Below are 57,671 nucleotides of genomic sequence, written 5' to 3' on the forward strand. Positions count from 1 at the left end.
CTCTTCGATACTTTTGTGTGGTTCTAGCTTTAACAATCTCGGCATGGCGATCGCCCAACTCTTACTATTCATCCCTTAATTTATCAGGTTTAATTTTTTTATACCGATGCTACCGGATTTGATATAATTCCTTAATTCCAATATCGACACCAATTGTAGGTCTTTGTGCTTCAATACTTGGTTTCTCAACTTCATATTTACAGCGCTTTTCATTTAAGTAGACTACAAAATTCTGTTGGTGCGCGGGAGTAGGGAGTATGGAGTAGGGAGTAGGAGAATGCTTTGGCCACTGTAGTCTATCTATTTGAAAACCGCTATAATAGCTATAAACCATTGATCGGCAGTACGAGAAATCACACAATTATGTATTGCTGTTACAGGTAATGGTTTGGCAAGACGCACCCAACCTATTGAAGGTAATGTAAGACGAAGGTTTTTCAATCAACAAAATTGGGATGGTTCAAACTGATAAATATACACCATCCGATACTATTTTGCTAACAATTGTTAACAATGCACAGTAAGATTAACTTACTGAGGGGGTATCTCCCAATGTGGTAGAAAATTTTTCTACCACGCTTTTGATCAAAATTCCACGCGCTCCGTTTAAGTCGCGATCAAGGCGAAAACCATCGTTACCAGTCACAACTTTTTTGCCACCTAAATTGTTGAGGATTTCACCAGTCCAGCTAACGGTTTTGCTAGTGTAGGCTTCACTTACATCTACAACGACTTTGTTGTATTCAACAGCTTTATGCTTTAAGAAAAGCTCAAACCTATAGTGTGCCCAGTTCAACATTTGTCTCACTGATTTACTTCTGAGTTTTCTGCTTGATTTGGTTGTCATCTGAGAAACTTCAAAAGTTGGCAGCAGAATTACATCAAAGTTTTGAACCAAAAATAAAGCTGTTTTGTGGTGCAACTCATCTATCAAGTTTCTAATTTTTGACCTCATTCGATTAGCTGCTTTTTTCATACGCTGCTTGGTTTTAGATTTAGCTTGAGTCAGCCTAGAAATCAAATCATCTAAGTGATAACAAAGTCTCTGAATTTTGCCAATATCGCCAGAACCTATCCAACCAAAACTATTTTCTGAAAATAGCGTTAAGAAGTTTCTCACTCCAGGGTCTAATGCTACAACCCGGCCTTGATTTTCAGCCGGATGTTTTGGTGCATCAACTGGCAAGCAAAGGTAATATTGTCCTCGAGCAACAACTATTCTGCAATCTCCAAAAGTCTCAGGTAATAGCTCAGAAAATTTGAGTAACCCAAGCTTAGTGTGGTAAATACCTTTTGTTGATACTGCCGATTTAGGTATGTAGCAAGACTGAATAGGATTTTTACGAGATTTGAATTTTACCTGCTGTACCTGTCCTGTTTGAGAATACTTAACTTTTGCTTCTCTGACTGCTATACAAGCATCACGAACAGCAATAGATTTTATCTGGTAAGGAACAGGTTTAGACCACTCAGGTAAATTCTTCAAAATCCCACCCTTGATTGCTTTCCAATTAGCCTTGGTATCAGGTTGCTGAAGGTATTCAACGGTTCGGTTATAGGTAAACCTAGCCACACCTATCCATTGTCTGAGTAGTTGTCTTTGTTCACTATTTAGGTAAATCCGAATCTTCTTTGATTTTTTGCTTGTACTTTCTAAGTCCGTGGACTCTACAGGAGAATATGTGGATGATGGAGAGAACATCGGCGACCATTTCTGATTCTGGACAATATATAGTTTGCCCTTGAACCAGGATTTTTCCACCGTTTTGTTCGACCAAATACTGTATAAGCTCGAATCCAAATCTGGTAAGTCTGTCCCTACAGGTAACAATAATTGTGAGCTTATCCCCTCGCAAGAGTCTGTCCAGTATGGCTCTAAGACCTTTTCGTTTGAAGTTGAGTCCACTGCCAATGTCTTTGATAACTTCTGCTTCTGGGTACTGGTTTTGCATGAACTCAACTTGTCTATTGAGGTCATCTTTTTGTTTTGCTGATGAGACTCGGCAGTAGCAAATAAGGGTAGTTCTAGTTGCACCTCTGATGTAAGATTGTGTGTTATACAATCTTTGCCTGGCTTCGTTATTAATGATTTCGATTTTGCCTTCATCTGCATATTTGCGTAGTGTGTTAGGATGCAAGCCAAGTATTTCTAAGGCTTTCTGGGGTGGAACATAACCCATAATCCTATCTTGGCATACATATAGAAGCTTATGTGAATATATGTGAGCAAATAGATAATAGTTAGTCAACCCTTAAATTTAACTTTAGCGTGGCCTTGGTTGACCCCTTTCCATCATTTGCAAAGCATCTGGACTAGGATTAAATCGATAACCCCAAGAAGAGCGATCGCCATCATCCAGTATTTGAGGTGTTAGTAGGACAATTGTCTCTGCTCGTTGATTGTCATTTTGGCTGCTGCGGAAGAGGGAACCAATGATGGGTAAATCTCCCAAAATAGGCACTTTATCTATTATTGTTCTTTCTTGCTCTTGAATAATGCCAGAAATAATCAGAGTTTGTCCATCCCGCAGGCGAATTCTACCGGATTCTACCCGACGCCTGGCAATTTCTGTACCAAATTCACTTTGATTATCAGCGTCTGTTGGCACCCTGTTTGAAATAAAGCTTACTTCTGGATTTACTGTTACAGTCACAAAACCATTATCGTCTATTCTCTCTACCTGTATAGCTAGGGTTAAACCTACATCTTCAAACCTAACAGTTCTAGTTTCTCGACTCGTACCTCCATCATCTGTAAAATTACTGTCAATACTTCTGACAATATTTTCTACAAGTCTGACACTAGCTATTTCTCCTTCTTGAACCACTAAAGTTGGATCGGTGAGAATCTTGGCATTACCAGTCCTCACAGTAGCCCTTAATTGACCGAGAAATCGCCTTGGATACAAAATTTGAGGGAATAAGCCAAATTCTGCCTCTCCTAATTCCACATCTATTACCCCATCATTATCAACATCTATTTCTGATGGTTCATAATCATCAATACCAACTCTTGTCGGTTCACTTGTGGTGGGAGCTATAGGTCTGAGGAAAGTTCCTCTACCCTGATTAAGGTTAGGGATACCAGTTCCTGGAACTTCAAATGTACGTTGGCTATCAAAGAATGGGTCTCCCAAAATTGGGTTACCAGTGACAGGGCGGGAAAGAGGGTTAGTAGCATTCTGTTGTGTAATACTAGCAGGTTGAAGACTACCAAAGTTTAGAGATGCTGCCCCATTATCGTTAATAAAGAAACTGTCATTAACCCCAAAGGAGAAACTACTATTAAGGTTTTCCTCTGCTGATAAGTTAATATCTATAACCTTTACGTTTACAGCTACTTGCCTTTGTCGCAAATCTAGCTGTACCAATTGGGCTGCAGCAATCTCTACTTGTTGTGGTGGACCTACTAAAGTAACACTATTAAGTCGGCTATCAGTTACTACCTGTAAACCTTTTAACAACGGAGGAGCATCTTGGGGGTCGTAGCGTAGAGGCTGAATAACTGTTCTTTCAATTGTTTCTGTATTTGTAATTGCCTGATTAGTTCCAGGAATATTAACTGTATTTACCTGAGTTACTGGCTGACTTGTCACAACTGCACTTTCAGCTCCCATACTAACTAAGAAACCCGCAGCAGCTTGGGCAGTAACTTGGTTTAAGCGGAAAGAACGGACTACAACATTTCTGGCTTCTGCTGGTAATTCTTGCCCCACAAATACTGTATTCCCTACTCGGTTGGCCTGCAACCCACTTAGACGTAGAACATAGTTAAAAACATCTTGAACAGACTCATTTTCAATATCTAGGGAAATACTAGGTCCAGTTTCTTCTTCCCCACCTGAACTGAAGGCTACATTCAACCCGGCAGCTCTAGCTAGTAAAGCTAAAACATCTCTGACTGGAGCATCTCGCAAAACTAAACGAGGTATTCTTTCTTGTGTGCCTAAATCTATAACTTCTACTGAGGGGTTAATATTGGATATTGCTATGTCACCTACTGGTGGTGCTATTGCTCGTGGTTGAAAAGGAGGAACTTCACTGGGGGATGGTTGTCCTGGTAAGGTGGGGAAACCGTCTCCTGTGAGCTCAGAATCTGGTAATAATACCTTTGATTCTTGGGAGCTGGTGGTTTCTCTTGGAGGTACTACAGTAGGTTCTGGTTGTACAGGTGGGGGGGCAGGTTCAGATGCTTCTGAGGGTGGGGGAAAACTATTAGGTTTAGGTGTGGATGCCTGAGCTACTTCTCCTGACCCTGCAGCAGCGCTCAGAATAATTCCTCGCCCCCCCCCCTTGGATAATTCTGCCTCTGGGAGCAACTTCTGTACCTTGGATGACTACCCGCACACTGTTGGCATCTACCTGCATTACTTCTACATATTTTATGCCAGGTGCTGGACTATCTTTCCGAAATTTGTTGCCTTCGGGAATCCTAAGTTGAGCATTAATTATGTCTGCAACGAAAGAGTTATCTCTATTAACTGAGAAAACTTCGGGGCGATCGCCATTGTTTGTCACTAGGACAATGTTCATGCCCCCTTCTGCTGAATTTAACTGGACTTGGGTAATTTGTGTAACTGCAAAAGCTGGTGTCTGGGCGATGATTACCGCAGCTACCCCACCTAACAGTCCACTACTAAATTGAATTTGCTGTTTCACTGTCCTCACTCCACGCTAGGCCATGATTAGGAAAATGTTGGTTTGACATCTCCAGGGGTTGAAACACCCTGGATTCTGTGTAAAAAAACACCGCAAAAGGGACAAATCCACTTTTACTTGCAGCCTGTCAACAGACTTCTAGACTCCTCGGGGTAGACAAAAATCCACCTGTGAGCTTACTTTCAGAGCAGATTTTTACTTCGGGTTAAAACTCCCGTGTCGTTATTCAACCCGAAGTAAAAATCCACCTGTGAGCTTACTTTCAGAGCAGATTTTTACTTCGGGTTAAAACTCCCGTGTCGTTATTCAACCAGGGGATAAATCCGCCTAGCTAACTCTCTACCGTCGTTTTTTATGTATTTGGCTAGAGTATAGGGCTTTATCCACAGCTTTGGAACTGTCACCTTTCAAATTTTTCTTTTTTCTACTTTTCCCACCCTTCCAAGCACTAACTGTCAAATTTACATATATATAACAAGATAGCATACCATAGTATTTGGCAAATTATGTTATCTTTTCTTTTTTTGCTTTTCTGGTTTGGCAGGTTCTGGTTTAGCCAATGATTCTTGTTTGCTTAAGGCCAACAGAGCGTGCATATCAAAGGATGTTCTGAGTCTACTTTCTGGTTGCCTGACTGGTATAAATCTATTTTGTCTCCATTCAACTTCGATAATCTGATTTCCTTGCTGTAGTTTAGTTTTTAAGTTTTTTACTACCAGTAATGTTTGCATTCTCTCCAAAGCAATCATAAAGGCTCTTGTTTGGGCATAAGTTCCTTCAAATTCTACTTTGAATTCTCGTCGCTTTAATTTACCATTTACCAGTGGTCCTAATGAATTATCGTTAACTATATAGTTGCCATCTTTTGACTCCACTGGTTCAAATTTAATCATTTTGGCTTGTCGGTCTTCATTACTAATTCCTGTATTAATTTGATCGATCAGTTTATTCATATCGTACAGCAGAGTTTTCATGGTTTTTTCACTGGCAAATAAGCTGGTTACGTCTTCTCTTTGTTTCTCAGCTTCTGCCCTTTCTGCTTCTGCTTTTGGTCGTTCTTTTATTTGTTTTTTCTGTTCTTTTATAGTGTTTTTTGCTGTCTCTATTTCTGTTCTTAATGTCGCACTTTTTTCAATTGCTGGTTTGAAATGACTATATCCTAAAAATCCTGCTGCTCCTAATCCGACAACGCCAATAACTGCTCCGAGAAATCTGGGGTCTTTGAGTGAGATACCGAATATTTTCGGACCCCCTACTTCTCCTTCTTGTTCTTCTAATTCTGGATTCCATTCATTTGCTACTACCATTTTTAAAATACTCCTTTTTGTGTTAATATTTCTATCCTATCTACTAATCCAATTGCTCCTTGACTTTTTAATTGAGGCAATAATTCTGATGCGCCTAAGGGGCTGAGATTGGTTTCGATTTTATATTCAACTACTTGTGGTAATTCTGGTATATCCGGAGCTAAAGTTGACCTAGATTCTTGTAATTCTAGTCTGGTTGGATTAGGTTTTTTCGCAGCACTAATTAGTTTTGTTTTTTCTCCTTGGAAAAATGGGGAGTTTTGCAGTAGCAATAAAAAGTCATTAATTTGACCATAAGAATCTGCTGTCCCAGAAAATGATATAGTTGCTGTTGGTTTTGGGGGTACTGCTGCCTGTTCTTTTTTATCCCTTTTTGGAGCTTTTTTACTTGCTGGAGGTGCTGCTGGAGCAACTATTTTTGGTTCTTTTTGTTCTATACTAGCTATTTTGACCCCGCTAGGTATGAGGGTGCCAAATTCTCCCAATAAAGCTGACCATGGTTTAATTTGGTCGAAAACTGTTGCTAAGGCTTTTGCCTCTGCTTTAAATGTCTTAGTTTTTTCTTTGATTGCTTCTATATCTTTAATTTGAGTGTTTAGTTTGCTCAATTCGGCATTTAATTTGTCTAGGTCTGCCTGTAATTTGGTGTTTACTCGATTGAGATAGAACCATCCACCTGCAACTAGACCATTAACTGCTACTGCTACTGCTGCCCCAATCAGAATTGGTCTGGGGTCTTCTAGTGATAGTCCACCACCACTTACTGGTTTGGGAATATCTTTTTTATATTCTGGGCGATCGTTAAGAAAATTTATATCTAAGCCATACATAATTAATTTAAACCTCTCTTAATCCTAAACCTAATACGACTCCTAGACTGGAACGTTGTTCTAGTGGAATTTCTTGTTCTATTTCTAGGGCTAAAGTTTCTATTGGATCGACTTTGGATGCGGGTAAACTTAAACGTTGCATAAAAAAGTCATCTATTTGTCCTATTGCTGCACCCGATCCTGTTAATAATAATTGTGCCACCTCCAAATCTTCAAATTGATTGAGATAGAAATCTATTGAGCGTCGCAGTTCATCCCCTAATTCTGCTAATACTTTTAGTAAGGCATTAGTTCCAGGGTTGGGTTCGTTGCCTGTGACTCCCATTGTATCTAATACTGGAACGGTCATTCCCAGTAGTTCGGTAGTATCTCTGGTCGGAGGTAAGTTCATTGCTTCGTTTAAGGAAGATTGCATTTGATAAGTACCAATGGGAATTGTCCGGTTAAATTGAGGTATTCCATCTACTACGATAGCAAGTTCAGTACTGTCAAATTCTAAATCTGCTATTACTGTTGCTTCTTGGGGTCCATATTGTTGAAGTATATCTTTTACTGTTCGGATTAAGGCAAAGTTACTTACTTCTAAAACGTCTATTACTAATCCTGCTTGGTGGAATACTTCTATGTAGCTATCTGTTACTTCTTTTCTAGTTGCTACTAAGGCTACTTGTACTTTTTCTAAATCATCATTTGGGTCTAGTATTATTCCTAATTTTTGGTAGTCTACATCTGCTTCTTCTCTGGGAAATGGTAAGTATAAACCTGCTTCTTGATTCATATAATCTTGCAATTCTTGGTCGTTTAATTCTGCTGGTACAGGTATTACACGAGTTACTGCTTCTCTGCCTGGAATTGCTGTTGCTACTCTTCTGGTTTTTATATTGTTTTCTTCTATAGCTGACTCTATTAGCTCTGATACTGTAGGGGGATCAACTATTTGACCTTCTAAAAATACATCTTCTGGCACTTCTGCTGTGGCAAGGGTTATTAACTTTAATTGCTCTCCTTGTTGACGGATTTCAGCAATATTAATTCTTTCTGGGCCTATCTCTACTCCTATTCCTGGTTGCTTTTTTTTTAACAATTTTTTTAAGTAATTAACCATAGTTCTCCTGATTTTAATTTAATACAAATATGTTTTTCTAAATTTGCCATGACTAGACCTAGAAATTATGGCTGTTTTGAATCAGTTCGCTTCCTGCAGAGGAACTGCGAAATTCTGGTGTATGATGGGGATTTTGATTTACCAAAAATGTACACACTAATTTTTCAAATAAACGTGAGGGTTGGAAATACAATGTTAAAAACTATTGATAAATTGATGATGATAATCTTGGCAATACTATCTATAAGTTAATTAAGTATTAAGGTATAGTTAGTTGTGTTTATTATCAGATTTCTATTAAAATACTCATACTAACTACCAAAAGTCTTAACTATGATTTTTTGTTTTCCAAGAGTTAGTGTTTAGTATTTAATAACTTTTGTTATGCTGATTTTTTCCATTTTCCAAGAATAGCATTAATTTCTGAAAAATGCTTTGAATCAGTTATCAGTAATCGGTAAAAGTGTTTCGGCATTTCAACTGTATCTCCCAATTATGGCCAAGAGAAAACCAAATATAGTTAAAAAAAGTGAGCAGTTATCAGCGATTGGTAAAAGTGGTTCAGTATTGAAACTGTATTTGCCAATTCTGTGCTCAAAGAAGTCCGCGATACTCTTGATTCTAATCTACTCCAAACAATTAATATTAAATCCGTTTAATTAGCAAAAAAATTGTCTATTGGAGTGAGAAACAGTGAACTGATAACTCAATAGTGAAGAGTCAATGATGGACTTGTTAATAGACAATCAATATTTGTCTAATACCAATTTTATCTGAGGCGACACAGGATGAGGATTAGGTGTTCATTTTTGGGCGTTAGGTATAATACCAATTTTACGTGAGGCGACACAGAATTATGAAATTTATTAACTTTTCTGTCTCGCTCTACAGTCAGCTCTGATTAAAATATTATTCTATGCAACTTCACTTTAATTTTGTATAAGCTATTTAGCCTACCATAAAATTATGTAATTAATTTTGCTTATATCTTTCCAAATTAAAACTAGATTGCTTATATTTTATAGACAGTTAAGTGATTTTAAAAAGTATCATTTTACAGCTTAAATTTAATCTAAAACAATGTTTTTTAACGAGAAAATTATTGAGATTCAGTTACTAAAAACTAATCTTATAATTTTTTACTATTCTCAATTTATAGCGGTGTTCACAAAGGTAGACTACAAAGCTTCTGCCTTCTGCCCTCTGCCTTCTGCCTTTAAGCCAAAATCTCTGTATTCTATGTTAATGAAAACTGCTATAAGCTATTAACTGTTTTCCCCCAAAATTAATTCCTGAATCACCTTTCAAAGTTAAATTTTATATATTGATAAAACCTCTACTATAAATAGACAAAAAGATAGTAATTTAGAATTATATAATAATTTTATTTTTCCTTGATAATGGAAAGTGCAAAAATTATCATAACTTCAATCAAATAACTATATTTCAGATACTTTTATAGATTTCATCAAATGTTTTACATTGTTAAATGGCAACGTTTTAGACTATTTGCTATCTTCGGACTAATTTTAACATTTTTGATTAGTTGCACCACTCTCTCTCCTAACTTAAATACTCAAGAAATTAAGTTTTGGACGATACAGCTTCAACCTCAATTTACGAATTATTTTAATCAATTGATTACTGATTTTGAAGCAGATAATCCAGGTTTATCGGTGCGATGGGTTGATGTGTCTTGGTCAGAGATGGAAAGCAAAATTGAGAGTGCTATTTTGACAGAAACTCTTCCAGATGTTGTTAATCTTAATTCAAGTTTTGCACATTTATTGACTGAACCTAATACTTGGTTAAATTTGGATACTATTTTATCAGATTCGGTTAAGAATGAATATTTATCTAATCTTTGGCAAGCTAGTCAGATTAATGGTAAAAGTTTTGGTATCCCCTGGTATGCCACAACAAATATAACTATTTATAATTCTCAGCTATTTCAACAAGCAGGACTAGAGCAACCTCCCAAAAATTATTCAGAGTTAGCAGAGGTGGCTAAACAGATTAAAGAAAAAACTGATAAGTACGCATTTTTTATTTCTTTTCTACCAGAAGAATTTTCAGAGGTATTAGAGTCTTTTGGCAAGATGGGAGTGACACTGATAGATGTTGATGGAAAGGCTGCTTTTAATACTCCAACTGGTCAGACAGTATTCAAGTATTGGGTTGATTTATATCAAGATGGGCTATTACCAAAGGAAGTATTGACAAAAGGGATTCAAGCTGGTATTGATTTATATCAAGCTGGAGAAATAGCTATGTTGTTTTCTGGTTCAGAAGCGATCGAGGCAATATCTGAAAATACACCGGATATTGGACAAGCATCAGAACCTGTATCTCAAATTACGGGTGAAACTGGTAAAAAGAGTATGATGTTAATGAATTTAGCTATTTCTAGTAATACTAAACTACCAGACCAAGCGCTGAAATTTGCTTTGTTTATCACTAATAATCAAAATCAAACTGCTTTTACTCAAGAAACTAATGTTCTACCTTCTATAACTCAGACTTTAGAGAATAATTATTTTCAAAATCTTCCTTCTAATGCTTCTACTCAAGATAAAGCTCGAATTATTAGTGCTAATCAAATGCTGAAAGCAGAAGTTTTACTTCCACAAGTTAAAAATTTGAATGAGTTGAAACAGATTATTTCTCAAAATTTACAGGCGGCTATGTTGGCAGAGAAAACTGTTGATCAGGCCATAGCTGATGCGGCGTCTGAGTGGGATAATTTATAGTTTTTCAGGTTTAAAATTGGGAATTCTTAAAGTAGTAATATTATGTCCGGTTAAACATTTATAAATAATTAGGGAGGAGTCAGGAGACAGGAGTCAGGAGACAGGAAAAAAGGGCATTGGTAATTAGCAAGATGATTTTCTACTAGGGGTAATACCCATCACTGACTCTGGTAAAATATTTAGGACTTGCTGATTAATTATCAAAGTATTTATATATAAAGGTTTTAGCCTTTTGAGGGTCGAAAAAAGTGCGCTTGTTTCAGTTGAAAACGCTCAAAAAGCTAGTATTTTGGGCTGACTATGGCAGAAAAATTAAGGGACAATTCTTACTCCTACCTCCTCGCTCATTCCCATTTATCCTGACTCCTGACTCCTGACTCCTGACTCCTGACTCCTGACTCCTGACTCCTACCCTCGCTCACAGGACTTTTTCAGCAAACCCTATTTAAAGGTATCAGAAACAGATTACTCTTAAAGTTTCATCTCTTGATTTACCAACGCCCTTTTGTGAGACTACCGTTAGAACCAGCCATATTCCTTGAGAAAATCACGTACAGTGTCTGGGTCATCTTGAGTTAATAGACGATGTTTAACGGGGTAAACCCGATAATCTGCTCCTGACCTTTTTTTTCTCAAGACAGAAATTGTTTTTTTAACAGCATCAGAACCAATCTCAAGACCGGACTGATCGATAATCAACTCTAAAGGACTATTGGGATCTAGTAACATTTCTGCTTTCTCTTTCGACAGGTCTAAAACCCCAAAAACCTTAACTTTGTTATTCAAACCAGATTCTGTCACTGCTGTAAGTGCAGTCTCCGTTGCTAGATTTGACCCTCCCCAAAGTATCTGAACATTAGGATTATTTTTAAGTAGTTTTTTAACCTTTATAATATCCCTGGTAGAAGTAACGCTAACGGAGTCAACAATTTCAAACGAGACATTCGATTCATTTATCGCTTTTGATACCCCTTGAAGATAGGGGTAGTAGCGATCGTAGACAGCACCATCAACCAAGGCAATTTGAACCGATTGTCTTGAGGAGGAATTGGGCAGTAAATTCTTTTGAGTCCATTGTGCTATGTATTGGCCTGAATCATAGCCCATTTGGAAACTATTTGTATTAAAGCAAGCAATGGCTAAATCTTCTGCTTTGATAAAATCGAAGCAGAAATCTACAGTGATAATAGCCACTCCAGCATCGCTAGCCTTTTTCAGCGCAGGAAGTGAGTCAACGGGATCTTCAGGTGTTAAGATAATCCCATCCATACCATCATCGATCAACTGCTTAATTATTTTGGCTTCGTTCTCCACACCACTGGAATGAGAAATCCCCCAAATTTCCACACGACGGTTAGCAGCACGACGCATCCCCAATTCATAGGCATCGGAAAGACTTTGACCAGTTTCTGGTTTGAGCAAAGCTATCCGTAAACGAGGTAATCGTTCTTGTTCGATCTGCTGTTCCCAATTAGGCATCTTAGTAGTTTCCTGCCAATTTTTAGACCGTTTAATTTGAAATGTTGACCACATTTTTGCTCCCCACAGATCGGCCCCTTTTAATTCGGTTTCTCGCAGATTAGTGGGCTTTAATTGCGCTCCTGTGGCTTTAGTCGTGCTACTTAAATCGGCAAAACGCAAGGTGGCATTCTCTAGATTAGCTTTATAAAAATCAGCCCCCCTTAAATCTGCTCGATTAAAATTCGCTGATTGTAATTTGGCTCGATGGAAAATAGCATTACGGGAATTAGCCCATAAGGCTCTAATCTTGACTAGACTAGCTTCAGAGAAATTGGCTGCTTGAAGGTTAGCTCCATACAAATTACTATTATCTAAATTACTATCTTGGAGTATGGCTTTCTTTAAGTTGGCTTGTGCTAAATTCGCACCCTGTAATTGGGCACCCGTTAGATCCGCACCTTTTAAATTAGCCTTGGCCAAATTTGCACCCTGGAGATTACTCCCTCGTAAATTAATTCCGACAAGACTTGCACCTGAGAGATCAGCTTCTTCTAAATTTGAATGGGAGAGATCCATTGAATATTTATTAACCTTCAGTGAACCCTGACTGAAAGATAAAGATTGGCAAGGATTAAGGGTAAGATTAGGCATTTTTGCTTTAGGTGCTTTTAGTCCTGGATTACCTTGGCAACTTTTATTATTTAAAACTTTCAGGGCAGCAATCCGTGCGTCACTATATTCATGGCCAGATTCTTCACGCAGAACATTTCGAGCTTCTTGTATCTTCTGTTCGTTTCGAGCAGGTATGGTAATCACATAAGATACCACGGCCAACAACAGTGCGCCCTCACTTAACATAACTGTTAACTTAAAGAAAGATAAATCTTGCAGCCATTCAACAAAATCATAAATTTTGGCGTCTACAATAGAAATGGGGTTCAATAATTTAGGTTCTTTTAATCTAGTCTTTTCAGGACTGCTTTTAGATTTTTCAGAATTGAGAGACTCAGGATTACTCATTTCTTCTAGTAAATTTTTTTCTCTTTTATCCATTAGTTATTTTTCCGATAAAAAAACCAATAATAATCAATAATTATTGAAATATATCCCTTAATTTATCTTGCTTTAAATGTTTAAATCCTTGAGGGGTAAGAACAGTTATTGAAACAAGCTCAGAGGACTGAGTTCTGCCTTGAGTTAAATCAATTGCAATACCACCTAGATCGAATTTGGAAATAGCAACCTGTTTTAAAAAGCTTTCACGATTAATTTTTCCTGGTATTGCTCTGAGAATTTTTAAAGTCATTTTTCCTACAATATATCCTTCTAAAGATACACGATCAAACTCGTTTTTTAGCTTGGATTTTGCTTCTTGAACAATAGGTAGATTGGAGTCTAATGAGGGAACAACTTCTGTGATAATCACTTTCTCTTTGACACCGTATTCTTCTAAGTCAAACTGTAATTCCTCTGCATGAGCAAATGACAGGGACGAAATGACCCAATCCTCTCTTTTCTCTTGAGCTAACTTAATAAATCGTGCGATATTAGTAGAAGTTCCTGCTGTGACGACTAATCTACAGTTTATTCCTGTGCTTTTTTCCCACTTTTTTAATGAATTATAACCTTCTTTTACATAGGGAGTATTACGGGGATAAAATCCTACGGGGCTAAGGAAAGGATTGTCTTTATTTCCCTTTTCTTTATACTCTAAAACTTGGTCATAGGGACGTAAGATATTCTCTTCAACCTTTGCTTTTACTAAAGCGTGTCTGACTCCTTTTAATCCCGATATACCATAGCTGTCATCTTGAACATAAGCACAGATTTCAGAGGGTTTTACCCCAAATTTTAAAGCCATTTTAACTACAGTTTCTATTTCCTTTGCATAAGTTGCACGATAATTAATAATTAGTTCAGATTGCGATCGCAAAAGTTCAGAACCAGTATAAAAACCAATGGCAGGAATATTATTTTCCTTTAAAATTGGCAATGTTTGTTTTGCGGTGGGTGTACCGACATTTCCAATCATCAAAAAAATGCCAGATTGAATTAACTGTTGTGTTTTTTGACGAGCAACTGAAGGCTCATAATAATCATTTTCAAAGATTAACTTAATTTTTTTTGCCTGTACTAATTGGTTATCAAGTGCAGCTTTTAAACCAGATTTCATCCTATTCCCTAAAATCTCTTCTTGTCCTTCTAAAGCAAGGACAGAACCTAGTCTAATTATTTGGTGAGTAATTCCTTCTTTGGGATCTGATAATGTTTGGCAAGCAATAAGTCCTACTAAGCTAAGACTAAAGCAAAAATGAAAAAAAAACTTAAAGGTCAAATAAATCTTAAAATTCATAAGAAATTGTCAATTAAAACAATCTTAATTGAACAGTTGATGTCACTTTTTCTGAATATTAATGTCGTATTAAATCGAAGCATAGTCTACACAACTTCACTCTTCTGAGACGATTGGTACTTGATGTTCTCCATCAAGAGAAAATATAGCAATGTGCGCTCAGGTATTTACAATGTCCAGCTCAAAGTGCAGTCTAGAACAGGTCTACAAAAATAATGTGTAAATATGCCAGCGCACATTGCTATATTTAAACGCAGTCTTCGTCAAAAAATGAAGCAAGCTGCTATAAACAACAATTACATGATGACTATTATCAATACTTTATGTCAACCCTCTTTTAGATGAGCTTACCCTGGTTCTGCACAGGGGAAAAGATTAGCAACGGCTCAAGTTTCTCTTCTGAAGAAAACCATCATCAAAAACGATTATCTTCTGGTCAACAATTAATTTTTTCCTAAATTTCCTTAGTACCATAGCGATAATCTGAATAAAATTTTAATTAAGATTCAGTGAAATGACGGATGTTAATGTTTTTAGAAGTATTATTTTAAGCATATCGCCAATCAGGACTGCATTGATGGAGCATTAAAAATGATTACTAAAACAAAACCAACTACAGCGATATTTTTTAAACATTTAATCCGTCTGATACCTAAACAATTTAGTGGTAAGTTAGAACTTCAGAATACAGAAGAACAACAGTGACAATTATATTTTCATCGAGGATGTCTAACTTGGGCAACAGGTCGTAATAGCGCTTGGCGAAGATGGCGTAGAAATTTAACTCAATTTTGCCCTTCTATTTCTCTGGAAACTCTAAGTTTCTATACCCATGATGTTTGTGAAAGCAGGCAATATTACATAGTTAATAATCTACTTAAACAAGAAAAAATATCACTTTCACAAGCTATAAATATAATTAACAACACTCTGATAGAAGTATTGTTTGATTTAATTCAGCAAGATAATTTAGATAATTTACAAATTACTTCTCTAACTTGTCATCTACAAGCGGAAATTAAACAACCAATTTTTCGTTTGAGTATCTATGAAGCTTTTGAAAAAGTTAAACCAATATGGCAAGGTTGGTGTGAGGCAAATTTACACAACTACTCTCCCAATTTAGCACCTCTATTGAACAAACCTGAAACTCTAAAACAACACACATCTACTCTAATTTACCAAAAATTTCAGGCATTAATTAGTAAACAACTGACATTGCGAGATTTGGCTTTTTACTTAAAGCAGGATTTATTAAGTCTGACTAAAATCTTGATGAATTATGTGAGTCAAGAAATAATTCAATTGACTGATGTGCCTGATATACCTGCATTATCTGTAGTGAAAATTGATGTAGTAAAGAGTCAAGCAAAAGAGATTCAAACACAAAATTCATTATTACCAGAAACTATTATAAAGAGCCAGAAAAAATTAGTAGTTTGTATTGATGATTGCCCCATAATTAGTCAAATTATGGGGAAAATTATTACAAAAAGAGGCTATAAATTTATAGGAATTCAAAAGTCTACATTAGCTGTGTCTAGTCTCATAGAAATACAACCAGATTTAGTATTTTTAGACCTAGAAATGCCTATTGCTAATGGCTATGAAATTTGTCGCCAACTTCGTAGAGTACCTCATTTAAAAAATACTCCGGTAGTAATTCTAACTGGGAGAGACAGTATAATTGATCGAGTTCGCGCTCAGTTTGTAGGATGTTCTGAATTTATAAATAAACCAATAATATAATGTTCGGTTGAACAGTTATAAATAAACGACGGAGGAGTCAGGAGTCAGGAGTCAGGAGTCAGGAGGAAAAAAGAAGGAAGAGAAGAAGAAAGTTTTTTATCACTAATTATCCGAACACGATATAAACCCAGAAAAAATTGAGGCAATTTTTCATAAATACCTGTATTTAGCAAACACAAAAACAGAAATTTCAATAGTAGGGTCTTTAGTTCCCGCTAGTTGCTAGAAAATATCCTAATAAATACAGAGAACCACATAAAACAATCAGATTTTCACTGTCAACCACAGCCTCTTCCATCGCGGTTCTTAAATTGGGGTAAGCTTGACAGAATGCTAATTCTGTGCAAATATTCTTAGCTATAGTAGTAAGCTGACCCGTATCAGCCGAACTATGGTCTGGAACAGGAACTAGGTATAAACGATCGCCCGGTCTAATCAAAGCGCGAAAAATTTCTGAATGTTCTTTAGTTGAGAGCATACCCATAACCCAACTGATAGATTGGTAATTAAGTGTCCTGACATATCTCCCCAATACTTGGGCAGCAGCAGTATTATGAGCACCATCAATCAATAATTTACGGTCTTGCCATTTTGTCCATTGCAAACGCCCAGGCCATTTAGTATTAGCTATTCCTTCTTTAATTGCTGCTGGAAAAATCTGCCAACCCTGTTTTTCCAGGATATGAATTGTCGCAATAGCGATCGCTGAATTTATTAACTGTACATCTCCAAGTAATGGGAGTGGGTATTCAATACCTTGATAATTAGCCATTGGCAGAGAATCATTTTCTCTACTCCCCTCTAATAATTCAGCAGGTTTCACCCAAACTACGGGACACTCCAAATCATTAACCCGTTTTTGTACTACTTTTTCCGCTTCTGGTGGTAGTTGCCCAATTACTGCAGGACATCCTGGTTTCAGAATACCCGCTTTTTCACCAGCAATATCAGCTAAAGTTGGACCCAACCTTTGCCAATGTTCCCAACTAATTGAAGTAATCACAGTTACCATTGGTTGCTGACAAACATTTGTGGCATCTAGTCTTCCTCCCAAACCTACTTCTACAACTGCTACATCTACTTCTTGTTGAGCAAAATATAACCAAGCTGCTGCAGTAATAACTTCAAACAGAGTGGGTGAAGCTTGTTCTGGATTAATAGCTGCTTCTACTTCTTCCAATAACTCTTCTAGTTTAGTCGGAGAAATTTGTTGTTCGTTAAGGCAAATACGTTCTGTCCAGTCTACTAAATGGGGTGAAGTGTAACGTCCAACTTTATATCCCGCTGCTGTGAGGATCGAAGATAAGTAAGCACAGACAGAACCTTTACCATTTGTCCCCGCAACGTGAATAATGGGTACTTGTTGATGAGGGTTTCCTAGGTTATCTAAGAGTTGGTAGATGCGTTCCAGACCAAGCTCAACGCCAAAGTGTTCAAAGCGTTTCAGGAAAGAGTCTATTGAGTTCACAGTTTTTTATACCAAAAAGCGATCGCGTTCCTCATATAATGTAGATGTAATCTGATAATATTACAGTAAATTTCTAACTATGTCCATTTTTTTCTTCTGTAGTTTGCCCCTATCCTATCAAGGTCTCAATCATCGCCTCACATAGAGACCCCTTGACCACTTGATCGAACCTAACAAACATAGGTGAACTATTCAGTTCTAAAAATACAAGTTTCTTCGTTTTTGGATCTGTTTTGAAGTCAGCGGCTCCAAAATCCATCCTTAAATTTGCCATGAACTTTCGTAATAACTCCACTTCATCTGGCAGTGTTGCAAGAGGAATGATTTCCGCATCTGGCTGAACTCGATAATCTAGATGCTGACTACGAATTTCAAAAGCAAAGGCAAAATTTCCTACTATATATATCCGAATTTCTGGCGCAACTAATCGATTTTGGACAATAGCTGGCATAGCTGCACAACCATTCCGAAACTGGATAGAGGAATGCAATTGTTCTAGGGAATAACAAAAATCACCCCCTGCAACTGGCTTGGCAATTGCACTCCCAGCAGAATATTTGCCCAACTCCTCAGCTTCGTTTGTAATCAAAGTATCAGGAATGAGCAACCCTAACTTTTGGGCTAAAATCAGCATTGCTGGTTTATTGCCAACTGCAGGTAAATGGTTACGATTGAACAACCGGATTTGGGGTTGTGAGAGTAACCAACCATAGAGGGTTTGATACCAACCCGACGCCCGTTGTGATGCTCCAGATTTGGGAGCGCTCAAATTACCAAAAACGTCATACCGAATAAACGCTCCAGTTGCCGATACAACTCGGTCTTTTATTGTAGGTTGTCCCTGAGTAAGATGCCATGAAAACTCTGGACTTTCTTCTTGCCCATGAAGTACCTCGCAAATAGGAACCTGTTGACTTTGAGCAATTTCAATCAGTCGAGTAAGATTCGGGTCTAACTGCCCACCTGCAATTAGCAAACATTTACCATCTGCTGATTTAATCATTAGTACCAACCAAATGGACCACCCTCTTCACCGACTGCCAGTGTTGTTGGTGGACTTTCCTCTCCTACTGCTTGTGTTGTCGCTTGAGGATCTTCCTCTCCTACTGCTTGTGTCGTTGGTTGACCTTCTTCTCCTACTGCATATGTCGTTGGTTGAGGACTTTCCTCTCCTACTGCATATGTCGTCGGCTGACCTTCCTCTCCTACTGCATATGTCGTTGGTTGACTTTCTTCTCCTACTGCTTGTGTTGTCGGTGGAGGACTTTCTTCTCCTACTGCTTGTGTCGTTGGTGGAGGACTTTCCTCTCCTACTGCTTGTGTCGTTGGTTGAGGAGGTTGTTCCTCTCCGTATGCCAATGTTGTCGGTTGAGCTTGTGAAATGAGTTGAGGACCTTCCTCTCCGTATGCCAATGTAGTTGGTTGAGGACCTTCCTCCCCTACTGCTCGCGTACTTGGTTCTTCCTCTCCTAGTGCCAATGTCGTAAATTGAGGCTCTTCTTCTCCTACTGCCAATGTTGTAGGTTGAGAGCTTATCTGGCCAGGTGTGATAAACTCACCAGCATGAACAGTAATGGAATTAATGCGGGCCGAAACAATTACCGCATCTGCACCATTGGTCGGTGTAAAGTCCACAGTAGCCATAATTGGTGTTAAGCGTGGAAGACTAACATCTGATGGTTTATCAGCGTCAAAACTAAATTCTAGGACAGAATCATCTGGATTAGGATCGGCTGAGTTATCTAACCGAGGATTTGTCCAGCCAGAAGTTGCAGTCAGTCCCTCTGCTTGAATACTGAGCTTCAGCGGAGACTCGGTAATCTTAGTTACAGAAACCCGCAGTACCTTGAAAACTTTCATGTTCGAGTATATCTTTAACTTAGGTAAATTTGAGGTTTAACTCAAGCTATACAATTTTAGCATAGTGTGGATAATGACTTCCTATTTTTTTTTGATCTTCTTAATATTTAATGCTGATAACTAGGGCGTGACCGATCTAATCTAAAAGAATTGACATATAAAGACAAGTGCCTTTTTGGGGCATTGAAAAAGTGCCTGGTATCACGTCTAAAACGCTCAAAAAGTTAGTATTTTAGGCAAGGTTGGGCATAAAAATAATTCTTACAATTCTTACTCCTGCCTCCTCTAAATTCCCCTAACTCCTGTCTCCTGCCTCCTGCCTCCTGCCTCCTGCCTCCTGCCTCCTGCCTCCTGCCTCCTGCCTCCTACCCCAAACCCTAACTATATTTTTAGAGCTATTTGATAAATTTGGCGACGGGACAGGTTTGTTTGATAGGCCAGTTGGCGACTAGCTTGCGACCGCGAAATTCCTTGTTCTAAAAGTTTTTGTAATTCTACTTTAATAGTATCTTCTGATATTACTGGTGTATCTGGTTCAGCTCCTGCAATAATCAGGGTAAATTCTCCCCTTGGTTGATTAGTTTGATAATGAATAATTGCTTGTCCAATTGTACCACGCCAAAATTCTTCATAGAGTTTTGTTAATTCTCTAGCTAAGACTATTTTTCTCTGTTTACCTAATACTTTAGCTAAATCTTCCAAGGTTTGTTTGAGCTTATGGGGAGATTCATATAAAATTATGGTTTCTTGTAAGTTGGGTAAAATTTCTAAGTCTTGTTGACGTTGTTTACTTTTGCTTGGTAAAAAACCGATAAATATAAATTTATTGCTAGGTAGTCCAGAAGCACTTAATGCTGTAATACTTGCACTTACTCCTGGTATTGGTACTACGGATATATTTGCTCCAACACAAGCTTTTACTATTTCATATCCAGGGTCAGATATTCCTGGCATTCCTGCATCAGTTACTAGAGCAATTGTTTTTCCTTGATGTAATTTTTCGATTAATTCAGGTATACGACTTTGTTGGTTATGTTGATGGTAACTTAATTGTGGAGTTTGGATATCAAAATGTTGTAATAATTTGTTGGTGTGGCGAGTGTCTTCTGCTGCTATTAAGTCTACTGTTTGTAGGGTTTTAATTGCTCGAAATGTTATATCTTCTAGATTGCCTATTGGTGTGCCAACAATGTAAAGAGTCCCTGAATTTACTTCACTCATAACTTGACTATCCTACTTCCTCGATCTTTCATTTAGGAGTAAAGTCTCTTTAGTTTTTCAATGCTTAGAAAGTAACTCTGAATGGTCAAAATAATCTGATTTCTAAATAGTTCCAATTTACAACTAAATTAATCGTAAAATTTTGATTCTAACAAATTTATTACTTCGGTTTAGTTCAAATTACTATTATCTGATTCCCAGTCTGGACAAGTTTCTCCCTCTACACCATAAGGGTGCATTCCACAAACTAATAAATTTCCGCCATAAACTTGACCATGATAATTATTACATCCCCTACAAGCTGGATGTTCTTCTACTGTTGGTTCTACACGATCAACAAAATAGTCTATATCTTCCCCTCCCACATCAAAATCTAAGTCCAGGTATACTTCGATAATAGGATCTATTAAATCATTTAGATACTCATCTATCTCTACAATAAAGTTAGTACGTATTTCTTCAGTAATCTCTTCCGAGAACTTTCCCCACTCATCAAATACTTCAGAAATTTCTTCTGACATTTCATTGAAGAAATTTTCTACCTCTAATGCAGCAGTTTCAATTACTTCAAACAAGTTTTTTGACCAGTCTTCCATGATTATCTGTTTGAGCTTTTCTCTTTAAACCTAGGGTGTCTAAACTCTTGGAGCAGAGCTTAATTTTGGCCTAAGATTTAATCTTTTTGTAGCCGACGCAATTCATCCTGTAGCTTATGCACTTCTTGGCGCATTTTATCTACTTCTTGGTTTGACTCTGATGAACTGTCATCCTCAGAAAGAATTTCTATACGACGTGGTTCCCTTGGTCCTGTTTCTGGAGATGATTCTACCGTTGGCTTTTGCATAGCTTTATTCATCATATCTTCGACAAATTTACGACCCTCTTCCGTAGTCATTTCACCACGCTTAACCATCTCATCTGCCAGTTTTTGGGTCTCTGTTCTTAATTCATTCAATTTCTGGTTAGCTTTCTCTCCTGCATAAGAGGCTAATCCCACTCCTAGATAAACCGCCCTTTGAATAATTCCTCCGAAATTATCCATAATATATCCTGGCTCCTGTTAAGTGACGTTATCTCCCGCTAAATCTCGCTATTATAGCGGAAGTTTCTCCTCCTCACGGATGGATATTCCTGCTTCCCTGGCTGACTAATGTCTAAGCCTCCACAGGCAGCAACGATGAGACCCACCGCTGTCTTGTACTAAAAGTTCTGTACTCACCTGGTTTCCGATACGATTTTGCTAACAAATGTTAACAATGCACAGCAAGATAGCCTGCTGAGGGGGTATCTCCCAAAGTCTACAAGAAAACCTGTAGACGCTTTTTAAACACTTACATCGTCTTGGTTATCGACGTTCGCAGAAGTTTTAATTACTTGACCATGCTAGGGGTAACTTATCAGGATAGCGGTTACATAGTGGCCTGGTGCGTGCACCACAAACTACTCTGTCTGCACATGATTATAGCACAATCTATGCAACTATATCGGTATAACTATATCAACGTATATGAATTTATGTGAATAAATATTAGCAAATCAACAATAGTTAATCAACCTTCAGGGAATTTTACCTCAAATAAGGAATTACCAGAACTTCACCACCAAGTTTAACCCTCTCGTTAGGATTAACAGGTATAACGGGAGACCCCTCGTGACATTTAGTTGGGTGACCCGGAGTCAACGCCTACCACAAGCATCCCGTGTTGCTGCTACCTTCCGGTCCTGACAAGGTTTAGGCGTTATAGTCGCGCTGGTCCGGATCACTTATTACTATAACACAAATTTTCATTCTGCAACTATGCACCACTGATAAATTTCATAACTGACACAATTATTTTTGATGAGAGGGTCTTGGGCCACTTTTTTTTTGGCTTCTGACATAGATGAAGCCTCGAATAGTAACATTCCTCCTTGATGGTTTTTCCAGTAACCAGTCTTAGCTTTATGTCCTTTAGCAATTAATTCTTGGACATAAGCTTTATGAGCTGGTACATACTGGTCAAATATGGTTTTTTCGACTATACCTTTTTCTATTTTGGCAAACCAAGGCATTTTATTTTTTAAATTTTGAATTTTATGGGCCTATCAAAACGTTTATTATTTGTGGCTCTTGTGCCACCGGAAAATATTCAAAACCAAGTAACTGAAATTAAGGAATATTTTGCTAGAGAATATAATAGCAGTCATGCTTTAAAGTCTGTGCCTCATATTACTTTACAGCCTCCTTTTAAATGGCCGACTGAAAATTTAGCTCTTTTGCAGGAGTCTTTAGAGACTTTTGTTCAAAATTGCTCTGCTTTTCCCATTACTTTATCTGGATTTGCTGCTTTTCCACCTCGTGTTATCTATATTAATGTTGTCAAAACTCCAGAACTTTTAAAAATACAAAAAGACTTAATTGGATTTACAGAAACTACTTTAGGAATTGTGCATCCCGCTTCTAAAACTCGACCTTTTTCTCCTCATGTTACTGTAGCTTTTCGAGACTTAACTAAACAGAATTTTAGAGCAGCTTGGTTAGAATTTCGGGAGCGATCGCTTGACTTTGAATTTACAGCTTCTCAGTTAACTTTATTAATTCATAATGGTAAGCGGTGGGATATTTGTAATGAGTTTCCTTTTTTCAGCAAAAATTGAGATAATCCGTAAGTATTCAGCACTCAGCTATCAGTTATTAATTTATTGCTTTTTGAGGAGGAATTAGTATTAATAGATTTAAGGAGAATTCAAAGTATTGGAAAAAACTGACCTTGACAAGGGAGAGTGTATATTCATTATTTATGAAACAGCTAAAAGCTGAGTGCTAATAAGCGTTCTTCTTTTTTCCGAAATTCAATAATTCCTATTTCCCTCATCAAAGAAACAAACTCTTCAAAATTTTCTAGAATTTTCTCGAACTTTCTCTGGCAAATTCTGCCATATTTCTTGTAATTCTTCTTTGATTAAAAAAGCTGGTTTTCCCTGAAGGGAATCAAAAAAATTAATTAGATAGGGATATTCCTCTAGAATTTTTTCACATCACTTTTCTGATGCTTTTCTGAATCCAGATTATAGAGATTTTATTTTTTCATTTTCTCAGCACAAATTGAGATAATTCACTAATAAGACTTAGGCAAATTTGGCAGATAGAAATTTCTATACTGTACCTTGGCGAATTATTTCAAAGCCATAAACATATATATCTGCAAATTTATAGCGTTTTTCTTTTTCCCAAAATTCAATAATTCCTATTTCCCCCATCAAAGAAATAAACTCTTCAAAATTTTCTAGAATTTTCTCTGGTAAGTTCTGCCATATTTCTTGTAATTCTTCTTTTGTTAAAAAAGCTAATTTTCCCTTAAGAGAATCAAAGAAATTAATTAGATAGGGATATTCCTCTTTAATTTCTTGACATCGCTTTTTTGATGCTTCTTTTAACCCAAATTCTAGAGATTTTCCTTGCAGTAGACGCTCTGTACGGATTTGAGTTAATGATTTTCCTCTGAAAGTTAATTCTTGTTCTTTTGCTCCTTCAAGTAATAGACTTAAACTTCGAGGAAAAGTCGTGCCACTTGAGTCTGTTAAGCGTTCATAAACCCATCGAGATACTTTTCCTCTTCGACGACGACTTCCCCATAGTAATTCTAATGCTTTATCAAGCTCTTCTTCATTCGCTATATCTATACTTTCAACAGCAACAGGAGAAACTTGGTCAACTAAATTTTTGAAATCTTGAGATTGTATTGCTTGACGAAGCGCTAAACGTAAAAAGTCTATTTGATTCCACTGTAAAATAATATCCCTTCCAGTAAAATGACTTTTATTATCAAAACTTAAACGATTCCAAATATCTTCTCTCAAGAAAATTTTAAATCTAATTTCTGTTAGTCTACTTGCATCACAAGACTGAACTAATTGAAATAATCCAGTTAATGCTTGTTGTCTTAATTCTCCTGCTTCCGAAAAATCTTCATCTAAATCATCGTAAAGAAACCATAATTTTTGAGACTTTTCTTTTGCCTCTTGATTAAGAATAATATTTACTGCATCTTTAACTGTAAGTATGAGTTGAGAGTTAGTAGATAATTCTAATAAAGCTTTAGTTGATTCAGACTGCCATGTATCTTTTGGTAAATTATTAATTATTTTTTTCAGCTCGGTAAACTTTCCCCTTTTACCTTTATTACCTCTGGGAAATTTTAGTAATTCTTCCTGATCACATCTAAATAGTAAATAAGCTCTCCAAAAAGCTTCCCATGTTCCATTCTTTTCCTGCAAAGTTCCATGAATAATTTGAAATTCTTCACGGGTAGGTCTACTTTCTTGAAATCTACCGTGTCCTGATAAAAATACAGTATTATCTAACCGTCCGCGAGCTAATTTTTGAGCTAGTTCTTGATGTTTTAAAAATAACCAATATAGGGCAGTTTTACCTGTTCCTTTTTTCCCTCGAATTAGGCAGGTTGTGTCATCTAAAAATTTTTCAAAATCAGTAGTGCGCTGAAACAATAAGCTTAAATCTTGCTTCTGATCGGCCACATTTACTTCAGGAAACTTTAGATTTTCAAGAATTTCCCATCTTTGTTCAACAATATTTAAAACTTTACTGCGTTTAATTTCATTATTTTTTTCATCAATTATATTAGTGATTTTACTATAGTAATCTTGTATTTCTGGTATGGGATAACTATCAGCTAAGGCAATTGGTACAAGGTAAGGAATTACTAATAATTCATCATTTTCTGGTTGCTCGTTACTTGTATTTGAATCTTCTTCATCAGTATCATAGTTTTCATATGTTTCATTTTTTATCTTTTCAAGCAAGGAATTCCAAATGTTTTTGACTTTATCTAAACCACTATTTGTCACATCAGTTACAGGAGAAAAAACAAAATTAATAGATAGGTTTTTCAGAGTTTGAAGAGATTCTAATAGTAGCTCTATTCCCTGTTGATTTTGTTCATTAGGAAAAATAAAAATAATTGCTTCATCAGCAGCTTGAATTAATGATAAAGCACCCCATTGATTAATCCCAGTTCTAGAGTCAATTAAGAGAATATCTGGTTTTAATTGTTCTTGAATTTCCTGCTTAAAAATAGACCAAAGATTTTTATCTCCATCTATAACAGTTGTGGCATGAAGATCGTCAACTTTAGACACATAATCAAGACTAAGATATCCAGCAGGAACAACAAATACTCTACCTGTGGCATTAGGTATTCTTACTTCACTAAATATGTCTGTAATTAAAATACTGGGTTCTATTCCTTCTGGTAAGTAGGAACGTTCGTAAAAATAATCAACAATTCCATATTTTGGCTTTTCCTTAAGGTTAAATGCTGTACTTAACCCAGGTGCTTCTAAATCTAAATCTACAGCTACAACTTTACGGCCTCGCATTGCTAAAATTGAGGCTACATGAGTTAATGCAGTAGTCCTACCTACTCCTCCTTTAAAAGAATAAAATGTCACTGTTCTGGGTATACTGGGTTCTTTCTGGGGTAGTTGAGGTTGATTTTGTGGGTTTGCTGCTTGGATAGCTAAATCTTGCCAAGTTACTAATGAGAATGTCTCAGAAATTTGTGGAGGTGAAATATTTAGTGATTCAGCTTCTTTAGGTGTATATAAGGAAAGAAACCCAGGAGATAAATGAGGCACTTGAGATTTTAATAAGTTAGAAATTTGTTCTTTCCGATGAGGGATGGATAAACCAAAAAAGCGATCGCTAACTAAAGTTAAATTGAGCAAACCTGATGTGGAAATATTTACATCAACCCATTCTTGAGAGTTTTGAACGTATTGGTTTTTAATATTTTGCTTTAGTAATACTTGCCAATTTTCTTGCATTTTTAGTTCCTTTAATTTATTAAAGTGTAGTAGCTTGTTTTTGTAGCCATCCTATAAGCTTTTGATATGTGTTGAAGCAGTTTTTATAATTTACATTATTAGCTTCAATAGCAAAATAACGTATATCTATAAAATGTTGACACATTGGGTTTTCAATTTCATCCAACCACTTTCGTACTTGAGGAAATTTATCAATTCTAGATTTAAGTTTATTGTGTCGTTTTAATGCTTCTGTGTAGCTATGTCCTGGATTAGTAAAAGTATGTCCTGGATTATTGTTATCTGTTTTCCATTCTCTAGTTGCACTGTTTGGTAAAGTAGCAAAAATCATTGCTTTTAATAAACACTCAATAGTGACACCTCCAAAGTGCATAGCTCCAATTTTTATTCCTGATTTATCTAATATTTCTGTATCAGAATAGCGTTCTAAAAAAGCTGCTTGGTAATCTTCCATAAATAAAAAAATATAGCTTTGATAATGAAAAATATCATGATTTTAACATTATATTTCCTACGCATCCGTAGAGACATATTTGGAGAAAGCTAGTTTCTGGTTTCTCGTTATTGCTAATGATACAATCATATAATACCTCTATCTCCCAAAACATGATTGCTAACCAAAACACAAATTATATTCCTCCTGAAGAATACCTAACAGGAGAAGAACTCAGCTCTATCAAACACGAATATATTGATGGACAAGTATACGCAATGGCAGGTGCTAGTGATGCTCATGTCACCATTGCTGGAAACTTATTTGCACTGTTGAGAAATTATCTGCGAGGCAGTGGTTGTCGTGTTTATATGTCGGACATGAAAGCTCTTATAGAAACTACCAATACATTCTTCTATCCTGATGTTATGGTGACTTGCGACACCAGAGATAAAGCTTTGCCAAATCATAAAAAATATCCTTGTTTAATAGTGGAAGTTTTATCGGAAAGCACTGAAGCATTCGATCGCGGTGACAAATTTGCCAACTATCAGCAATTACCAACTTTGCAAGAATACGTTTTGATTAACCAAAAACGCCAACGTTTAGAATGCTTTCGTCGCAATGCTGAAGGTCTTTGGGTATTGCACACTTACACTCAAGGCAGTGAAATTCATCTGGCAAGTATTGACTTTCGGACTAGCATTAATAGTTTGTATGAAGATGTCACTTTTGGAGAAACTCTGTAGTGCATTATATCCTTGGGGGCGGGATCATCAGATAATTTATAACACCATTAATTTAACGCGGAACCTGCCCCTACTTTTGCAACGTTGAGATCGCTTTTACGTTTACTGCTAATATCTACTTTTTTTCATTTTCTAGTAGATTTCCTATTGTATCATTTTATATGAAACAGTCTACTACAGTCCACTACTACTAACTCACGGTCGAATAACTTACAAAATTCGTTAAAATTCCTAAAATTTTCGGTAAATTCTTAACAGAATATTCTTCCAAATCAACTGTCATAGTTTGAGATTCTAACTCTAAAAACTGCCAAGTAGTTCCAGTAGTAACAACCCCATAAATTAAAGGAATTTCATTATTTTCTCTTTGATTAAAAACTTGGGCAGCGACCATTTCTGCCATACATTGAGCTAAACCCGACTTGATATTATCGTTTTTCGCTTCCACCAAAGCAACAACTGGCGCTTCAATCAAAAGTTGCAAAGTGGAACAGCTAATAATAAAGTCACAAAAACCATTCAATCCCTGTTCGATATCAATATTAAATTCTACACCCGAAAAAATGCTTATTTGATTGTCTAACTGTTTTTTGATTGCAAATAAAATCGGCGCAATAATTAACTCGGAACGCGCTTTTTCTGTACCAATAGCGACTGCTAACGGTAAGTAATATTGCAGTGCTTCTTGTAAGAATTGACTGGGTGGAATTTCTGGCAAGTCATTAAACTTTCCCACGGTTTCAACTATTGTTAAATTAAAGGTTTTTTGCAACTCTTCTATAGTGAATTTACTGTAAGACATTGGTTTTAATTTTTTGGGGAGTGTCTCCTAATCTTTGTTTTGATTGCTATATTTAGGGTTTGCTGAAAAAGTCGGGTGATGGTAGGCAACAGGGAACAGGGAACAGGCAACAGTCTAGTAGTCTGGTAGGGTGTGTTAGCGAAGCGTAACGCACCGAACATAATCAGGACTTACGCAAATTCATCTTTAAAACGCCATATGTAGGGGCGTTAACGATAGTTATGCGAAGCAAATGGCATTGGCGTTCCGCCAAGCTCCGAATTGCGCCCTCACTGGATTTAGTGTCCGTGTGTAAGTCCTGATTATGAAAGAGGCGGTGCGTTACGACGGATTGCTAAATCTCTTTCAGAGTCTAAATTTACGCCGTCTAACGCACCCTAAAAATTTGGCTGATAGCTGATAGCTGACCGCTGACCGCTTTTAACTATAAGCTTCTATCGGCAAACAGGAACACACAAAATTACGATCGCCAAAAGCATTATCAACCCTTCCCACAGCAGGCCAAAACTTATGCTCCCGCGTCCAAGGTGCGGGATAAGCGGCACGTTGTCGAGAATAACCATGTTTCCACTCATCCACCATCAAACTCTCTGCGGTATGAGGTGCATTTTTCAACAAATTATCCTGTTTATCTGCTTTCCCAGTTTCAATTTCTTCTATTTCCTGGCGAATCAAAATCATTGCATCACAAAAACGGTCTAACTCTTCCTTCGACTCACTCTCTGTCGGTTCCACCATAATTGTTCCCGCCACAGGCCAAGAAACAGTCGGCGCGTGAAAACCATAATCCATCAAACGTTTGGCAATATCTTCCACTTCAATACCAGCCAACTTTTTCAACGGACGCAAATCCAAAATGCACTCGTGAGCAATAAACCCATGCTTACCCTTATACAAAACTGGATAATAATTCTCCAACCGTTGAGCAATATAATTAGCATTCAAAATTGCTACTTTGGTTGCTTCAGTCAAACCATCTGCACCCATCATGGCAATATACATCCAAGAAATTGGCAGAATACTGGCACTACCCCAAGGTGCAGCAGATACCGCTCCACTAGAATTTTCTCCACCAATATTAATCACAGAATGACCTGGTAAAAACTGTGCTAAATGAGATTGAACGCCTATGGGACCCATTCCCGGACCACCGCCACCGTGAGGAATACAAAAAGTCTTGTGCAAATTCAAATGACAAACATCTGCTCCTATTTCTGCGGGGCGACATAAACCTACCTGAGCATTCATATTCGCTCCATCCATATAAACTTGACCGCCGTTACTGTGGATAATTTCGCATATTTCAGAAATTTCTTCCTCAAATACACCGTGAGTTGAGGGATAAGTAACCATAATGGCAGCTAAGTTATCTTTGTTTTTTTCTGTCTTCGCCTTTAGATCTGCAATATCTATATTTCCTTGTTTATCGCATTTGACGACTACAACTTTCAACCCACTCATCACTGCCGAAGCAGGGTTTGTACCGTGAGCAGACTCAGGAATCAAACAAATATTGCGATGTGCTTCTCCTCGGTGAGCGTGATATTCGCGAATTACTAATAAACCTGTATATTCTCCCTGGGAACCTGCATTTGGTTGTAGAGAGATGGCGCTAAAACCTGTGATTTCTGCTAACCATTCCTCTAGTTGTTCAAACATTATTTGATAACCTTTGGTTTGGGAAGTGGGGGCGAAAGGATGAATTTTGGCGAATTCCGGCCAGGTTACAGGTATCATCTCTGCTGTAGAGTTGAGTTTCATTGTACAGGAACCTAACGGTATCATTGATGTTGTTAGGGATAAGTCTTTTGCCTGTAAACGGTGGAGGTAACGCAATAGTTCGGTTTCTGAGTGGTAGCTGTTAAATACTGGGTGAGTTAAATAACTGCTGGTGCGGGAATGTAATCCCCCCTGACTCTCCTTTGTAAGGGGGGGAGTGTTTTCGATGTCTGGTAATGGTTCTCCACCAGCAAAAATTTCCCACAAATTTTGCACATCTATATTAGTTGTGGTTTCATCTAGGGAAATGCTGAAAGTTTGATCGTCGAGACTCCGGAGATTAATACCTGCTGAAACAGCAGCATCAATAATTTCTTTTGCACTTTTCAGAGGAGATTCAGCACCCACTGTTATCCGAATAGTATCAAAAAATGATTCTGCACCAACTTGATAACCAAGCTGTTTTAAACCTGTTGCCAACTTAACAGTCAAACTGTGAATATTTTCCGCAATCTCCTTTAAACCATCAGGACCGTGATAAACCGCATACATACCTGCCATCACTGCCAGCAAAACTTGAGCAGTACAAATATTACTCGTTGCCTTCTCCCTGCGAATATGTTGTTCCCGTGTTTGCAATGCCAACCTTAGCGCAGGGTTGCCGTTAGCATCTTGAGAAACTCCGACAATACGTCCTGGAGTTTGTCGTTTATAAGCTTCTTTTGTCGCAAAATAGGCAGCATGAGGACCGCCGTATCCCAGAGACACGCCAAAACGTTGAGTATTACCTACAGCAATATCAGCACCAAATTCTCCTGGAGGCGTTAACAAAGTCAAACTGAGTAAGTCAGCAGCAACAGTAACTAAACCTCCCACTTCGTGAACTCTTGCCACAAAGTTGCGGTAGTCATATATTGCGCCGTCGGTGGCAGGATATTGGAGGAGTGCGCCGAATATTGGTTTGTCAAAGGTGAAGGTGCGAAAGTCGCCAACGATAACTTCTATTCCCAATGGTTGTGCCCTAGTTTTCACAACTTCAATATTCTGAGGATGGCAGTTAGAGTCAACAAAGAAAGCTTCTGCTTTAGTTTTGCACAGACCGTAACTCATGCTCATTGCTTCTGCTGCTGCTGTAGCTTCGTCGAGTAGGGAAGCGTTAGCTATTTCTAAACCTGTTAAGTCTGTAATCATGGTTTGAAAATTCAGCAATGCTTCCATTCGTCCTTGAGCTATTTCTGCTTGATAGGGAGTGTAAGCAGTGTACCAACCAGGGTTTTCTAGGATATTGCGGAGGATAACTGGTGGGGTGATGCAGTCGTAATAACCCATTCCTATGAAGGAACGAAAGACTTGGTTTTTGGAGGCTATTTCTTTGATTTGGGCAAGAGCAGCAGTCTCGCTCAGAGATTTTGGTAGATTTAGGGGTTTTTGGTATCGAATTACTTGTGGAACTGTTTTGTCAATTAGGTCATCTAGGGAGGAAACACTTAATACTGTCAACATTTTTTGAATTGCGTCAGAAGCAGGGCCAATATGTCGTTGGCAAAAGTTAGTAGATTTCTGGCCATTATTCTGGTGTTGTAGTTGAGCGGTTGACTTTGTATTAGATTTGTGTATTACTACCACTTTTATATTCCTTGGAGTTAACTTCTGATTAAGTTTTAACAAAAATTCATAACTTCATGGGAGATAAAATAATTTTTTTTGTTTAGAGGCCAAATTTTGGGATTGTCAATTCAGTTATCAGTTATCAGTAGGCATCTCCGGAAAAGAGGGAGTAGGGAGTAGGGGTTAGGCAGTAGGGGGAAAGAATTGATAATTTCTGTGGGATAATTGATTTGATTTTTTATTATTGGAACTGAAATAATACGGAATCGAAACTTTTCAGTATGAAGATATTTTCAACAATTAATTATTAATTATTACCTCTTCTTTTTAAGGAGAGGATTGACGCGGTAGGGAAAATTTTTTCTTCTCTTGGTCGATTGGATATGGCGAGGAGACCTTGCCATCCCACCCTACGGGAAGCTGCGCTTTTTCCTAGGTCATGCTACGCAACATATTTGCGGAGCAAAACGACCGCTTTTTTCTCCTTTAAAGAAGAGGCTTTAAACCTTAATTATTCGGTAAAAGTTTATACTATTGCTGTAATATAGCAATCCTAAATTGGTTGTGACAAATCAAAAAGTAGATAAAAAAACTGAAACTCTTACCTGTTCCCTGTTCCCTGTTCCCTGTTCCCTGTTTCCTAAAAATAGTAAGATTTTTATACACAAATAAAATAGGATTACTATAGTATTTTTTTGACTATGAAAATAAAATTTATTGCTGCTGGCTTAGGAATTTTGAGTATTTTATCAGTATCATTTAGTGTAGTTAAGTTACGCCAGAATCAAGTACTCGATCGTACTGTTAATTATGCTCAAATTGAAACTTGGCAGCATGACTCAAGAGAAGATTTTTTTAATTGGGAATCTATTTTAGAACAAATTAATAGTTTGCCTTTGTTCAGATATACTATAGGAATTACTTTCATATTTTTCTTTATTTTTGTCTTTGCAATCTATCGGGAAAAAGAGTTAAACCCGATTACAATGAAGCCAGAAAGAGTTCATCCAGTTATCTACTTGAATAACCTCTTATCCTCTATAGCTAAGAAAGAACCTTGGGAAGTTTTTGAGAAAATATTTTTGCCTGTTTTTATCGGTTTAATTGCCAGTTTTATTACTTACGATTTAGAACAGATTCAAGAACAAATTGCTGATAAACGCCTCCACGAACAAATATGGGAAAACTACCTGAAAGAAATACGAGAAATTTTGGTAGATCGATCAAATATTAATAATACTGATACGGATAAATTTGATTATTTAGATTTAATTAGGGCTAATACATTAGCTTTATCAATTCGTTTAGAAGATAATAAAATACTCAAAGGATTATTATTACAATTTCTATATGATACAGAATTAATTCGATGCAGACAATTAGATGCAGATTGCAATCGAATAGTTTCTCTGGATCGAGTTAATCTAGAAAATGCTCAATTAATGAATGCTAATTTAGAAAAAGCCAAGTTAAGTGGTACTAATTTTACTCATGCCAAATTGACAAATTCTACTTTGGTAGAAGCTGATTTAAGTTATGCAAGATTAGTAGAAGCTAAACTTAATAATGCCAACTTATATCAAGCAAATCTCAGTTTTGCTACATTAAATAATGCAGATTTGCGAGGTGCAGATTTAAGTCAAGCTAACTTAACTAATGCAAATCTTAGTGGTGCAAAACTGGATAAAAAAACAACGTTGTTATTTGCTACTTTGTGTCAAACAATTATGCCAGATGGAAAAATTTCTAATGAACAATGTCCTTAGCGATCGCCCAGGGTGATATAGCAGTAAGTTCTTTGGCGTTTGACAATAAATTTGAGTGGTTTGTGCAGCATTCCGCACCGGAATTGGGAGTAAGGAGTAGGGGGTAGGGAATAGAGGAATATCCGCGTCCTATTTGCGTAGTCCTATAGATGAAGCATATCTTCAACAATTAATTATTAACAATTACCTCCCTTGAAAACCGATTAGGATTGGCAAACAGGATTTTTTTCTTTATTTCTTCAAAGAAGAAGATGCTTTCAACCTTAATTATTCGGTAAAAACTACAAAGATTTCAGGAACTAATTATTGTCAATTCCTGTTGTAGTTTAATAACATTTACAAACAGTCTCTAAAATTTTGGATTTTCATTAACACTTTGCCAGATTTGTTTACAACGCTCTGGATTCAGTGTTTGGTCAAAATACTTTCCCTCTCTCTCTGATTTTTTTAAAATTTTCAGGCTTTCATTACTATCTATATCTCCATTAATAATAGCCTTCTCAAGTGCTATAGTTCCAGCACGTCTAGCAGATTGATAAATAGATGCTTCCGAAGGATTTTTAGCAGCATTATTTGTACACCAACTCATAGCACCAATCATCTGAGAAATTTTTTCCCCATTCCATGTTTCTGCTTTTACAGATATAGGTATTAAGCCGATTATGACAGTTAAACTAAACCATATATATTTTTTCATTGTACTACCCCGACTATATTTTTTTTATATATTCCTATTATATCAGATCACCTTCAAATTATCATAATCCGGGAATTAAGATAGCCAAATTAACTAAAAAAAATATCAGCCATGCTTGACCAGATAAATTCACAAAAAACAATTTATGATGAGGAATAAAATAACATTAATACCACTAACTTCAGCAAAGAAAATAAGGCAGAAAGGTTAATAAAGACAGATAAGGTCATTTCAGTTATCAGTTATCAGAAAAAATCTACACCCTGCTGAAAAATTTTCATCATTTAAGGCTGATATAATTTCCGTTTAATAGCGTGATCAAAAACTTTCTTATCCTTCTTCTCCTAATTCCTGATTTTTTCCTCCTGACTCCTGAGTTATCACTCCTCCGTAGTTAGAGAAAATAAGGCAGAAAAATTAATAAACGCAGATAAGGTAAATAATCTGAAAAATACTTATTTAATATCAAATCTGGTTAAACAGTTATAGAATGGTTAAGTATTTAGGAGTCAGGAGTTCAGGAGTAGAGAGAATCACTTTGATGAGCATAGTTATGACGATTGGAAATTTTTTTTATGTCCAATAAAACGGATTTGATATAACTAGATACTATTTCAAATAACTTAGCCAGAAAAAGTCTACCCCTGCTGAAAAATTTTCATCATTTAAGGCTGATATAATTTCCGTTTAATAGCGTGAAAAAAAACTTTCTTCTCCTCTTCCTGATTTTTTCTGATAACTGATAACTGATAACTGAAATGACTCCTCCATCATTTTCAAGCAACCTTTGTAGAGACATTCCATGGAACATCTCTACATTATTGTTCGGAGGTGTATAATGAACTTAGTCAAGCTATTGTTGTAGATTTGAGAATATTTTTGGTTACTACCTACTCTCCTTCTACCATTTCACGATACTCCTCAGCAGAATAAATATCATCTCCTTCTAGTTCATCAGGGTCTTTAACGCGCACCTTCATCAGCCAACCCTCTATGTATGGGTCTTCTTCTGATAACCGCTCTGGACTTTCTAATATTTCTTCATTGCGGTCTATTACTGTACCAGTAATAGGAGCATTCAAGTCTTCAACTGCTTTGACAGACTCAACACTGCCACACGATCCTTCTTTTTCTATTTGATCTCCCACCTCTGGAAGCTCCAGAAATACAATATCTCCCAACTGCTCAATAGCATAGGCACTGATACCAATAGTGGCAATTTCGCCATCCATTCTTACATACTCGTGGGTTTCAAGATACTTGAGGTCATCTGGAAATTCTAATTGCATTTATATTCCTCGCAATAGTACAAATAATGCTAGCCAGCTCAACACTAGACCTGCGTTACAAATTATTCCGTATAGAATAATATAGGTAAATATCCAGTTCTTTCTTATGGATAAGAAAAATATTATAGGATTACTTATAGGGAAATTTTCTGTTCTTAGACTAATCAGATCTACCCTAATTATCTATGTCCTTGTTGGTTTTTGGGCTTTCTTTTTCTCAGATCGGCTGATTTTTTTACCCCGTCCATCTAGCTATCAAGAAAACCAGGAATTTGTCAAGCTTCAGTCTAGTAATACAGTCCAAATTACAGGTGTTTATTTAGCATTACCCAAAGCAAAGTATACTATTCTCTACAGTCATGGTAATGCTGAAGACCTAGGGGAAATTTTGCCCAGGTTGCGAGATTTGCGAGATATTGGGTTTAGTATATTTTCCTACGACTATCAGGGTTATGGAACAAGTCAGGGAAATCCTTCAGTGAAAAATGCCTACCAAGATATTAATGCAGCTTATGAATACTTGACCCAACAGTTGGGCATACCTACAAACCAAATTATTGTTTATGGACGTTCAGTTGGTGGAGGGCCTTCAGTAGATTTGGCATCCCGGCAGTCTGTGGCTGGTTTAGTAGTTGAAAGTTCATTTACAACTGCATTTCGGGTTGTGACGCGCATCCCTATTTATCCCTTTGACAGGTTTCGCAATATTGATAAGATAAAAAATGTTAATTGCCCAGTTTTGGTAATCCACGGAAATTCTGACCGAGTGATTCCTTTTTCCCAGGGGAAACAACTTTTTAACACAGCTAATGAGCCTAAACTTTCCTTTTGGGTTGATGGTGCTGGTCATATTGATTTATTAGAAGTGGCGGGTGAAAAGTATGAAAAAGTGATGATTGAGTTTGCTAATTTGGTGCAACAAAATCAATAATAGGAATTAAGTTTGATTCAAGAATAATTTTAAGTTTCTTGATACTTATATCATGTCCAATTAAATACTTATAAATAACAAGCGAGGAGTCAGGAGTCAGGAGGGAAGAATCAGGAACAAGAGAAGAAAATTTTTCATCACCCTATTAAACGGACATAATATTACCTAAAATCTGATAGAGCCAATTATCTATAAATTTGTATTTCATCCAATTTCTAACTGCTATACATACTTCTTTTTTTCCCTTGCTAATTGTGCTTTTGCATTTTGCCACATTTGTTCAAACTCCGCCAAAGTATACTCAGAAAGAGGACGGTTGCACATTGTTTCTACTAAAGCAAACCGTTGCAAAAATCGATGATTAGTTCCTTGTAAAGCTTGTTCTGGATTCAAATCATACCACCTTGCCAATTGCACCAAAACAAATAAAATATCTCCCATTTCTGCTTGTTGATGTTCCTGATCTTCAGATTGTAAAGCTTCTTCAAACTCCCCAACTTCTTCGTGAAATTTTCTCCAAACTCCTTCAATATTTTCCCATTCAAAACCAAGAGCAGCAGCTTTTTTAGAAATTTTCATTGCTGCCATAAGTGGAGGTAACTGTCGAGCGTATCGACTGAGTTTTGTACTAAATAAATCATTAGTTTCTCCTTTTTCTGCTGCTTTGATTTGTTCCCAATTTTGCTTAACTTCTTCTGTACTATTTACTTTCACATCTCCAAATACATGAGGATGTCTTCTAATCATTTTTTGATTAATATTTTGAGCGACTTCAGCTAAAGTAAAATCATTTGCTTCACTAGCTATTTGTGCTTGCAAAACCACCTGTAATAATAAATCTCCTAATTCATCAACTACTGCTTCTTTCTCTCCGCTTTTTATTGCATCAACTGCTTCATAAGCTTCTTCAATAATGTAAGGAGTTAAAGTTTCTGAAGTTTGAGCTAAATCCCAGGGACACCCCCCATCTGGAGAACGTAATTTTGCTACTATTTCTATTAGTTCTTGTAACGCAGTCAATGTTGAATCCATATTAGATAACAAAATAGTTTAATTTTAATATTAAATAAGTAAAATCCTTACTAATGTTTACCCTATCGTCTATAGAGCAGACTTCCAAACTCATTACTAGAATATTTTTGTCCTACAGTAATTTTGCTGTTATTTAAGTTTAAGGAAAAAAACAGTATTTATAGCTAATTAAGAGGATTTGATCTAGCAGCCATCTTTGATGATTATATAATAAATATTCTGGAAAAAGGCAGCGTGGATAAAGATTTTCAAACTGTTGATATAGAAAGTTGAGGATTTATGACAACTCTTACGGGTGAGTACTTGTATTTCTACTTAAGTAAGTAGGTAAGCTTAGTGAATCCATATATCTTAAACTATAATCATACACATATTTACATATATTCAATTTATTAAATTTTGATCCCAATTTATTAAAAAATAACTGGTATCGTTACAGAATTATATATTATAGTTATACCAAATTAATATGAAGTTGCATAGAATAATGTTTTAATCAGAGTTGATTGTAGATCAAGATATACAAGTTAATAAATTTCATAATTCTGTGCCACCGCGCCACCTAATACCTAACACGTAATTCTGTGCAACCTCACATAAAATTGGTATTAGTTATAGATAAAAATATTGAGTACTTTGCTCAATTTACTTACTTAAATTTTATAAGAATAATTACTGATTTACCTACATTTACAGTCATAAATTTATCATAGTATCCAACTATATAGATTATTATCTATCAAGTAGTATGCAATGAAATAATTAAACCTTTTTTTATTTGTGACCAAGATATAGGCCACATAATCTATACATATTAGATAAAACAAACAAATCTATTAAGAAATAAAATTAAGCAATTGTTATCAGCTCTGATGATCTTCTGAGGATTGTGCTAGAAAAGTTAAAGATAGCCATGATAATATATTCCAGATGTGCAAGCAAACTATCAGGAATATTTTGATAAATAGTATCTATTGATACAAAAATACTAGGAATTCCCTTAATATGTTTGCTTTGTATGAGTCATATTCAGATTCATTTATTGTGCCTAATTTAGAGGTTAAAAGTCAATTTTTATCTTTAGAGTCAACTATACAGGAACTACCTCTGCAAGACTTTCAAATTGTATCTAGCTACCTTGGGAAAGATATTGCAACTGTGTTTGAAGCCAACCCTTTGCTGCCTGGTGTGATTTTGAGAGATCGGCAAGATAAATTAGTTGGTATGATTTCCCGAAGATTATTTTTTGAAAAAATGGGAAGTCGCTATGGTATGGAGATGTTTTACAAGCGACCTATAGAAGCTTTATATCATGTCTCCAAAACAGATATATCTATTCTTCCTGGTAATACGTTGATAGTAGAAGCAGCACAAAAATCTTTGCAGAGACAGCCTGAGTTATTATATGACCCAATAGTTGTAGAAATAGAAGCTAATGTTTATAGACTTTTGGATGTGCATCAGTTATTAGTCGCTCAGTCAAATATTCACGAACTTACGAATTATCTACTACAAAAACAAACTCAGGCAAAAGCTATTCAAACGGAGAAAATGGCAAGCTTGGGAAGAATGGTTGCCGGGGTAGCCCATGAAATTAGAAATCCTGTTAACTGTATTTGGAATAATTTAATATTTCTAACTTCTTATTTAGAAGAAATTACTAAGCTTTTATCTGCTTATGATCAAATATCAGAGCCATCTCCAATTATCAATCGAATTAAAGAACAAATAGATTATGATTCTTTACAGGAAGAATTAGCTGAGACGACTCAAGGTATTAAATTGGGTTCGGAACAACTTCTGAAAATTGTGAATAGTCTTCGCAATTTTTCTCACATGGATGAGTCTCAAAAGAAACAAGCATATATCCATGAATGTATAGATAGTAGCTTACTTATTTTAAATAATCGTCTTAAAAATGGTATCAAAATTCTTAAGAATTATTGTACAAATTTACCAATGATTAGTTGCTATTCTGGTCAACTTAGCCAAGTATTTATGAATCTAATTAGTAATAGTATTGATGCACTTAATGAAAAATTAGCTGAATTGGACTTGTGTGATTGGCAACCTCAAATTGAAATAAGCACAGAAGTCATAGTTAGGAAAGAGTCTGATTGGTTGACTATTAGAATAGCTGATAATGGGCAAGGTATTCCTCTAGAAATACAAGATCGAATCTTTGAAAATTTTTTTACCACTAAACCTGTAGGTAAAGGAACAGGTATGGGTCTAGCTATTTGTTACCAAATTATTACTGAAAAACATGGTGGAAAGCTTAAACTAAATTCCTTACCAGGCAAGGGTACTGAATTTGAAATTATTATACCAATAGTTTAATTGAATACTGTTCACGCTCTAGAAAAGAAAAAATATAAATCAGACAGTCCTTACTGAAAAAAAAAGAGCAGAGGATCTTTACCAAGAGAATTTATTAAAAGTCTGAAGCGGAAATTATAGATGTATTATTTATAGATATATTATTTCCAATAGACATCTCCAGAAATTAGATTTTCACCTATGACAGGATAAGGGTTTCAGATTCTTTTTCAGATATATGTAATAGTAGTATACTGCAAATTATAAAATTTTTAGGGTAAAAACAGAAGCTCAAATCCTACCTAAATATACTCTTTCCCTACTTTTTTTCAAATTTTTTAGTGGTAAATGGCAAAACTTCTGTTATACTTGAATTACTAGGTGGAGTTTCCAGGGATTTTAAACCTGTGGAGAAGATAAGTTACAGACTGGGGTCAATGGTCTTCAGTGTTTGCGCAGCATTGCGTCAGCACGCGCAGGAAGCTAGCTCCAAAGCTCAAAATACCGTTTTGGGTAAGTTTGGGTAAGTTTAGTCGAATGGTATCCTATCATATTATATACTTTATACTTTCAACTGAACTTCTTAACCATAAATACTCTTTACCGTGCCAAATCGAAATTTCTTAGTTTCTTTATTCATTACCCTTGGCCTATGGGGCACTACAGTGAAACCGATGCTGGGACAAGCATTAGTTCCTCACATACTACAGCTAAACTCAGCTCAATTGGAACAAACGGGTTTAAGTTTAGCTGAGGAAGCTGTACAGTTAGCAAGATTTCAACAATTTGAGTTAGCTTTATCAAGAGCTGAATTGGCCACTGAGTTAGCCCCAAATAGTCAACAGACCTGGGCACTATTAGGCAGTCTTTACATTCAAGCTGAAGAGTTAGAAGAAGGTATTACAGCTCTAGAACAAGCTCAAGAACTCGATCCAAGTAATGCTGATATTCGATTTATTCTTGGTAGAGCTTACTTTCAAAAAGCTGAGTATGGAGAAGCTATCAAGCAGTTAAGAGCAGGTTTGAAGTTCAAACCAGATAGTCCTGGTGCTTTATTCGATCTAGGTAATGCTTATTACAAACGTGGTAAGTTTAAAAGAGCGATCGATCAATATGAAGAAGCTTATTCCCTCGAAAAAAATCTATGGCCTGCAATTAATAATATTGGCTTAGTTGAGTACGAGATGGGAAATGTGGATGATGCGATCAGAAAATGGCGTGAAGCTATCTCTTTAGATAGTAAGGCAGCAGAACCACTTCTAGCGCTATCAGTAGCTCTTTATACTAAAGGGGATAAACAACAAGGTTTTGCTATGGGAGAAAAAGCTCTACAACTAGATAGTAGATATGCAGATATTGATTATCTTGACCAAAACTTGTGGGGAAAACGCTTGCTGGAGGATGCAAAAAGGTTTTTCGCAACTCCGCGTATTCAGGAAACCTTAGCTCAAATAGAAGACTTACCTCCCTCGTCTCCATCTCAGGTATCTCCATGATATAGGGTCATCTTCAATATTTAACTGTTGCAGAAACCTCACGCCATTATCAAGTAGCTAATCGTAAAATAGCTAGATGTCGAGAGTATTTTTTGCACAAGCTATCCTGCGCGGCAGTCCCTACAATGGGAAGATATCCCACAATAGGCTGCCTTAAAATAGTCAATGAAAACGATAATTATCGGAATGTTCGATGGAACATCCCTGCTTTGTATTTGAGGAGTGTTGTTCTTTTCAAGATTTTTCAAAATTATAGCGGTTTTCATTAACATAGAATACATCTGTCAGGTCTGTAACTTATTAAACTTAAAACATACTTATATTTTGTCTATAGTCTACCTTTGTGAAAATCGCTATAAGTATTCGCGATTATTTTTTTCACTTAAGATGGAGATATTGCTAGCAATTTTTCTACACTTCAAATAAAAGTAGCTTCAGCATCCATCAATTCTTTATTTTTCTCAAAAATTAACATTGCTGGTTTATCTTGGTCTGTCAGCTTCTGATAATAATTAAGAATACAAAACCAATGTTCAAACTTGACATCCTCTCCGGCCTGAAAGCGCGGATATTTCTAATGTTCAGGTAAAGTTTCTACTACAAAACTTAAGAAATACCTATTAGTGGGACTTACACACAATAAAGCCAGAAAATAGGCTCAAATATAGATGGGCAGAGGCTTTTACGTCAAAAATGCATAAATCCTTAATTACCAAGGGTTCTAGGCATTTTTAGGGCATTGATGTAATTTCCTTATCTAGACTGACACGAGCGCCATTTTTCGACCTAAAAATTTTTAAGTCCCATTATAGAAGCCATTTGGTATCTTTGTGGGCGATTCAGCTTTTTGCGAGGACTCAGGAGTCAGGAGAACCGAGTCAGGAGGTGGAGGGAATGAATATGGGAAAAAGGTAGAAAAATACTCCCCAGCTCCCTGTCTCCCAACCTCCCCATCTACCCATCTATTTTGAAAGGGGAAAAAGGTAGAAAAATGCTCCCATCTCCCCATCTCTTTTTAAATAGCTCTCAAATGGTTTCTATAAATTGATGGGGGGATAGTCAGGAATTAGACCTCTGGTAAAAGTATGAAAAGTTGGTTTCAATCATACTATCCGGCGATCGCTAACTCGATCTATAAAAAAATATTTTCACCTCTTTCAAACTCTCGATAATTTGTGACAAATTGGAAAAATGTAGGTTGCTCAAACCACTTTAGTGATAAATAATATTTTTTCAGATCAATTAAAGTTGGTATAATTGCTAAAACCTCGAAAATATAAAAATTTTATTTTTTTTCCTTCTGTCAAAATAAGCTATGACAAATTATCAATATCAAGTTGGTGGATGTTTGCCAATTGATTCTCCTACCTATATTAAACGTCAAGCAGATTTAGAATTATATCGTGGATTAAAAGCAGGAGAATTTTGTTATGTTCTTAATTCTCGACAGATGGGTAAGTCTAGTTTGCGAATACAAACTATGGAAATTTTACAAACGGAAGGAATTATTTGTGCTGGTATCGATTTAAGTGCAATTGGTAATTTAGACATTACTCCCGAACAGTGGTATGCAAGTGTAATTGACAGTATTATTAGTAGTTTGGATTTATACGATCGCTTCGATTTAACAAGTTGGTGGTTTGAGCATAATAATTTATCTTATGGGCAGCGTTTTAGCAAATTTATTCAATCGATTATTCTCAAGTTAATTTCCCGAAATATTATAATTTTTATTGATGAAATTGATAGTACCCTTAGTTTAAAATTTCAAGTAGATGATTTTTTTAGGGTGATTCGCTCTTGTTACGACAAAAGAGGGCAAAATCAGGAATATAAACGTTTAACTTTTTCTTTTTTTGGTGTAGCTACTCCTGCTGATCTAATTAGAGATAAAATTGGGAGTCCTTTTAACATTGGTCGTGGAATAGAATTAACTGGTTTTAGTTTTAAAGAAGCTCAACCTTTAGTAACAGGATTAGCTACAAAATATAATAATCATCAACAAATATTACAAGCAATATTAAATTGGACTGGGGGGCAACCTTTTCTGACTCAGAAGCTATGCCAACTCATCCTAAAATCTGAGTCTTTTATTCCCCTTGGTAGGGAGAAAGAATGGGTAGAAAATTTTGTCCGAAGCATGATAATAGATAATTGGGAAAGTCAGGATGAACCACAACATTTACGGACTATTCGCGATCGCCTCTTATTAAGTAATCAACGTCAGAAGTTATTATTGTTATATCAAAAAATTTTGCAGACAAAAGGAGTAAAAGTTAATCAAAGTCCTGAACAATTAGAATTAAGATTAACTGGGTTAGTTATTCATAACCGAGGTAAATTAAAGGTTTATAATCGCATTTATGAAGCAATTTTTAATCTAAATTGGATAAATAATGTTTTGCCAGAAGCGGGAATAGTAAAAGATAGTAAATATCTGCGAAATTCGGATACTAACTTATTAATAAATCGGCAGGAATATCGAAATAGTCAGATATTGTTGAACAAGGTAAAAAATTATTGGGTTAAAGGTGTTTTAGAAACTTCCTTGCACGGCAAAGTATTAATTGAACTAGGATTAGAAGAACGAAAAAATGCAGTAAATCGTCCTTGGGGTTTACTATGGTCAGACTTAGAAAATCCCCAGCAAAAATTACCGCCTGGTACTCGAATTATTGATAAATTTGATGAATTAGGCGCGGGGCGAACTTTATTAATTTTGGGTGAACCTGGTTCTGGCAAAACGACAACTTTATTAGAATTAGCACGAGATTTAATTAATAGAACTGAAGCTGATTTAACTCAACCAATACCTGTTGTTTTTAACTTGTCTTCTTGGGAAGGTAAAAAACAAGCGATCGCTGATTGGTTAGTTATAGAATTACATACTAAATATCAAGTTTCTCAACAAATTAGCAAAGCTTGGATAAAAGAACAAAGGTTACTTTTACTACTTGATGGTTTAGATGAAGTTAGTAGAGAAAAACGAGAAGATTGTGTAGATGCTTTGAATAAATTATGTCAAGAATACGGGCAGACAGAAATAGTAGTTTGTAGCCGGATTCGTGATTATGAAGCTCTTGCAAGTCAATTAAAATTTCAAGCAGCTATTTATTTACAGCCCTTAAGTTTAGAGCAAATTCAAGAATATTTAAAAAATGCAGGTTCAGAATTAGCAGCAGTCAGAAAAGCATTAGAATCTGATGTTAAATTGCAAGAATTTTCTCGGTCTCCTTTAATTTTAAGTATTATCAGTTTAGCTTATCAAGGAATATCAATTGAAGAGTTACCTAGTCGCAGTAATGTTGAACTCAGAGAACATTTATTTAATGCTTATATTGAGCGAATGTTTAAGCGGCGTTCTGCTAATATTCCCTATTCTCAAGAGAAAGTCAAAAAATGGCTGATATGGTTAGCAAAGCAAATGGTAAGCGAGTCAGAAACTGTATTTTTAATTGAAATAATGCAGCCAACTTGGCTACGAAATAAAAATTATATTATTGGTTATATTATTACTCTTTTGACGATAATATTCTTCGTATTATGGAACTTATTTTATCAATTTTTAAATTTGCCTAAAATGGCTTTACTTGTAGCATTTTGTTTTGTATATTTTTGGCGTTTTTTTGGATTTAAAACTATTCAAACAGTCACTACTTTGAGATGGTTAGGAAAATATACTATCAACCAAGTAGTTATTGGCATAACTATCGGACTAATTTATGGTTTATTATCTACAGTTATTTTCTACTATAATTTAAAAATTCCTAATCAAATTAGTCATCCTCTACTTAGAGGAGCAATATCTGGATTAAGTTTAGGTCTAGTTTTGGGAATAGTCCGTGGTATGACAGGTCCGGGAATAGAAGAAGTAACTGTTCCTAATCAAGGAATTTGGCAGTCAACAAAAAATGCTTTTATCTTTGGTTTAGTTGGTGCAATAGTAATGAGTTTAGCTGCTAAATTATTAGACTGGTACTTCATAGATTGGGGTGAATATGGGTTGATTTTCGGATTAGCTGTGGGAGGAGGGGAAGCTTGTGTAAAACATTTTATTTTACGAATTATTTTGTATTTTAATGGTTATATCCCTTGGAATTATACTCGTTTTCTTAACTATGCAACTCAGTTGATTTTTCTACAGAAAGTAGGAGGAGGCTACATTTTTATTCATAGATTATTGTTAGAACATTTTGCCAGAATGCCATGAAGAAGGTCTTAGGTGTTAGGTTTTAGGTGTTATACCAAGCGTGAAAAAAGAATGTTACAAATAGTAAGAGGAATAAAAAAACACGTGCAGGATATTCCCCTTTGACAAAGCGGTCGTTGCGTAGCTTCCCGAAGGGTGGGATGGCGATCTTCGGAGCGGGTCTGCAAGAACGGGTCTCCTCGCTGGCCTCCAATCGACCAAGAGAGCGGTGCGACCCCGCGACGACGCCAGTCGCACCTGGTAGCGCACCAAGACAAAAGAATGATTTCCAACCTGAAAAATGGTATTGAAGCTATTCCCGTGTGACTCGGTCCTCCTGACTCCCCCTCCTGGGAGGGGCGCGCGGGTGGGTTGACTCCTAAGAAATATCCTAGCTATTTGTAGCAAATATTTATCAATTTGGTATTATAGAACCCATTTGAGATCTATATAATTATGGTAGTCAAGTTTTTTCGCGCATCAATTTTGAGGAAAAATCATATGAAGGAGTGTTGAATTTTTTGTATGATCTCTCCCCACATCTTCCCTCCTGTCTCCTGTCTCCTGTCTCCTAGCTAAAAAAACTTGATATTTATGAAGATACCAAATGGGTTCTATATCAAGTCTCATTAATTAGCCATAATAAAAATGTTATTCTCTTGAGAAAGAATATTTTTTTGGTGCGGAATGCTGCGCAAATAAATTTATCCCTGCTCCTTACTCCTTAAATTTTTTGGTGGTGGTGCATAGTAATGGTAGAGAGAGTGTGGGAAGTGTGGGAAGTGTGGGAAAAAATTAAAAAATATATATCTTCACACCTTAGGGAGCAGGACAACTAATTTTTTATTGTGATTATTCAAAGATAATGGATAAGCTGTGGTAAAATTTATCAACCCAACCTGCTAAATCTTCAATTTTTGATATTGAATCAGATTACTATAAGCGTAAAAAAAATCTGTAGCTAAAATTGCTATTCATACTAGAAAAATTAGTTATGCTCTAAAAAGGTAAATTTATAGCTAAGACAGTACGTTAACCATAATGCTGACACAAATAGTTCGTCCCATGGTTCAGACCCAGGTTCGGTTATTAGCAAACTGTCACTCAACCCGTCTAACATTAATTCATACAATTGCTAAATGGCTAGGTTTTTTGGGAGTAAAAGCAGAAGTAATCGAACTTAATGCTAATCTAGACAAAAAAATAACTATTTCCTTAACTGTAGAAAAACCAGAATCTTGCGATAACCAAGATTGGCAAAAAATTGTCGATGGCATTAATATAGAAAAACCTCAAAATAGTTCCCAAGAAATAACTGCAACCGAACCGATCCAAATAATGACAGCCAAACAACAAGGAAAACTGCAAAGGTTGATAGCTTATCTTATTCAAGCAGGGGAACCAAATCAGAAAATTAAATGGGAAGAAATATGTCCTAATTTACAACAATTGGGATTAGATGAAAATATGTTAGACGGAATTCGTTCTGCGATTAGAGTACCTCAATCTATCGATTTATTAGTTGAAGAATTAGAGCCAGATGTAGCAGCGATCGCTCTTCCTTTAGCGATGAATATTGCTCTTTTTGATCGGCAAGTCAACTCATCTGAAGATTATGCTTTAAATTCATTATTACAGGTAATGAAACAACCTACAAAACCTACAATTGTAGAGAAAAATGTAGAGAAAAATTTTTTCAGGCATAAGCTATATTGGCTAATAACTTCAGTTATTCCTAGATAATGGTACTTACAGCGCTTTTCAGATTGGTGAACCACACATTCAAAACAATAATACTTGTAGGGACGTTCCATGGAACGTCCCTACTGTGGTCGATTCAAATAAAAACTGCTGTAGACATTTTTTTGGCTAGTTTATAGCCGAAAAAATGTCTAGGCAGGGGAAAGACGTCAAATCCATAAAATTGGCTAAAACCCTTATCAATACTGGATTTATACCCTTTTTACCTAAAATCTATCTTTAGAGTCTAGATACCAAAACCAGGAAAGGATGAAAAACGACCGCTGGGAATTCCAACAATGTACGATCATGCATTACAAGTCCTGGTGAAATTAGGTATGGAAGCAGAATGGGAGGGACGTTTTGAACCTAATAGCTATGGTCTTTTCCGGTGGCCAACGCATGATGCCATAGCAGCCATCTATGCCAGCATCAACAAAAAATCTAAATATGTGCTAGATGCTGACATATCCAATGGGTTCTATAAAGCGTTTTGGCATAGTGGCGTTCGTGGAGCGTGGTGGAGCGCCGTATCGCTCTTTTTTTCTTCAACTTGATTATACACTAACGATGCAACCAGACATGATATAATTCGCGATCGCTCTTCAGATGTAAAATACACTTCAAATATTGAAATTGTTGCCAATGGTGTTATCTTGTGGAAAGGAAAATATTGTAAAAATGTTGGTTGTTTGAATAGCAACTAATTTATCACGCTCACCGATGGAAAAATCTAATATAAACCAGCGAGTCTTAATCGCAAATAATCAAACTCCAGACCGCATTCCACGAATAATATCAATAGACCTTTTGCGTGGAGTAGTAATGGTGCTAATGACATTAGACCATGTACGAGGATTTTTTTCCAATGCCGACTTTAACCCCTTAGACCTTACTCAGTCAAACATTCCTCTGTTTTTGACACGATGGGTGACTCATCTTTGCGCGCCTACATTCATTTTTTTAGCAGGAATTAGTGCTTATCTCTCTCTCAAACGTGGCAAAACTAAACAACAACTTTCTCGGTTTTTGTTGCTCCGAGGACTGTGGTTAGTATTTCTAGATTTAACAGTAGTACGTTTGAGCTGGAGGTTTGACTTGAATTTCACTTTTTCTGCTGCCGGAGTATTGTGGGCGATCGGATGGTCGATGATTTTCTTAGCAGCAATAATTTATCTTCCTACTCGAATAATTGCGACAATTGGAATTTTCCTGATATTCGGACATAATCTTTTTGATAACGTACAAGCAGAACAATTAGGAAATATTGGTTGGATTTGGACAATACTTCACGAGCAAAAAATGATTGAACCAATTTCTGGGTTTCGCTTGTTTATCCTCTATCCTCTGATTCCTTGGATCGGAGTAATGGCATTAGGTTATGCTTTCGGAACACTGTTTGAAATGGAAAAAGAACGGCGACTTCAGCTATTAATAAACATCGGTTTAAGTACGATTGCTGCTTTTATCATTATCCGAGCAACTAATATTTATGGCGACCCCAATCCTTGGTCAATCCAGTCTAACTTTCCTAATACCTTACTATCCTTTATCAATTGTCATAAATATCCGCCTTCTCTACTCTATTTACTAATTACACTCGGTCTAGCAATATTATTACTTTATTGTTTGGAAAAAACAAAAATACGTTATTTTAAACCATTAATTATATTAGGGCAACAACCATTATTTTTCTATGTTATCCACATCTACTTAATTCATCTAACCGCTATTTTATTTGCCTTGTCTAGATATGGTATAGAACCTTTTACTTTCTCCCAAGTAGGCATCAATTGGAAACCAAAATAATTTGGGTATGATTTACCAATTGTTTATCTAATTTGGTTGTTAATAACCTTCCTTTTATACATTATCTGTGACTGGTTTGCTAAGTATAAGAAAAAGCATCGAGGCAAGTGGTGGTTAAATTACTTATAAATTATAAAGACCAGTTATATCATGTCCGGATAATTAGTGATGAAAAAAACTATCCTGTCACTTGCAGAGCAAATCTCTATATTTTCCCTATTCCCTATTCCCTATTCCCTACTCCCTACTCCCTACTCCCTACTCCCTGATTTATAAGTATTCAAACGGACATGATATTATACCAATTAAAAAAAAAGAATGTTACGAATAGTAAGAGAAATAAAAAGACAGGTGCAGGATATTCCCTTTGACAAAAAAGATGATTTCCGACCTGAAAAATGCTATTGAAGCCATTCATTCTGACTCCTGACTCCTGACTCCTGACTCCTTACGAAATATCCTAGCTATTTGTAGCAAACACTTATCAATTTGGTATTATTGACCGAAAAATTCTGGATTATAAAATTTCATCGCCAACTGATATACTATCTAATCAACAAATTTAAGTTTTATCAGATTAAAATTTATCTATGGGTTATCCTTCTTATACTCCTCCGTGGTTCCTGAAAAATGGTTTAGCAATGACCCTTTATGCAGCCTTTTGGATACCCCGTTTTTGGGAAGAAACTACTACATTTCCGAAGCTTTCTTACCAAGAGAAAATTTTTATGGGAGCAAATAATGTGCCAATTTTTGGCTGGATGGCTATTCCAGAAAACCCAAAAGGTACAATTATTGGGACTTATGGAATTACAGGAGAGTTAGATAATCAATGGTTCTTAAAACTATTAGGACGCAAAGCTTATGCTCAAGGTTATGCCATTATTTTATTTGATTGGCGTGCCCATGGCAAGACAGCATTATTATCACAAACTCTAACTTCAGATGGTATTTATGAAGGGCAAGATTTTGTTCATATTGCTGCTCAAGCAAAAGCAATGGGTTGTCCGCCTAATTTTTGGTTTACTGCATATTCTTTGGGAGGACAACTAGCACTTTGGGGTGCAAAAGTAGCAGAAAGTTTGGCTCCAGAATTAGGGTTAGCAGAAACAGATATTGGTGGTTGTGCAGTTATTTGCCCCAGTCTGGAAGCTCAACGTTCTCTATCTTACTTAGATAGCTCTCCTTTAGGAAGATACTTAGATAGAGGAATTACTAAAAACCTAAAAAAATTAGTTTGGTTAATTCACGAACATCATCCAGATTTTATCGATCCAGAGGCAATAGAGCGTGCTGATTGTATCTGGAAATTTGATGAAGAATTTGTTATTGAAAAGTTAGGATTTTCATCAGTAGAAGCCTACTATCAAGCAACAAGTCCTCTATATTTTTTACCTCATATAAAAAAACGAACATTGATTATTTATGCTGAAGATGACCCCATGTTTGACCCAACAATTGCAGCAGATTTAAAAGCTGCTTGTGACAGTAATTCTGCCATTGATTTAATGTTAACTCGTTATGGTGGTCATGTAGCTCATGTTAGTAGTAAATCTTGTCAAGTTCATGCTCAAGATCCTGATGTTTGGTGGGCATTGAATCGAGTTTTTGAGTGGATTAAACAAAATGAAATGTCAACATTAACTACTTCAGTTACTGCTTAAATTAATCATTTGGAATTGGGTTATAATCCTAATTCCTGATATGTAAGCATTTCCTCCGGAATGCTGCGCAAACAGCTATTAGCAGTCAGCTCTTCCTGCGGAATGCTTACCCTGATATTAATTAGGGTTTACTGATTAAATCTAAAAGCACTGACATATAAAGGTTTTAGCATTTTTGGGTTGAAAAAAGTACCAGCTTTTCAGTGGCAAGAGCTGCAAAAAGCTAGTATTTTGGGATGGTTATGGCAGAAAAATTGAGGGACAATTTTTCCGACTACCTCCTCTATAATTCCCATTTCTCCTGTCTCCTGTCTCCTGTCTCTTGTCTCCTACCCTCACTCATAAGACTTTTTCAGCAAATCCTAATTAGTTGCTCATTTTGTAGCAATATTTAGCCAATTAATTTTACTACCTAATTTGAAAATTATTCGCTTCCAGAGAAGCATCATTATTCAAAACGGCAAATTGAGCACCATCTCCTAAACCAGATTCACTACCATTAGGATTATAAAATAATGCGCCACTGGCAGAATTATAAACAATAAAAGCACCATTAGTGGCAACAGCATCATCACTTTCAACTATGGCAAAGTCTGTTTCCACACTGAAACCTTCACCTGCATCACTCTCTAAAGCAGTGAATGTTTTTTTGTCTAACAAAATCAAGTCTCGTTGTACATCAAAATCTGTGATTGTATCTATACCTATTGTAGGGGTTTCAAACTCTTGGTTAGTGTTGAAAATGAAGCGGTCAATGCTTGCTCCACCGGTGAGAGTGTCGTTGCCTGCACCTCCATTGAGGCGATCGCGACCAATACCTCCTGTTAAAATATCGTCGCCATTGCCACCGAGTAAGATATCAAACCCAGGGCGACCTTCGAGAGTGTCATTGCCGTCGTTACCACGCAACAGGTCATTGCCTCTACCACCAATGATTTGGTCTGCACCACTACCACCATTAACAGTATCGTCACCACCTCCAGCTTTGAGAATGTCATTGCCGTCGTTACCATTAACACGATTATTTGCTATATTGTCTGTGATGGTATTATCTAGGCTATTACCTGTACCATTAATTGCATCGTTGCCTGTGAGATTGAGATTTTCTAAGTTATCTCCTAGAGTGTAAGTGATAGAGGAGTTGACAGTATCATTACCTGCATCGGCTAATTCTGTGACGGTATCTTCTGAGTTATCTACCACATAATAGTCATTCCCCGGCCCACCAATCATCATGTCTATTCCTGAGCCGCCATCGAGTTGATCGTCGCCAGCACCACCTATGAGGGAGTCGTTGTCAGTATTGCCTAGAAGAGTGTCATTTCCCCCTGCACCGTCAATAGTATCATTGCCTGCTAATCCATCTATCAATTCGTTTCTGGAGGTGCCAGAGAGATTATCGTCTTCTGGAGTGCCAGGAGGTCCGGTAGTATTGAGTAGTATTGAGACAACATCATGGGAATTAGTCATAACTAAGTCGAGATAGTCATCTCCATTGAATTCCCCTACTGCTATTGACCCTGGATAACCTCCTGTTGCAAAAGTAGTAGGATTGGCAAAAGAGCCATCTCCATTTCCTAATAACACTGACACATCATTGGAGAAACCATGAGTTGTGGCTAAGTCGAGATTGCCATCTCTATTGAATTCTCCTACTGCTATTGAGGTTGGGTCATATCCTGTCTCAAAATTAGTACGAGCAGCAAAAGAGCCATCTCCATTTCCTAATAACACTGACACATCAAATTCATTAGTCACAGCTAAGTCGAGATTGCCATCTCCATTAAATTCTCCTACTGCTATTGACAGTGGGAAATCTCCTACCTCAAAATTAGTAGGAGCAGTAAAAGAGCCATCTCCATTTCCTAATAACACTGACACATCAGCGAAGAAATAATTGGCCACAGCTAAGTCGAGATTGTCATCTCCATTAAATTCTCCTACTGTTATTGAGCGTAGTTCATCTCCTAACTCAAAATTAGTAGGAGCAGCAAAAGAGCCATCTCCATTTCCTAATAATACTGAAATAACTGAGACACTACCACTCAAAGAAATATAGTTAGCTGTAGCTAAGTCAAGATTGCCATCTCCATTGAATTCCCCTACTGCTATTGACAATGGGTTATCTCCCACTGCAAAATTAGTAGGAGCAGCAAAAGAGCCATCTCCATTTCCTAATAATACTGACACATCATCGGATAAAACATTAGCTGTAGCTAAGTCGAGATTGCCATCTCCATTGAACTCCCCTACTGCTATTGACAATGGGTTATCTCCCACCGCAAAATTAGTAGGAGCAGCAAAAGTGCCATCTCCATTTCCTAATAATACTGAGACATCATTGGATAAACCATTAGCCGTAGCTAAGTCAAGATTGCCATCTCCATTGAATTCCCCTACTGCTATTGACAATGGGTTATCTCCCACTGCAAAATTAGTAGGCTCGCTAAAGGAAACTGCAAACACCCCCGAATACTCCTGAATAACTTCTGGCAAAAACGCCAACCCATAATTAACTTGACCTATCTGAATTTCTAACTGCCAACTGCCACCTTTAGCAATATTTCCCACCCGATGCGCCGATGCTGCAATATTCGCTCCTGTTAACTCGTGGAGAGAATTGAGAAATTGGCGATCGCCACCGACATTACAGCCATAAAGCAAAATCTCCTCAACTGCCCATTCTTGCAGTAACCCTCTATATTGATAAATATTCTCCTGACTCACAGGAGTTTTACCCAAGTACAAAATACCATCAGCACCGTGACAAACTACATGAAGACTGGTAGCTAGTTCATCTGATAAAGCTCCTGTAATTTGTTCAATGCCATCTTTTCTCACATCCAGCACCACCACTTTTGTCTCTGGATAAGTTCCTGAAACCAACTGCTGATAATTATCCACACGGCGGTCAATAATTACTAACGTCTGTTTTGTTTTTTTTGGTGCAGTTATTTCCCTAACTGTTGTTGTGAAGTTTGTATCGTCTTTTCTCGTAAAAATCATTACTAATCCTCCCAAAAATGTAGTTATTTACTGGGCAGAGTAACTCAATTTTAGATTCTTAATTTTAGATAAATTATAGCATTCCGATTGTGGAGAAAGTTTGTCTTCGTTACATATATTCTCAAATTTCGCTCACTTCCCAACTTGATTAGAGAAAACTTCTTAAGGAAATTATTAATTTGAAGAAGGAGTCAGGAGTCAGGAGTCAGGAGAATGGGGTCGATGGGGATTCTCACCCCACCAACCGCATTTGCACCGTGTAGACGGTGGGGTATTAAACCCATAAGGGATAAAGATTAATATTAATCATTAATTATTGCTCTGCTGATTAAATCTAAAAGCATTGACATATTATAAAGACAAGTGTTTTTTTGGGAACGAAAAAAGTGCGCCTGTTTCAGTCAAAAACGCTCAAAAAGTCAGTATTTTAGGCGCATAGTTGGGCAGAACAATCTTGGGACAATTCTTATTTCTACCTCCTCGCTCATTCACATTTCTCCTATCTCCTGTTTCCTGTCTCTTACCCCTACTAAAATACTTTTTCAGCTAATCTCAATTATAGCATAAAAAAATCTGGAAAGCAAGACTGATTTAGCGTGAAAAACATTAAATTGTTCTGTAAATTTAGTTACAGGATTTGAGTCAGATTGAAAATATCATAATATTAAATTTTAATTAAATATCTAGCTTTTGTAGAGTTGAGGTCGATTATTGCTAATACAAAATCCGACTTATAATCCCCTCTAATTAAATACCTATAATCTTTTGAAATTAAGCTATATAGTCATTACAGAAAAGATATGTAATTTTAAGGATTGTCAGACCTATAGATTATAAGATTTTTTACCTTTTCAGAATAAAAATAGTTTAGTTAATTATGACAAACCGTAAAATCTGAAAAAAAAATTATGTTGTCTTGACTACATTACTTTTTCACTTTGATTAAAGAAAAAAAATGAGTATGTTTTGAGAAAAACTGTGAGAATTGATACGGTAAAAAATAGACAGATTTTATAAATTCAGTTAGAAAGTTGTAAGAAAAAATTGATGAAAATATTTGCCTGTAGTAACTCGTAAAATTTACATTTTTTTCAAGCATATCTACTTATCTACTGAAGGAGAAGACTATGTGGGAGTATCTACCACCATTAAACGATCATTACTTACCCTATCCAGATACAATACATCCCATCGTTGTCCACTTCGTAATAGCGATGGTATTATTTGCTTTTGTATGCGATCTTATTGGTTATTTTACTCGTAATTACCGTTTATATGAAGTAAGCTGGTGGAATATGTTTTTCGCCACAATTTCTATTTTTATCGCCATAATATTTGGTCAGTTTGAAGCTGGTCTGGCACAACCCTACGAAGTAGTCCAACCAGTCCTAAATTTACATACCTTGATTGGTTGGTCTCTATCAGGAATCATTGCTGCACTTACTGGTTGGCGGTATGTGATTCGTTCAAATAATACAGAAAAACTGCCGATGCCATATCTGGGATTGGGGTTGGTGCTAGTAGGTATAGTTTTCTTCCAGGTATATCTTGGGGATAAACTGGTTTGGGTATATGGGTTACATACAGTGCCAGTAGTAGAAGCGATCGAGGAGGGAATTTTACAATGAACCCAGAATTAATAGATAGTTTGAGTTCTCAATTAGGAGCAAATGGTCTCCCATACAGCATCCCAATTCATCCTAATTTAGTTCATCTGACTTTAGGTTTGTTTATTATGGGGATCGCCTTTGATATCGTGGGTATACTCTTTCCTCTACAAAAACCAGTCTTTAAACTTTTAGCAATATCCACTACTCGTTCTAATTTTTTTGATGTAGGTTGGTACAATATGCTAGCTTCATCAATAATTACATTTTTCACGGTAGCAGCAGGTTTTTATGAAATCATGCTAGCGAGACCATCCGCAGAGCTAAAAAGTGCCTGGGGGTTGGGAGCTATGGATACTATGCTCTGGCACGGTGTTGGTGGTGTGTTCCTGTTGGCCTTCATTGTGGGTATGACAATCTGGAGAGGATTTCAACGCTATATCTGGTCTAAGGACAAACTCCAACAAGTGCAGTGGAGCTATTTAGCAGTGGGTTTATTCATCATGTTTCTGATGTATGTTCACGGGACTCTGGGAGCACAGTTAGCTGCTGAATTTGGAGTACATAATACTGCTGATGCGTTGCTAAAAATAGGCGAAAATCCCAACCAAGTGCTTAAGTAGGGTTTGCGCTCAAAAGTCTTTTAGTAGGGGTAGGAGACAGGAGACAGGAGACAGGAGGAACGGGAAATTTATACGAGGTAGGATTCAACAATTAATAATTAATAATTAACAATTACCTCTCCTGTAATAGGATTGACGCTTAAGGAAATTTTTCTTTTTATCCCCTTTTCAGGGGAGGCTTTAAATCACAATTTTTCGGTAAGAATTGTAAGAATGATTTTTCTGCCCAACTATGCGCCTAAAATACAAGCCATGCATGAGCATCAAGAGCTGAAAACCAGGCACTTTTTTCGACCCCAAAAAGGCACTTGTCTTTATATGTTAATGCTTTTAGATTTCCCTAAGTAATTTAGTAGGGTATTTTGATATGAAAATCAGGACTATTTTGACATTGGGAGCGATCGCTCTCGTTTTAACTGCTGTTAGTATTTGGGTTGGACGACTATCCTATTCATGGTTACCACCTCAAGCAGCAGCAGAATCTATATTAATTGATGACCTATTTAGTTTTCTCGTCACCCTTGGTACATTCATCTTTCTGGGGGTAACTGGAACTCTAATGTATTCAGTTCTATTCCAACGTGCTGCTAAATATGACTACAGCGACGGACCCCACATTGAAGGCAACGTCACCCTAGAAGTTGTCTGGACAGCAATTCCTATTTTTCTCGTATTTTGGATTGCTGCTTATAGCTACAATATTTACCAACAAATGGGAATTCAGGGACCGATGGAATTAGTACATCTGCATACACCATTAGAAATGGAATCAGCAATTGCAGACCCACTAAAACCTGTAACTGAACCTGTAGAAGAAATTGAAGTTATTGCCAAACAATGGTCTTGGGTATTTAGATATCCAGAAAATGGCGTTACTAGCACTGAACTACATTTACCAGCAAATAAGCGAGTACGGGTAGCATTAAATTCAGAAGATGTGCTGCATGGATTTTATATTCCAGCATTCCGACTGAAGCAAGACATTATTCCCAACCATTCAATAAATTTTGAATTTACTCCCATTCGTGTTGGGAAATATAGTCTAACTGACTCCCAATATAGCGGTACATATTTTGCCACTATGCAAGCAGATGTAGTAGTTGAATCTGCTAAAGATTATCAAAGCTGGCTGGCCACAGCAGCAAATACCGAACTGTCTCCCGCAGCAAATCAGGCAACCACTGAATATATGGAAAAATCAACAGCACCAGTGGAAGCAGGTTGGCCTACTGTTAAACCCGCTGCACCTCCTGTTGTTAATTATCATAGTTGAGAGGGAGGTAAGGGAAGAGATAAAAATATAGCTCTATGAAAAAAATTTACCCCGTAATATCGGGAAACAGCCCAACTATTCTTGCTGAAATTTTACAAACAGCAGCCAAAACAGACCAAAAAATTGTTTATATCCAACCGGATAAATCAGAAAAAACCCAAACCTATAAAGACTTACTTTTAGAAGCTCAACAGATTCTGTCAGGCTTGAGAAAATTTGGATTAAAACCACAAGAAAAGGTGGTTTTTCAAATTGAATCTTATCAAGACTTTATCAGTAGTTTCTGGGGGTGCGTCCTTGGTGGTTTTGTTCCAGTTCCAGTTAGGAGTA

The 57,671-nt window shown here is 36.6% G+C and carries 43 protein-coding genes, 1 other RNA gene and 2 pseudogenes (1 of these 46 running past the window's edge); 18 read left to right on the plus strand and 28 right to left on the minus strand.

All coding sequences use genetic code 11. From position 1 onward, the window contains the following. Positions 1-300: 300 nt before the first annotated feature. The 8 genes from D5R40_RS05410 to pilM all read right to left on the minus strand — a co-directional run bounded on the left by D5R40_RS05410 (position 301) and on the right by pilM (position 7,901). Positions 301-441, minus strand: coding sequence for a hypothetical protein (locus D5R40_RS05410; protein ID WP_205127210.1), 141 nt, complete (start codon positions 439-441; stop codon positions 301-303). Between the two features lie 85 nt (positions 442-526). After that, a complete protein-coding gene (locus tag D5R40_RS05415) occupies positions 527-1,702 on the minus strand; it encodes an RNA-guided endonuclease InsQ/TnpB family protein (protein ID WP_124142995.1) in 1,176 nt (391 codons plus the stop codon). Next, positions 1,608-2,180 (minus strand): IS607 family transposase, encoded by a 573-nt coding sequence (locus tag D5R40_RS05420; RefSeq protein ID WP_124142996.1) that lies wholly within the window; start codon positions 2,178-2,180, stop codon positions 1,608-1,610. The genes D5R40_RS05415 and D5R40_RS05420 overlap by 95 nt, the downstream gene beginning before the upstream one ends. 84 nt (positions 2,181-2,264) lie before the next feature. Further along, on the minus strand, positions 2,265-4,319 hold the full coding sequence (locus D5R40_RS05425; protein WP_240041546.1) for a secretin GspD/PilQ domain-containing protein: 2,055 nt from the start codon (positions 4,317-4,319) through the stop codon (positions 2,265-2,267). Next, positions 4,222-4,659 carry an AMIN domain-containing protein gene (locus tag D5R40_RS39145; RefSeq protein ID WP_240041547.1) on the minus strand — a complete coding sequence of 146 codons (438 nt, stop codon included), beginning with the start codon at positions 4,657-4,659 and terminating at the stop codon, positions 4,222-4,224. Before D5R40_RS39145 ends, D5R40_RS05425 begins: the two co-directional genes overlap by 98 nt. A 509-nt stretch (positions 4,660-5,168) precedes the next feature. Next, positions 5,169-5,966 (minus strand): pilus assembly protein PilO, encoded by a 798-nt coding sequence (locus D5R40_RS05430; protein ID WP_124154328.1) that lies wholly within the window; start codon positions 5,964-5,966, stop codon positions 5,169-5,171. Between the two features lie 2 nt (positions 5,967-5,968). Continuing rightward, positions 5,969-6,796, minus strand: coding sequence for a PilN domain-containing protein (locus D5R40_RS05435; protein WP_124154329.1), 828 nt, complete (start codon positions 6,794-6,796; stop codon positions 5,969-5,971). A 7-nt stretch (positions 6,797-6,803) separates the two neighbouring features. Continuing rightward, entirely contained in the window at positions 6,804-7,901 is a 1,098-nt protein-coding gene (gene pilM, locus D5R40_RS05440) for a type IV pilus assembly protein PilM (protein WP_124143000.1), read from the minus strand. Positions 7,902-9,373: 1,472 nt separating this feature from the next. On the opposite strand from pilM, the gene D5R40_RS05445 reads away from it, so the two are divergent. Next, a complete protein-coding gene (locus tag D5R40_RS05445; protein WP_124143001.1) occupies positions 9,374-10,651 on the plus strand; it encodes an ABC transporter substrate-binding protein in 1,278 nt (425 codons plus the stop codon). Between the two features lie 519 nt (positions 10,652-11,170). Here D5R40_RS05445 and D5R40_RS05450 read toward each other — a convergent pair. Further along, positions 11,171-13,165 (minus strand): pentapeptide repeat-containing protein, encoded by a 1,995-nt coding sequence (locus D5R40_RS05450; protein WP_124143002.1) that lies wholly within the window; start codon positions 13,163-13,165, stop codon positions 11,171-11,173. 40 nt (positions 13,166-13,205) lie between these two features. Continuing rightward, entirely contained in the window at positions 13,206-14,465 is a 1,260-nt protein-coding gene (locus tag D5R40_RS05455; protein ID WP_124143003.1) for an ABC transporter substrate-binding protein, read from the minus strand. A gap of 32 nt (positions 14,466-14,497) precedes the next feature. Here D5R40_RS05455 and D5R40_RS42440 point away from each other — a divergent pair. Together D5R40_RS42440 and D5R40_RS05460 are read left to right on the plus strand one after the other, a co-directional pair. Further along, a pseudogene (locus D5R40_RS42440) lies at positions 14,498-14,810 on the plus strand (hypothetical protein); the annotation flags it as partial. A 597-nt stretch (positions 14,811-15,407) separates the two neighbouring features. After that, the gene (locus tag D5R40_RS05460) at positions 15,408-16,214 is read left to right on the plus strand and encodes a response regulator (protein WP_124143004.1); all 807 of its coding nucleotides are present in this window, start codon (positions 15,408-15,410) and stop codon (positions 16,212-16,214) included. A 205-nt stretch (positions 16,215-16,419) separates the two neighbouring features. Here the strand turns inward: D5R40_RS05460 and D5R40_RS05465 are convergent, their stop codons facing one another. The 8 genes from D5R40_RS05465 to D5R40_RS05500 all read right to left on the minus strand — a co-directional run bounded on the left by D5R40_RS05465 (position 16,420) and on the right by D5R40_RS05500 (position 22,815). Continuing rightward, the gene (locus D5R40_RS05465) at positions 16,420-17,682 is read right to left on the minus strand and encodes a bifunctional folylpolyglutamate synthase/dihydrofolate synthase (RefSeq protein ID WP_124143005.1); all 1,263 of its coding nucleotides are present in this window, start codon (positions 17,680-17,682) and stop codon (positions 16,420-16,422) included. 109 nt (positions 17,683-17,791) lie between these two features. Further along, complete coding sequence (locus tag D5R40_RS05470; RefSeq protein ID WP_124143006.1) at positions 17,792-18,685, minus strand: ATP-grasp domain-containing protein; 894 nt, start codon at positions 18,683-18,685, stop codon at positions 17,792-17,794. Next, positions 18,685-19,542: a hypothetical protein gene (locus D5R40_RS37445; protein ID WP_205127607.1), complete on the minus strand. Its 858-nt coding sequence runs from the start codon at positions 19,540-19,542 to the stop codon at positions 18,685-18,687. The genes D5R40_RS05470 and D5R40_RS37445 overlap by 1 nt, the downstream gene beginning before the upstream one ends. Before the next feature lie 381 nt (positions 19,543-19,923). Continuing rightward, the gene (rsmI, locus tag D5R40_RS05480; RefSeq protein ID WP_124143007.1) at positions 19,924-20,763 is read right to left on the minus strand and encodes a 16S rRNA (cytidine(1402)-2'-O)-methyltransferase; all 840 of its coding nucleotides are present in this window, start codon (positions 20,761-20,763) and stop codon (positions 19,924-19,926) included. Between the two features lie 170 nt (positions 20,764-20,933). Further along, positions 20,934-21,359, minus strand: coding sequence for a hypothetical protein (locus tag D5R40_RS05485; protein ID WP_124143008.1), 426 nt, complete (start codon positions 21,357-21,359; stop codon positions 20,934-20,936). A 77-nt stretch (positions 21,360-21,436) separates the two neighbouring features. Beyond that, the gene (locus D5R40_RS05490) at positions 21,437-21,805 is read right to left on the minus strand and encodes a phasin family protein (protein ID WP_124143009.1); all 369 of its coding nucleotides are present in this window, start codon (positions 21,803-21,805) and stop codon (positions 21,437-21,439) included. Between the two features lie 623 nt (positions 21,806-22,428). Next, positions 22,429-22,525, minus strand: an RNA gene (ffs, locus tag D5R40_RS05495) — signal recognition particle sRNA small type. Positions 22,526-22,548: 23 nt separating this feature from the next. Continuing rightward, positions 22,549-22,815 (minus strand): YciI family protein, encoded by a 267-nt coding sequence (locus D5R40_RS05500; protein ID WP_124143010.1) that lies wholly within the window; start codon positions 22,813-22,815, stop codon positions 22,549-22,551. Between the two features lie 24 nt (positions 22,816-22,839). Between D5R40_RS05500 and D5R40_RS05505 the strand changes: the two genes are divergently transcribed. Continuing rightward, positions 22,840-23,400, plus strand: a complete 561-nt coding sequence (locus D5R40_RS05505) for a 2'-5' RNA ligase family protein (RefSeq protein WP_124143011.1) — start codon at positions 22,840-22,842, stop codon at positions 23,398-23,400. Between the two features lie 498 nt (positions 23,401-23,898). Here the strand turns inward: D5R40_RS05505 and D5R40_RS05510 are convergent, their stop codons facing one another. Beyond that, entirely contained in the window at positions 23,899-26,589 is a 2,691-nt protein-coding gene (locus D5R40_RS05510; protein ID WP_124143012.1) for a ParA family protein, read from the minus strand. Positions 26,590-26,608: 19 nt separating this feature from the next. Then, positions 26,609-27,043 (minus strand): hypothetical protein, encoded by a 435-nt coding sequence (locus D5R40_RS05515; protein WP_124143013.1) that lies wholly within the window; start codon positions 27,041-27,043, stop codon positions 26,609-26,611. 152 nt (positions 27,044-27,195) lie between these two features. Between D5R40_RS05515 and D5R40_RS05520 the strand changes: the two genes are divergently transcribed. Next, on the plus strand, positions 27,196-27,771 hold the full coding sequence (locus D5R40_RS05520; protein ID WP_124143031.1) for a Uma2 family endonuclease: 576 nt from the start codon (positions 27,196-27,198) through the stop codon (positions 27,769-27,771). A 190-nt stretch (positions 27,772-27,961) separates the two neighbouring features. Here D5R40_RS05520 and D5R40_RS05525 read toward each other — a convergent pair whose 3' ends face one another. Together D5R40_RS05525 and gcvP are read right to left on the minus strand one after the other, a co-directional pair. After that, positions 27,962-28,573, minus strand: a complete 612-nt coding sequence (locus D5R40_RS05525) for a hypothetical protein (RefSeq protein WP_124154330.1) — start codon at positions 28,571-28,573, stop codon at positions 27,962-27,964. A gap of 420 nt (positions 28,574-28,993) precedes the next feature. Next, positions 28,994-31,918: an aminomethyl-transferring glycine dehydrogenase gene (gene gcvP, locus D5R40_RS05530; protein ID WP_192901030.1), complete on the minus strand. Its 2,925-nt coding sequence runs from the start codon at positions 31,916-31,918 to the stop codon at positions 28,994-28,996. Positions 31,919-32,601: 683 nt separating this feature from the next. Here gcvP and D5R40_RS05535 point away from each other — a divergent pair. Further along, complete coding sequence (locus D5R40_RS05535) at positions 32,602-33,666, plus strand: pentapeptide repeat-containing protein (RefSeq protein WP_124143015.1); 1,065 nt, start codon at positions 32,602-32,604, stop codon at positions 33,664-33,666. Positions 33,667-34,015: 349 nt separating this feature from the next. Here D5R40_RS05535 and D5R40_RS05540 read toward each other — a convergent pair whose 3' ends face one another. After that, positions 34,016-34,363 (minus strand): hypothetical protein, encoded by a 348-nt coding sequence (locus D5R40_RS05540; protein ID WP_124143016.1) that lies wholly within the window; start codon positions 34,361-34,363, stop codon positions 34,016-34,018. An 890-nt stretch (positions 34,364-35,253) separates the two neighbouring features. Further along, positions 35,254-35,652, minus strand: a complete 399-nt coding sequence (gene gcvH / locus D5R40_RS05545) for a glycine cleavage system protein GcvH (protein ID WP_124143017.1) — start codon at positions 35,650-35,652, stop codon at positions 35,254-35,256. 106 nt (positions 35,653-35,758) lie between these two features. Between gcvH and D5R40_RS05550 the strand changes: the two genes are divergently transcribed. Next, the gene (locus D5R40_RS05550) at positions 35,759-36,583 is read left to right on the plus strand and encodes an alpha/beta hydrolase (RefSeq protein WP_124143018.1); all 825 of its coding nucleotides are present in this window, start codon (positions 35,759-35,761) and stop codon (positions 36,581-36,583) included. Positions 36,584-36,805: 222 nt separating this feature from the next. On the opposite strand, the gene mazG is transcribed toward D5R40_RS05550, so the two are convergent. Further along, positions 36,806-37,615, minus strand: coding sequence for a nucleoside triphosphate pyrophosphohydrolase (gene mazG, locus D5R40_RS05555; RefSeq protein ID WP_124143019.1), 810 nt, complete (start codon positions 37,613-37,615; stop codon positions 36,806-36,808). Between the two features lie 1,005 nt (positions 37,616-38,620). Here mazG and D5R40_RS05560 point away from each other — a divergent pair. The 3 genes from D5R40_RS05560 (at position 38,621) to D5R40_RS34650 (ending at position 45,640) form a co-directional block, all read left to right on the plus strand. Beyond that, complete coding sequence (locus D5R40_RS05560) at positions 38,621-39,955, plus strand: sensor histidine kinase (protein ID WP_124154331.1); 1,335 nt, start codon at positions 38,621-38,623, stop codon at positions 39,953-39,955. Between the two features lie 584 nt (positions 39,956-40,539). Then, positions 40,540-41,430 (plus strand): tetratricopeptide repeat protein, encoded by an 891-nt coding sequence (locus D5R40_RS05565; protein WP_124143021.1) that lies wholly within the window; start codon positions 40,540-40,542, stop codon positions 41,428-41,430. A 1,315-nt stretch (positions 41,431-42,745) separates the two neighbouring features. Continuing rightward, positions 42,746-45,640: an AAA-like domain-containing protein gene (locus tag D5R40_RS34650; RefSeq protein WP_161564934.1), complete on the plus strand. Its 2,895-nt coding sequence runs from the start codon at positions 42,746-42,748 to the stop codon at positions 45,638-45,640. A gap of 459 nt (positions 45,641-46,099) precedes the next feature. Here the strand turns inward: D5R40_RS34650 and D5R40_RS34655 are convergent, their stop codons facing one another. Then, positions 46,100-46,249, minus strand: coding sequence for a hypothetical protein (locus D5R40_RS34655; RefSeq protein ID WP_161564935.1), 150 nt, complete (start codon positions 46,247-46,249; stop codon positions 46,100-46,102). A gap of 411 nt (positions 46,250-46,660) precedes the next feature. Here D5R40_RS34655 and D5R40_RS05575 point away from each other — a divergent pair, with 411 nt between their 5' ends. Together D5R40_RS05575 and D5R40_RS39155 are read left to right on the plus strand one after the other, a co-directional pair. After that, positions 46,661-47,362, plus strand: a complete 702-nt coding sequence (locus tag D5R40_RS05575) for a hypothetical protein (protein WP_124154332.1) — start codon at positions 46,661-46,663, stop codon at positions 47,360-47,362. Positions 47,363-47,610: 248 nt separating this feature from the next. Beyond that, a pseudogene (locus D5R40_RS39155) lies at positions 47,611-47,841 on the plus strand (RNA-dependent DNA polymerase); the annotation flags it as partial. On the opposite strand, the gene D5R40_RS34660 reads toward D5R40_RS39155, so the two are convergent. Then, positions 47,841-48,005 carry a hypothetical protein gene (locus D5R40_RS34660; RefSeq protein ID WP_161564306.1) on the minus strand — a complete coding sequence of 55 codons (165 nt, stop codon included), beginning with the start codon at positions 48,003-48,005 and terminating at the stop codon, positions 47,841-47,843. The pseudogene D5R40_RS39155 and the gene D5R40_RS34660 overlap by 1 nt on opposite strands. A gap of 77 nt (positions 48,006-48,082) precedes the next feature. On the opposite strand from D5R40_RS34660, the gene D5R40_RS05590 reads away from it, so the two are divergent. Continuing rightward, the gene (locus D5R40_RS05590) at positions 48,083-49,168 is read left to right on the plus strand and encodes an acetyltransferase domain-containing protein (protein WP_205127608.1); all 1,086 of its coding nucleotides are present in this window, start codon (positions 48,083-48,085) and stop codon (positions 49,166-49,168) included. A gap of 590 nt (positions 49,169-49,758) precedes the next feature. After that, positions 49,759-50,832 (plus strand): YheT family hydrolase, encoded by a 1,074-nt coding sequence (locus D5R40_RS05595; protein WP_124143023.1) that lies wholly within the window; start codon positions 49,759-49,761, stop codon positions 50,830-50,832. Positions 50,833-51,240: 408 nt separating this feature from the next. On the opposite strand, the gene D5R40_RS40805 is transcribed toward D5R40_RS05595, so the two are convergent. After that, on the minus strand, positions 51,241-53,838 hold the full coding sequence (locus D5R40_RS40805) for a DUF4347 domain-containing protein (protein WP_124143024.1): 2,598 nt from the start codon (positions 53,836-53,838) through the stop codon (positions 51,241-51,243). Positions 53,839-54,965: 1,127 nt separating this feature from the next. Here D5R40_RS40805 and D5R40_RS05605 point away from each other — a divergent pair. The 4 genes from D5R40_RS05605 to D5R40_RS05620 form a co-directional block, all read left to right on the plus strand. Then, positions 54,966-55,466 carry a DUF2231 domain-containing protein gene (locus tag D5R40_RS05605; RefSeq protein WP_124143025.1) on the plus strand — a complete coding sequence of 167 codons (501 nt, stop codon included), beginning with the start codon at positions 54,966-54,968 and terminating at the stop codon, positions 55,464-55,466. Then, a complete protein-coding gene (locus D5R40_RS05610) occupies positions 55,463-56,068 on the plus strand; it encodes a DUF2231 domain-containing protein (protein ID WP_124143026.1) in 606 nt (201 codons plus the stop codon). The genes D5R40_RS05605 and D5R40_RS05610 overlap by 4 nt, the downstream gene beginning before the upstream one ends. A 367-nt stretch (positions 56,069-56,435) precedes the next feature. Further along, the gene (locus tag D5R40_RS05615; RefSeq protein WP_124154334.1) at positions 56,436-57,341 is read left to right on the plus strand and encodes a cytochrome c oxidase subunit II; all 906 of its coding nucleotides are present in this window, start codon (positions 56,436-56,438) and stop codon (positions 57,339-57,341) included. Between the two features lie 35 nt (positions 57,342-57,376). Continuing rightward, a protein-coding gene (locus D5R40_RS05620) for an AMP-binding protein (protein ID WP_124154335.1) crosses the window boundary here: on the plus strand, positions 57,377-57,671 show its start. It continues 1,382 nt past the right edge of the window; the window shows 295 of its 1,677 coding nt (coding positions 1-295); its start codon is at positions 57,377-57,379; its stop codon lies off the right edge, out of view.

Origin of the sequence: Okeania hirsuta, assembly GCF_003838195.1 — a bacterium.
Lineage (GTDB): Bacteria > Cyanobacteriota > Cyanobacteriia > Cyanobacteriales > Microcoleaceae > Okeania > Okeania hirsuta.

Bases quoted from the DNA above. Each gene is read 5' to 3' on its own strand.
- D5R40_RS05415 (WP_124142995.1), bottom strand. From the start codon at position 1,702: ATGTTCTCTCCATCATCCACATATTCTCCTGTAGAGTCCACGGACTTA.
- D5R40_RS05420 (WP_124142996.1), bottom strand. From the start codon at position 2,180: ATGGGTTATGTTCCACCCCAGAAAGCCTTAGAAATACTTGGCTTGCAT.
- D5R40_RS05430 (WP_124154328.1), bottom strand. From the start codon at position 5,966: ATGGTAGTAGCAAATGAATGGAATCCAGAATTAGAAGAACAAGAAGGA.
- D5R40_RS05435 (WP_124154329.1), bottom strand. From the start codon at position 6,796: ATGTATGGCTTAGATATAAATTTTCTTAACGATCGCCCAGAATATAAA.
- pilM (WP_124143000.1), bottom strand. From the start codon at position 7,901: ATGGTTAATTACTTAAAAAAATTGTTAAAAAAAAAGCAACCAGGAATA.
- D5R40_RS05445 (WP_124143001.1), top strand. From the start codon at position 9,374: ATGTTTTACATTGTTAAATGGCAACGTTTTAGACTATTTGCTATCTTC.
- D5R40_RS05450 (WP_124143002.1), bottom strand. From the start codon at position 13,165: ATGGATAAAAGAGAAAAAAATTTACTAGAAGAAATGAGTAATCCTGAG.
- D5R40_RS05455 (WP_124143003.1), bottom strand. From the start codon at position 14,465: ATGAATTTTAAGATTTATTTGACCTTTAAGTTTTTTTTTCATTTTTGC.
- D5R40_RS05470 (WP_124143006.1), bottom strand. From the start codon at position 18,685: ATGATTAAATCAGCAGATGGTAAATGTTTGCTAATTGCAGGTGGGCAG.
- D5R40_RS37445 (WP_205127607.1), bottom strand. From the start codon at position 19,542: ATGAAAGTTTTCAAGGTACTGCGGGTTTCTGTAACTAAGATTACCGAG.
- rsmI (WP_124143007.1), bottom strand. From the start codon at position 20,763: ATGAGTGAAGTAAATTCAGGGACTCTTTACATTGTTGGCACACCAATA.
- D5R40_RS05485 (WP_124143008.1), bottom strand. From the start codon at position 21,359: ATGGAAGACTGGTCAAAAAACTTGTTTGAAGTAATTGAAACTGCTGCA.
- D5R40_RS05490 (WP_124143009.1), bottom strand. From the start codon at position 21,805: ATGGATAATTTCGGAGGAATTATTCAAAGGGCGGTTTATCTAGGAGTG.
- D5R40_RS05500 (WP_124143010.1), bottom strand. From the start codon at position 22,815: ATGCCTTGGTTTGCCAAAATAGAAAAAGGTATAGTCGAAAAAACCATA.
- D5R40_RS05505 (WP_124143011.1), top strand. From the start codon at position 22,840: ATGGGCCTATCAAAACGTTTATTATTTGTGGCTCTTGTGCCACCGGAA.
- D5R40_RS05510 (WP_124143012.1), bottom strand. From the start codon at position 26,589: ATGCAAGAAAATTGGCAAGTATTACTAAAGCAAAATATTAAAAACCAA.
- D5R40_RS05515 (WP_124143013.1), bottom strand. From the start codon at position 27,043: ATGGAAGATTACCAAGCAGCTTTTTTAGAACGCTATTCTGATACAGAA.
- D5R40_RS05520 (WP_124143031.1), top strand. From the start codon at position 27,196: ATGATTGCTAACCAAAACACAAATTATATTCCTCCTGAAGAATACCTA.
- D5R40_RS05525 (WP_124154330.1), bottom strand. From the start codon at position 28,573: ATGTCTTACAGTAAATTCACTATAGAAGAGTTGCAAAAAACCTTTAAT.
- D5R40_RS05535 (WP_124143015.1), top strand. From the start codon at position 32,602: ATGAAAATAAAATTTATTGCTGCTGGCTTAGGAATTTTGAGTATTTTA.
- D5R40_RS05540 (WP_124143016.1), bottom strand. From the start codon at position 34,363: ATGAAAAAATATATATGGTTTAGTTTAACTGTCATAATCGGCTTAATA.
- gcvH (WP_124143017.1), bottom strand. From the start codon at position 35,652: ATGCAATTAGAATTTCCAGATGACCTCAAGTATCTTGAAACCCACGAG.
- D5R40_RS05550 (WP_124143018.1), top strand. From the start codon at position 35,759: ATGGATAAGAAAAATATTATAGGATTACTTATAGGGAAATTTTCTGTT.
- mazG (WP_124143019.1), bottom strand. From the start codon at position 37,615: ATGGATTCAACATTGACTGCGTTACAAGAACTAATAGAAATAGTAGCA.
- D5R40_RS05560 (WP_124154331.1), top strand. From the start codon at position 38,621: ATGTTTGCTTTGTATGAGTCATATTCAGATTCATTTATTGTGCCTAAT.
- D5R40_RS34650 (WP_161564934.1), top strand. From the start codon at position 42,746: ATGACAAATTATCAATATCAAGTTGGTGGATGTTTGCCAATTGATTCT.
- D5R40_RS34655 (WP_161564935.1), bottom strand. From the start codon at position 46,249: ATGAGACTTGATATAGAACCCATTTGGTATCTTCATAAATATCAAGTT.
- D5R40_RS05575 (WP_124154332.1), top strand. From the start codon at position 46,661: ATGCTGACACAAATAGTTCGTCCCATGGTTCAGACCCAGGTTCGGTTA.
- D5R40_RS05590 (WP_205127608.1), top strand. From the start codon at position 48,083: ATGGAAAAATCTAATATAAACCAGCGAGTCTTAATCGCAAATAATCAA.
- D5R40_RS05595 (WP_124143023.1), top strand. From the start codon at position 49,759: ATGGGTTATCCTTCTTATACTCCTCCGTGGTTCCTGAAAAATGGTTTA.
- D5R40_RS40805 (WP_124143024.1), bottom strand. From the start codon at position 53,838: ATGATTTTTACGAGAAAAGACGATACAAACTTCACAACAACAGTTAGG.
- D5R40_RS05605 (WP_124143025.1), top strand. From the start codon at position 54,966: ATGTGGGAGTATCTACCACCATTAAACGATCATTACTTACCCTATCCA.
- D5R40_RS05610 (WP_124143026.1), top strand. From the start codon at position 55,463: ATGAACCCAGAATTAATAGATAGTTTGAGTTCTCAATTAGGAGCAAAT.
- D5R40_RS05615 (WP_124154334.1), top strand. From the start codon at position 56,436: ATGAAAATCAGGACTATTTTGACATTGGGAGCGATCGCTCTCGTTTTA.